Source organism: Acinetobacter sp. WCHAc060033, assembly GCF_004209125.1.
GTDB lineage: Bacteria > Pseudomonadota > Gammaproteobacteria > Pseudomonadales > Moraxellaceae > Acinetobacter > Acinetobacter wuhouensis.
In genome coordinates this window covers 57,672-115,342 of sequence record NZ_SGSW01000010.1, presented here as the reverse complement: position 1 = coordinate 115,342, position 57,671 = coordinate 57,672, and the positions used below count along the sequence as shown (strand labels likewise).

Sequence of the window (57,671 nt, the reverse complement as noted above, 5' to 3'; positions counted from 1 at the left end):
ATTGTTGCTCAAGGTACTGAAGCGGGCGGTCATCGTGGTATTTTTAATGCAAATATTGATGGCGCAATTAAAACAGCTGACCTCGTTCAATTGATTAAACGTCACTGTTCATTACCTGTCATTGCAGCAGGCGGAATAATGAATGGTGCACAAGCAAAAGCTGTGATGAAAATGGGCGCTGATGCGGTTCAACTCGGTACAGCATTTGTTCAATGTAAATCATCAAATGCCAATATAGCGTATCGCCAAGCCCTATTCGACCAACCCATTACTCAAATAACAGCAACAATTTCAGGTCGACCAGCTCGTGGTCTAATTAATCATTGGCAAGCTGAAATTGATCAAGCAAATCGTCCCGATTCTGCGCCCTATCCATACGCTTATGACCTAGCTAAACAATTAAATGCTTTAGCCTTAAAAAATGACGATGTGGGTTATGGTGCTTTCTGGGCAGGTTCAAATGTGGCACAAATTCGACAACTTGAAGCACCTGATTTGATTAATCAATTGGTTGTGGAAATGAATCACGCTTAAATCCAACATAGTAAATCTCAAATAGACGTTGTTACAATAACGTCTATTTGCTTCGCTGATTTTCAGAAAGCATATACACCAAATCCAGCTCAGGACATTCATAACCTAAAGCGGTCATCGCTACGGTGATCTGCCCGCAGTGATGGGTACCATGATTAAAAACATGCATCAATGTTGCTGCAAAAGGCAAACTCAATTCTTCTCCATTGACCCGTCTATAGGTTAAAAGCCCATCTAAACGTGGCTGAGTTAAAGACTCAATAAAAGCGATCCATTGATAAGACTTTTGTTGTAGTTGTAAAAGACACTTCTCTTTGCTTGGCTCAACAATATCTGTCAATTTTAGCGCAGGCGAAATCCCTTCAGCAAAGCGTGGATACCATAAATAATGCTCACCTAATAATAAGTGATTGACCGTACCAAATATACTTTTAAAATAAAGACCTATATCTTTGTAGAAATCTTCATCAGAAACATGTTCCAGATGAAGACAAAGTCGATTTGTTGCCCAAATATTGTATTGAGCCATAAGTAATAATTGTTGTTCCATGACTTTTCCTTTTGATTATGAATCACCTAAAAGACAATTCACTTTCATTTTCACACAACTATTCCTCAAATCACATCTGCTAAAATCAGATCTCATCCACCACTCATTTTGTTTCTAACAAATTTACTTGTTCCACTTGCACATCACTCATGATATTTCCTTGATCCAGCAAGTGATTAAAATAGTCCTCAACCACCTTAGCTTGCTCAATCGTGCTTTCAACTTTATACATATTTTGACGGAACTCATTGCTTGATCGTAAACCTTTGGTATACCACGCAATATGTTTTCGAGCGATGCGACAACCTGAGTATTCACCATAGAACTGATACAACTCAGCTAAATGCCCAAGTAAGACATCTTTCACTTCTTGAATATCAGGTGCAGCTAAATGTTCACCTGTTTTTAAATAATGATCAATTTCACGAAAAATCCACGGACGACCTTGAGCTGCACGCCCAATCATCACCGCATCAGCACCTGTATAATCCAACACATATTTGGCTTTTTCAGGACTGTCGATATCACCATTGGCAATCACAGGGATCGACAACATGCTTTTGACTTCTTTAATCAAACTATAACGTGCTGTATTTAAATACATATCTTCACGAGTACGTCCATGCAAAGCGAGCGCTGCAATGCCTGCTTCTTCTGCTCGTTTGGCAACTCGCATAATATTTTCATGACCATTTAAAAAGCCCAATCGGGTTTTTAATGTCACAGGAACATCCACCGCAGCAACTACTGTGTCCAAAATGCGTGCAACTAAATCTTCATCTTTAAGCAGTGCCGAGCCTGCGAGTTTATTGCAGACTTTTTTGGCAGGACAGCCCATATTGATATCGACAATCTGCGCACCATTGGCGACTTGATAGCGTGCCGCCTCGGCCAGTTGTTCAGGTTCTGAACCTGCAATTTGCGCTGAAATTGGGGCAAGTTCACCATCAAAATTAGCACGATACAAACTTTTTTTGGTCATACGTAAAGTTTGATCAGAGGTCATCATTTCACTGACCGCATGCCCAGCGCCAAAGTATTTACACAGTGTTCTAAATGGACGATCAGTCACACCTGCCATCGGGGCGACAAAAATAGGGGAATGCTTTGATTTATCAAACAATTCTGCAATTACGTTGTTTTTACACAATTTTCACTTTCCCATATTCTCAAAGGTTTTACATCATTTTCAATCATTCTTAACTATTCTTTACGCCTTATTTGCGCCATAATCACCCTTGTGGCGTAAATCCAACTTTATGGCGTAAATATGGGAACAATTGCAGAACGAACTACAGCAGATGGTAAAACTCGATACAGAGCTCAAATACGAATAACTCGTAAAGGCTTACCACCATTTATTAAAACAAGAACTTTTGCAAAAGAGTCATTAGCCAAAGAATGGATTAAGCGACTTGAAGCAGAGATTCTGGTTAATCCTGCTATTCTAAATCCAGAAGCTAAGGTTGTGTCAAAAACTTTAGAACAATTCATCACTCAATATTTAGATGAAATTAGTGATGAATTTGCTGATACCAAAACTGCAGCACTAAAAAATATATGTAATTATGATATTGCCCATAAAGATGCTTATACCCTTTCACGTCAAGATTTCTCATCATTTGCCATTGAGCGACGAAAAGGCAATCCAATTGAAATGATAGATGGAGTTGCCCCAGCAACTGCATTAAAAGATTTATCCCATATTTCATCGGTTCTAAACCATGCTGAACTTGTATGGGGTGAAGATGTTGCACATGCAAAAAATGAATTGTCACATTCGCTGATCGGTCTAAAAAAAGCTCGTATTGTTACTAAATCAAAGGAACGTGATCGTTTAATCACATCAGAAGAACTTCATATTCTGACCAATCACTTTTATAAAGGCTGGAAACGAGTTCGCAATGCCATTCCCATGCACCTGGTCATGTGGCTTGCGATCTATACAGGTCGTCGTGAAGGTGAACTATGTGAAATGCGTTTAGATGATTTTGATAAAAAAAATAGTCAGTGGAAGATCAGAGACGTTAAAAATCCAGATGGTTCTAAAGGAAATCATAAGTTTGCCCATTTAGAGCCTAATGCCCTCCTCATTATTGAAGAATTACTCGAACCTTCTACTCGAAAAAGAATGCTGGAGCTGGGTTATAGTGATGAGCTTTTATTGCCTGTCAATGTACAGACGGTCAGTGATTATTTTCGTAGAGCATGTCGTTTAAATGGAATTGAAGATTTAAGGTTCCATGATTTACGCCATGAAGCTGCAACACGCTATGCAGAGGATGGCTTTACGATACCGCAACTTCAAACAATTACATTACATTCATCATGGAATAGTCTTAAACGGTATGTAAACCTAAGAAAACGTGGTGAACGTTTAGATTATCAGACAGCTATTCAATTTGCCCGACAACAATATGACGATAATTATTCTAAATTTGCTTTAAAACAAAGGTATGTATCAGCTGCTGATATTGCGGATGCAGAGGAAGCTTATTCTCAAGTTCAAACACCTGACGTTATAAATACTGAATTTTCTTTTATTAAAGAACAGTTGGAAAGATTTATGAAATCATTTCGCCCAACTAAAAGTGTTAAAGATATGTATAAAGAAAAATCAAAGATACAGAACATATTTGCATGGAATGATGTGCAACAATCTTTTGTGGTCCCATACATACAAAATGCTTGGGAAAATTGGTTTAATGATAATGGGGCTATTGATTGGGAACAGCTTCCAAATGATACGACTCACTTTAGCATCAAAGGGTTAGATGTACTAAAAATTGAAAATGAACGTGTGTATAAATGGGAAAAAGAAATAGAAAAATGGTTCGATATTACTAAATATTTTGATGCCGATATTTCAAACCTTATTAAAAAGTGATCAGATATGAAAAATAAATTATATGCTTTTTTAACCTCTATAATTATATTGTTAATTATAACTGCTCTATTTGGTGCATGGTTTTATTACTGTTATGCTCTAAAAAATATTAGTGAGTTACCTTTTAAAGAGACACTTTCATTATCTTTAACGTTTTTAGGATCTTTTGGAACATTAGCTTCTATTGTTTTTGCATTTTACCTATACATTAAACAGCGTGAAAAAGATGAGGACGATGAAAAAGCAAAGATTCGAAGTAGTAAACCAACTTTTTTTATAAAAATTGATGACTTTTATAAATCGAATGACAGTAATGGACAGCCTGCTTTAGCAATAGATTTTAATATTAAAAACTATAACAACAGTGCATCTTCTTTTAGTTTGCAATTTGATTATTTACCAAATAAAAAAGAAAAAATTTTAGTAGAATTTGATTATCCACATAATAAAAGTGACATATTTAGGCCTGGTGAAAATCTTAATATTTCAGCTATATTCACATCACGCGATGATATTTTAAACCCTCCTAAAACAGAAGATCTGAACATATATATAAAGGCTGTATATTTAGACAGTATAAACAATAAGATTGAGGATTATTTTCTACTTGAAAAATCAAAGAGAGATACAGTTCCATTTATTAAATCAAATGTAATGACTCCATCTGGGAAATTCCTTGAAATTAAATAGATAATATAAAACCCTCAATTGAGGGTTTTATTTAGTTCTGGCCAACTTTCATTTAGTCGCCTGACATCAATTGCGTGTCCATCTGCAATTTCTGCCATTTTTGTATATTCTGTTGTGCAACTTTCGAGTAATTCTGAGTTGGCAATGGTGTAGTTAATGATGGTTTGCTTGGGAGCACTGGACAAACGTTTGTTGGCTTCACTGAGTTGCTTTGACAACCCACTAGCAGCCAAGTCAGCACTACGAGCGGCAGCATTCGCATCTTGTATTTTTTTAATTGCATTTTGTTCAACCTCTATAATTTTAGCTGACCATGTTTGCATAATGGTGGCTTTTTCCTCTTGAGCCTGATCAATTGCATCTTGATAAGGCTTAATAGCATCAGCTACTGCTTTAGTTTTAACTTTTTCAGCATTTGCCAATTTTCCAGCAAGAGAATTGGCATAAAAAACATATCCAAAGATAAATATCATCAAGCCTAAAATGATGTATTTGTAAAATTTACCTAACACGGCATCAATCATTTAAACCACCCTTTAATCATAGAAAGTTTATTTTTACGATCATCAAAGCCATTTAAACCGCCATTAATACGACGAGTAATCGTGGTTACATCATCATAATCTGCAAATACATTTAAGTTATTTTCAGACCAGTATTTGCAAGCTACAAGCATTCCAACACTTGGCAGCGCAACAATTGTAGGGTTATTTTCAAAATCAATTCCAAGTTCTTGACCATACTTACGATAATTAGCTCGACCAGTTAACTGGATTGGTCCTCGACCTTTATAACGAACACCGTCGCCTTTGTTTACATTACCTAAGTCTTTTCGCCCCTCATAAGCTGCACCAGATGCGATTTCTTCCATATAGCGAAAATTTCCGCTTTCATGAGCAAGTTGAGCAAAGAAATGACAAAAGCGTAACTGCGTCTTGATTGAATATGTCTCTAAGTGCACATTTGCTGCTAATGCTAATTCAGTAGCTCGTGCAGGATTAGCACCAAGTTTTTGAAATACAGCTGTTAAAGTATTACGCCCAAGAATTCCATCAGCTTTCACGCCAACGGCTTTTTGAAGTTGTGTAATATCAAGAGTATTCATCAATTTTTCCCACCTTTACCATTACTAAGTATTGAAATAAAGGCAGCTTTGACCTCACTAATAACCTCGGATAAAGGCTTACCCTGCATCAGTGCAATGGACTGATAGAGAATGCCTATCCCTAATAATCCAAAAACTGCAAACATAAGCATCACAAAGCCTTGAGCCATGTGAGAATATTTTGATAATTCGTAATATTCAATAAATGCTGAACCGCCATAAAGGCTGACTGAAACGCTGAATAAAAACTTGCCTATAACACCCAAAGAAACTTGAATTTTTCCGTTTTTATCAATGTCACCACTTAATACCAGGGCAAGAATAGCCCCCACTACGGCAGGCACAACTTTGATGATCCATGGAATTGTGTTTTCTTGCATAACTTGCCCCGAAATAAAACTCTACTTTATTTCGTAGAGTTTTATTTAAAGGCGGTTATTTAGCGAACCTTACAGGGGGTTGATACTGCTCTAAAATTAATCTATCGTAATTTCATATAATTATTATCTTTGAGATGCGCATGAGTGTATTAAAAATTACAACATTTATTTTACTGTGTATTCCAGTAAATCTATATGCAGGGGTTTACAAATGGGTTGATGCAAAAGGTAATGTTACCTATTCCAGTAAGCCACCACCTAAGGGTGCTAAGCAACAGAATATAGAAACTTTACGATCGTTGGGTACAACCAGTACACCAGCACCTAAAAAAACTTATCGCTCTAATTCATCCATTCCTGACACGTATGTAAATCACTATCAGGGCACTCGTCAAAATACTTATACTGTGCCTCGTCAGCCTACACGCTCTGCTGAAGATGAAGCATTGCGCCAAAAAATTATTCAGGAAGCTAGTACGCCATATAAAGGTTCTCAAAATGGTCAGTTAACCGCAAACCAATTAAGAACCCTAGCAGCAATGAATGGTGTAAATGTATCGAGTGGTGATAGCTATTCCAATTCAAATAGCTCTTACTCTGCACCTATGCCACAACGTCAACCATCTACCATAACAAATTGTGATGGTGCAGGATGTTGGGGTTCAGATGGCACACGCTATAATCGTGGTGCAGGCGATACATATTTTCCATCTACTGGAGGCTCATGCCAAAATGTCGGCGGTCAAATGCAATGTAATTAAAAAATTGAAGCCACCGCAAGGTGGCTTTTCCCTTTAACGATTAAACGCAAACCCACCTTGCTCCTCAGCACCTTTCTGCCGTTTAGTAAGGTATACACCTCCATCACCAGTTTCTTTTGCTTTACGCTCAGTAGCTTTATAGCTTTGCATAAGGTTCATGCGACTAATTCGCATCTTTGGATTTTTCTCGGCAGTTTTTGCATTAAATTCCAAAATTTCAGTCCATACTTTATTCATGCCATCACTGTCATCTTCTTGTCGAGCCACCACCCACTTGCGCATCAACTCACGTCGATGATCTTCCAGCTTAGTTCTATATTGGAAAATCGCAGACCGCCCCTCGTATGAGGTTCTTACCGATGCCGGTGAAAAACCAATGGCTTGAGAAAATAACTCAACCCCTGTGACATCCTTATCATGAATCACATCCTTATTTTTGGTTAACACCCCCTCATCAGCATAACGGTAAGACTTCATCGCATTTTTAAGAAAAATCGGCAGCATAGTCTCTATACCACGACCGTAATCACCTTCTTGAATTTGTTGCAAGCCTTTTACTGTACTTGTGCTAATACCTACGACTGGTCCAAGTAATGCAGATTGCATTGCAGTTGCCCAATCTGCACCTTCAAGTCCTTCCTGTACGTCAGGAATAATTAGGTTATTTAAGCCCACACGACCTGATAAGTCTACAGGTGTAAGTACTCGTGGCGCCCCACCAAATACCAAATCAGCAAACTTAGGATGAATATCTGCCAACCAGTTTCGGATTACAATTTCCAACTCATAAGGGTCTTCCTCGTCGCCATCCGCAGCACCAAAGAACGCCACAGCCCAAGCCGCAAAAAATGCAGCAGAACCGAGTTTACTTTTCTTTGCGATTAAAATAGAGGCAGTGAAAAGCATTCCTGTAATTGGTAATCCAATTGCACCAGCTGCCAAAGTCGTCATACCCAAAATACCAGCCAAAGCACGACGAGCCTCTTTTTGTTCCTTAGGATCGAGCGCATAAATTGACTGATGGGCATTGCGTACCAAGGTATAAATCATATTCTGAGCATATTGTTTAAATAGTAATACCACTTTTGCAATATTACCTTGCATAAAACGTGCTCGGTTCCCTGCTGAGTAATCAAAATGCCCTCTATATACCGCATCCATTGCTTGTTCAAAAGCTTCACTGTGGGTTGACTTTGAGCCATCCAAATTAACATGCTGACGAGCCAAACGATAAGCTGCAATAAAAGTAACCTCACGGTTAAATCGCTCCGCATGATGGAACATGCCACTTGCCAAACGCATAGCAGGTCGGAAATACCACATCACTTTACTATCTTCACCTTGAGCAATACCTGCTAAATCATGAGCCTGCGTAACATCAATCACACCACGCTTTACAGCCTCTTCATACGCAGCTAGCTCATCACCTTGTAATTTTTTGGCAATATCAGGGTTATAAACACCACCTATAGTATTTTTAAAACCTTTTATGCTTGTTAAATCAGGTGTCTTGTATCCATCTTTTAAGCCTACACCAAAATCTAACGATGCTTTAAGTAACTCTTTACCAGCTTTATCAAACCCCCATTTTGCGCCCATAATCGGGTAAGCAACTAATGCTGTTTGAGATAAGTTGACGATGGCAGCTGCAGGTGATAAACCCATGTAATACATGAAACCAACACTTGTGAGAAAACTTGATATTGGAGACCCTTTAGGATTCATTAAATTTTCATGACGTTTCTCCATTTCATCAATAACATCATTAGCAGAATTCTGGTCATAGCCAACACCTTTTTTAAATTGATCTTCAGAATACTTTTTCATTTCATCAAGTTGTTGAGCCAATTGATCGCCATAACGCAACTTCCCTAAATAATTTGCACCACTAAACATATGTTGTGCAAATGCCCGACGTGCATCATTGCTAAAGCCTGCTGTACCCTTACGGTGAATCCCATGTTTTGCCCAGGATAAATCAGGCATAGATGATAGATATAATTGACTTAGAGTGTCTTCAAAATCAGCTTGTGATTTTGCATCCAAACCCAAATTTCCCACCTCATCAAAAAGATCAGACATGAATCCACGACCAACGCTGTCACGACTTGCATTGAACTCCGCATCTTTTTTTACGTCATCAGCCTTATATTGTGGATATTTTTTTATTAACTCTGCACGAACCGATTCAGCTTCATTTTTAGTTTCAGCACGACTAACAACCTCAGCCTCACCATTTTGGTTACGCAGTACCACCACGTATTTACCAAAACGAGCTAAAGGAAAATAAACACCTTTAATTTGACCAAAAGAACCCTCTATTTTCTGCAATAAATCTGCTTTTTTCTGGCTGCTTAAAGCTGATCGCAAAATGCGTTCTCTAATCGCTTCACGAACTTTGGCATAATGCCCACTATAGGCATTTCGAGCCTTTTTATACATTGCCTGTGCTTCAGGGGATAAATTATTATACGCATGGAGTAATTGTTGATATTTAACTTTATTATCGCCCTGTTGGTATGGTTTAGCAGGGTCAATTTGAGCTAAAGTTGCATCATGCATTACATTTGCTAAAGCTTCTTCATCCTTTAATTTAGACCACTCACGTACAATATTATCCGCTTCAGCAGCAATATCATTCTTATCAGCATCCATCTGAGCTGCAAGTTCATTATATTTATTTAGTGGTGGTAATAATTTTCCATAAATCTCAGTTAAATGTCGGCGACTTAAAGCTTGTAAGCCGAATTTCAACCAATCGACACCTTTTTTATTAATCCAGTCACCTGTTTTGGGCAAATTTTTAAACCCATTAGCGATACGATTGGTAATATCATCATAGTTAGAACTACGGCTAAATCTAATATCTGAACTTTCACTATTAAATGTGCCTTTATTCCCCTCAGCCATTTTTACTTGATTAGGCTCTAACGCAACAATATATTCTTGATTTTCAAACTGATGAACAATTCCCTGATATTTCCCAGAAGTTGTCGCTTCTACAACTTCATCACGTGAAACATTACCTGTAGTTTTGAACGCATTCCGAATGTTTACAAATAATGGAAGTACAAAGCCATTTTCCCCACGGATATTGGCGTATACATCTGCTGTATCAAAACTATCAGTTAAGTAAATGCCATCTCCCAATAATCCATGACCTTGCTTAAACTCATTAAACTCGGTGGCAGTACCATGATAAACAACCTTAGGCTCCCCATTTTCATCTAATACCTGTGAAGCATTTGCTGCATCATTTTCCCAATCACCAAACCATTTCTTAAATTCTGGTGTGCGGACTTGTAACCATTGTTGTTCTGAAAGATGTGTCTTTGCACCGTTTGGTGCTGTCATCCATTGATTTGTACCATGATATTTTTGACGAATTAAATCCAATGATGATTGATGTTTAATTTGCCCAATCATACGCTCTGATAATGCAAGCATATCATCAGGATTCAAATTAAGATTGATGCCAAAATTATCAAATACCCATGCTTTTACATACGAAACAATATTGTTAATCAACTTTTGCAGTGCATTCCGTTGAATCACATTACGTTGTTGCATAGTAGATGAAAGGGTTAATAAATATGGTAAATATTCAAGCTGCTGACGTTCAGAGCCTTGTTCACGTTCTGCAAGCATCTTTGCAGCTAAAGCAACAGGATTACCCTGCTCAACTAATTTATTAAATTGATTCATCAATTCATTATATTGTTTCTGGTTCATCATATTTTGAAAACCAGCGTGACCTCCCAACTCATGTAAGAATGTTGGTACTGTGCTTTCATTAGTCAGATTCGATGCAACGAGTACGGCTTTACCGTTGTAATAGAAGCCCTCAACACCTTCAACCTGATAATCCTGAATAATCTCAAGCTTACCTTGTCGTTCAAGCTCATCAATGGTCTCTTTACCAAAGCGATCAATCAATACACCCCTTACTTGCTGAACTGTAGAGCCTGAATTGCTCTTAGTACGACGGCTATAAAGTGGAGTATCAGAATCGTTCTTAGATGAAAATTCTTGATTTTTATATTTACCAAAATAGCTTCGATCAACTACAGCCTTACGAGCTTCTGATAAAAACATCATTAAATCAGCGTCTTTGTAACGTGAAAGAAATTTATCAAAGCCACGATCACGGAACCATTGACGAATATATCCAATAACTTCTTTTAGCTTTTGACGTACAAAAGGACGTGACTTAGCATTTTGTGCAACAAAAGCAAATAATTCTCCAACCAAGGCTTGTTGCACATCTGATTCGGTATAAATTTCATCTTTAACACCTTGAGTGTATGGTTCAATATATGCACTTTCAAATTGCTGCATATCCACGCCATTATCTTTTGCTATTTTACGAATACCCTCAAGCTTACCCAGAGCATTAAATAGTTGTTGAAATTTGGTCTTATACTCATTTCCAAATAGCTTTTGAACACCAAAATGCCCAACAATTTCATGGGTTAATAATTCCTCATAAGCATCAAATGTAGTAAGCTGTTTATTGCTATCCCCATAAACCTGATCAGCAACCACATAGAGCGTGCCATCATGCCAAACACCGCTTACATCATAATTTTGGGTTTTGCCATTTTCATCTTTGTAGGTTGCATCATTTTGTATGACTTTCGGAAGATCGCTAAAACTAGAAATAACCTGAACACTAAACCCATTGGAATTCACATTCCCGACTTTGTTGACCCCGATCCTATTATTAAGACTGACATTGATACGCCCCCTAGAAGACGCATCTTGTGTAGCGGACATTTTGAGATGTTGAAGAATAGAAAGGACTCTACGAGTAGCACTGACAACGGATAAGGGAGTAAAGGTCGTGTCTAATGGTGAAGCATCTCTACGCTCGTTATCAGGTTTTAATTTGTCACGACTATAAAGTTTAATCCCTGTTTCTGTTTCTTCTGTTTTTAGTGTATCAACCAAATCAGAAAACTTTGCATTGATTGCTTTTCGTTCTGTACCAGTAGGAAATGGTCGCTTAAAACCCCATGGAGTAAAAATCGCAGCACTCTCAGGGCCAAAATTCAGAAACGGACTGTAGCCACTATTTTGAGAAATTTTATCTTCTACATACCCTTGGAATGCACGTGCTGTCATTTCAGGAGTAGTAATCCAATAATCTGTACCGCGTCCCTGATCTAACTCTTTTGCGTTCATAGCAAAATCCGTTGGTATCATTTTCGCTTTCTCTGTACCATTTTGAGCTTCTGCCAATAGTTTGAGGCGTTGGGCATAGGTATTCATGTATTGACGTAATCGGTCTAGTACACCCTTTTGTTCAGCATTAAACCCTGATCTACCACGGACAGATTTATAAATCACACTTAATTTATCTAGGGCATCATTAGACCAACGTGCACCACTAAATATATTTCGACTATTCTTATTATTGTTGTGACGTATTTCCGTAGTAAGTGCCGTACCTGTAAGTAATAACTCAGCAACCGTATCAAACTCAGCCAGCTGTTCAGCTGAGGCAGCTTTGTTAAAGCGCTTGTAATATTTAGGATCAAGCTCACGATTAAGATCAGCACGTAACTTATCTAATTGATCTTTTAAGTTGTTTCTCGCAGAACTAACGAAGCTTTCAACCTTAACAGTATCTTCAATATAGTTTTCAGATTTTCTAAAAATTGTCTGTACCAATTGTTTATAGGCTTCTTGCACATCTTCACGAACATTTGATTTATAAGAGAATCCAGAAGTGACGCTCATATCTTCAAAGTGTTTTGCAATCTTTAATGATCGACTGCCATCCACGTTCGTTACCCATTCAGATGGGGCTTTGCCATCTTGTCGACCAAAATAGTGATCTAATGCATGCCACCATTCATGAGCTAATGAACCTGCGCCATTCAATTTGGTCAAGTTAATCACAGCACGTTCGGGTTCATAGTGCGCCTTTGCACCACTTAATCCTTGCCCTCTGGCGCCAAACGCTAAAGCGAGTTCCCCATTTAGGCTAATTGCTGCAGGTGGGATATTTAAAATCTCAGCCAAGTCCATGAGACCATCAAAGGCATCATTTAATAGCTCTTGGCGTTCTGACTGATTATTCCAGTTCCCAAATTCAACACCACGGAAACCAAACACACGAATAAAATCAGCATCTTTAGCATCACCTTTACGGCGATCTAGTCCTTTTCTTACCGTATTTTCAGGTCGAGGAAGATCAATTTCCCCAAAAGTTGTATTGGTTTCTAGAATTTCAATCGCATGGATTGCCATATATTTCATAGCATCTTCACGTGTTTGAAATTCTTGTTCGACAACTTTAACGCGCTTCCGATCACTAATTTCACGATAGATAGAAAAGCTATCTTTTCCAGCAGCCCACACACGATGCTTTTGAGCTACAGCTAGAATTGGTAGTGCAAGTTCAGCATCTTTTTGGGAATCAAAAAATTGTTTGCCTAGTTGCTTGGCATTCCCCTTCCAATCCTTTTTTCTTGTATCCGTGATAATCCATTTACCAACTTCATTTGGATTACTTGAGGCAGCAATTTCAGTAATCTCAAATCGCTTGGCCCAAGTTGGACGATTGTCCTTTGTAGTAGTGCCAGAGGTTTTGGGGCCAGTCTTCACTGAAGTATCTTTACGAGCACCACCAATTTTTTCACCAAAATCTTGAATCGTTTCTTTTTCAGATGTTGGAGCTGTCTTCTTTAAGGCTTTTGTAGGCTCTGATTGTTCTTGCGCTGTTTCACTTCCTGCAATAGCTCCTCGTCCTGATCGTCCACCGCCAACTGTGCCAGCGTCTGGTTCATTAGATTGCGGGCTAGTGAAGATGTCTTGTTGCTTTTCAGTTTCTTGTCGTCTGACTTGTTCATGTGTAGTCCTTAAAATTTCTGCGCCTGAAGGGTCACTCTCACCAAACAAGTTGACACCCGACTTAGTGGAAAGTGCATTATCAATATAATATTTAAGTGCAGTAGCAACTTTCTCACGGCTTCTTGCACGAGTCAGTTTATCACCTGAGTAAAAGATTCTTAGAAAGTCTTGTGTAACTTGATCAATTTCACCTGAAAAAATATCACTTTGATTCATTAAATCAAAAACAGATCGACCTTCTCTGCGGGCCTTTTTAATAAGATTTACAGCTTCCAATAAGTTAGCTGTAATATCCACATCTTTCGAGATGACGCCCTGATCAATCATTTCAAGCATATTTGCCCAAAACCCTGAAACATCCATTAAGGCACCACCAATCGCCTTAATATTACTGTCAGAACTTTCAAACAAATCAGAAATTAGAGTTTGATCACCATAGGCACGCGCAACCAAGGATGCTTGAATACGACGTAAACCTTTTTGGGTCAAAACACCATCTGCACCTAATAAGCTACCTCGCTCATTCGATGATGCAATTCCATTGACATAGGATTTAACAAAGTTTCTATTCTGTGCAGAGTCAATTTCCCCACCATAAAACTGATGCAAAATAGAACCTAATTTTGCAGCATCGGATTTCGCCTGTTCAGTATCGCTCAACTCAAGTGTGGAGCGTTGGTTCGCCTCACCTGTATAAGCAATGCGTTCTGCAGAAGTCATTGGTGTAATACGCTCACGTACCAATACAGGCGCTGTCATACCATCAGTGTTATAACCCTGCTCTTTCAACCACTGTCGATAATGCTCTGCCTTACCTTCCATATATGCCTTAGTAATCGCCATAGAACGACCATTACCACTTTCAACAATGTTTTCCACTGAAACAATTGGTGCTCCATCAGAAGCGTTCGGGTTTTCACCAAGCAATAATGGATTTAACTGATTCGCAATTTCCGTAATTTGCATTTGTGACGCAGCGCGAGTACGGTCTCTTGGTTGTAACTCTTGAGGATAATTAGGATTAATTTGTCCATTAGGATTATTTGATGTGATTAAATCAGCAGCTTCCACTAACTTATGCTGAACCTCAAATGAACGTCCAGTTGATGTAGTCACAACTTCCTTTTTATCAGCAATACGATCTGATTTAGGCTGAACTTTTTCACTGACTGGACGCACGGTATCATCATTATCCAACCAGCTTTTAAACTCATCTTTTGATAATGAACGAATAGGACCAACTTTCCATCCTGGATCAAAGTTAGATTTATACGCTTGCTCAGCCTCTTCTAGGCTTTGATACCCAAGCATAATTTTATGCTCATCAAATTGATCATTATCTTGATTTAATTGATCAACGATAAAGACACGTTCTGATTCAGGGTTCTTGCCTACATACACATCTAACTGTTCTTGGTCTGCCCCTTTGGTTTTTTTGATATAACCATAATGGTCACTCATCGTGTGCGACCAGTCACTACCATCAGGGTTTTTACCACTACGTGTGGAGCCACGCGGACTTTCAATAGCAATATCTAAACCATGAACCTTAATGTGGCCTTTTTTATAATTGCCTGCTTCAATTTGTGCTTGTGTAGGTGCTGGTAAATTATTACCAGAACTAGTTGCAGCTTCATTCGCTACAACATCTATTTTTTGTTTGTGTTGTTCATTTAATTTTTGGGTTTCTACCTGTTTTAACTTACCATTCAGACTGTTAAGTTCACGTCTTAATTGGGCTTTTTGGGCCACGCTTGTTTCTGCATCAAACTTTTGTTGGGCCTCTTGAATACGTGTATTTAAATCAAGTTTTTCGGTCTCAATATCAGATGCTGTGGCTGTACTTGTATTATTGCTAACTGCACCACTGTTGCTATTTTCCTGAGATTGTAAAGAACTCAATAAATCAGGTTGCGTCGCAGCCTGTTGGCTTTCACCCAAAAAAGTACGGTAATCTGTAGGTACAGAACTTAATTGCTGACCATCTTCCTGCTCAGCTGAGTAAGTTAATAATCCTGTTGATGTCACTCCACTATCTACAGCCAAAGCCGCTGCAGATGACATAGGGCCATCATTAGGATTAATACCCATCTGCTGGGATGGTAACTGCGGTTGAGATGACTGTGGTGTATCAAAATAATTCCCACTCGGTGCACCACCATCTGGATTGGGTGGATTAGGTTGAATTGGTACATCAGAATCATTGTTCGGATTAAATCCAAGTAAATTGGGATTAACACCTGTACCAATCTGATTCCCTAAATTACCCATCTCTTCTGTAGGTTGATTAAGGAATCGTCCGTTTTCATTATTGAAATGATGGGAAAAATCAGCGAGAAACTTCTCATCATCTTGTGCATTCCAAACTTTTTCTTGTTCTTGTTGTGATCTTAGGTTGTAATAATCTTGCAAACGCTGTTGTGATACCGCATCTTCTTCACTCCATTGTTTTTGTTGTTGTCTTTCTGAAAGCTCTTGTATTGTTGGGTTGTGTCTAGTAACAAACCAATCACCTGTTTTACCTGCACCACTTACCGTCCCTCCCATTGCCATACCTGCAAGAGTTCCCATAACAGCTGCATTTTCAATCTCATCATGCCAAGGTTTACTTAACGCAAGGTTTTGTAAAACTTGTTCTGCTACAGATTGTGGTAATTCTTCCAGTAAGCCTTCTGAAATTGCACCTTTGATCACAGCAGTTGGAATTGCACTCATCGGTGTTTTCGCAATTTCCTCTCCTACTTGTTGTGTGGTTAAACGTCCTGTTTGCATGGCTGTATCAACATCAGCCAGCCCCATTTTTTGAGCAAGGCGACCACCAGCAAAACCAATCAAGCCACCAAGTGCGCCTGTTGTTACTCCTGCTAAAGACTGGTCTGCTGTTAAGCGTCCATCTACTGTTTCTTGGCGAATTTGTTCAGCTTGGCTACCTGCCATTCCAAGCCCCTCACCAACCGAAGCAGCAACAATAGGATTAGCAATACCTGAAGCACGACCTAATGCGCCACCAGCTAGCATTGAAGGTAAAGATTCAGCAACGGTATTTGTGATAAGTGATGGGTTGTTGATGGCATTTTTTGCTATATCAACAGCATTGTCGAATTTTTTACCAACCTTTGTTGCGAAGTCGTCACCTTCCTCAATTTTTCGATTGCCAATATTTGCAGAATCTTTTAATTGTTGTTGGTATTGCTCAGACTGCCAACCTGTCATTACATTTTTGGCAGCTTTTGGGTCGTAACCAAGTTTTTCGGAAAGTATTTTACCTGTGGCGCCATCGGACATCATGTCACTTAGACCGACTGCTAACTCACCTACAGCTACCGTACCCTTGCCAAGAAAGGAAACTGCATGATCTTTTGCTTGACCAAGAAAACCTTTATCTTTCTTTTCTTTAGGTTGTGAAATTTGACCATTATCCCAATCTATCTGATTTGGTTCTTGAATAGTTCCTTTTTCCCAATCGATTTGGTTTTGATCTGACATGACGCACTCCTAATTTTATGCGTCTATCATGGTTTTTATTTAGAATTTGGTCGAACCTTACAGGGGATAAAAAACCACCCTAAGGTGGTTTGAGAAATTTAGTCTTTTAACTGTATATAACCACCGCTATAAAGATCTATATTCTTCAAGTCATGGCAACTCTTAGAAGACTTAGCTGGTTTATTTTTAGAACAGCCTTCAACCTTTAAAGGAGGTAGTAACTTGTTTCGACTCAACATTTCCACCTCCTTCTGCACATGACTTAAATTCTTCATGATCAATCAATCCCATTTAAGAATGAAACGATATCGTCATCACTTATATTTTTAATACAGTAGTCAGTAACTCTCTGACTTGTATTGGAAGTTGTTTTCATAGCTGTAGATTTGCCATCAATACTAACTTCTAATACATATAAATTACCCTTTTTATCTGTTTTTTTCCATCTTTTTATATCATCACTACCAATTGTATATTCCCAATCCAAGAGGTTAGAGTCGATATCTGCGATAGCATTGATAACATCTAAAGCAGATTGAAATCTTTTAGTTTTATCTACATGCATACACTTATTAATAACTTTTCTTAACTTATCTGGAATGTGGGGAAGATATTTTTCCCTGTCAGGAAATGTTCCATTTTTTAAAGATTTTATGAAATTTTCTTGTGAACCCAACATATCCCATTGTTTATAAAACTCCGCATCCCCACAACACATTCTATAAAGCGATACTCCGACTTGATAAATATCAAAAGTTCTATCAAAGCTTAAATCCCCTTTAGAATAGCCATCTATAAACTCAGGAGGAATAATTCTTGTATAAACTGATGAGACCCATGCAACTCCATCATCATTTACTAACTGTGTCAGCCCAAAATCAGATACCATTGCTTCATTTCGATCTGAAAGCATTATATTATCTGGTTTAATATCAAAATGAATTAATCCCTTCGAATGTATATTATGCAAACCACTTAAAAACTCAACCGCATATTTAATCACTTCCCTAGCAGTTAATTGTTTTTTAGCTAATAGACTTTTAATAGTCCCATTTTTATAAAATGGCATTGCTATATAGATATTTCTATCATCTTCACAAGCATAATAAAGCTGTACAACATTTGGATGAGAGCTTTTAAATAATTTTCTTGCCTCATCATAAAAATCGTTTAGATCTACAATTGTCTCATCATCTTTTCGATATTCAATTTCTTTAATTACCACTTCCCCATCAATATTTTTATCATGGGCTAAATAAACTTTTGAATTCTTACCTTCAGCACCAATTTCTCTAGTTTTTTGAAATGATACTATTGCTTTTTGACATGGATACATCATAGTACTGCTCCATAGCCTACTAATGCAGCTTCTTTACTTTCAGAATTGGTACATAAAGCCCATCTGTTGATTTTCGCATATTGAGATTTACTTTTTAATAAGTCTCTATAAAGTTCTTTATTAATATCAAGTTTTTTTGAAATTGACATTAGCTGACCTGTAAAATAACTATTAACACTACTACTAGAAAATGCTTCTTGAATAACACCCTCAATATGTAGCCGATTAATGTTTACATTTTCAGATACTGTTTCAGCAATTCTTATACCTGCAACTTGAATATCATATTCTCGAATAATATCAAGCACGGTATTTCGGACATATTTTAATTTAGCTGGAAAGTCTAAAGCCAATGGTATCTTTATAGTTTCGACGTTAAGTATATCAGCCTCACTATCTCTATAATCAATAACTACAAAAGTAACTTTTTTGGGTTCAACCCTAATGCCTAGAGAATTCATACGAATTTTTAAATCCTATAACTTATAAAGTATTACGTTAACTTCGTAATTTTTCACATAATATCACCCAAAAAAACATTAGCAATCTGATTTGTGGGTGATGTTCAATATTGAAATAACTCTAGTTGCTTACTGATATTTCGCAGGAACTTTATTTTAGAGGGTAGAAAATACAAGATATCCTATCGGCTGTTAGTTGAGCAATTCATACTCAACATAGTCATTTCTATTGCTGAACCCAATTTTCACCATCCCAAACAGCAGTCTTATCACCTACCTTTGAAATTGTACCCACCGCTCGTTGTGGAGGAGTCCCCGGTGACGTATCAACAAATTGCCGTGTCTGAGTATCAAATAACTGTTGTGGTCTGTTTACCATAGTACCTGATTTGTCATTCCATTCCTGACCACCACCCACAGTCATATAACGATCTTTACCAGTATCTGCTTTATTACCTGCATAACGATTAATTTTTTCCTGAATTGATTTACGATCTTCATCCGATTTCGCAGAATCATATTGTTCATACAATTTCTCTAATCGTGCTGAGTTACGAATGCCAAAACCTTTTTCAGTGGCATTAAGATTAAATTCTCGATTCGCTAAATCATTGGTCGCTTGGAATTTTTGTGCATCAAAACCTAAATTTGCATTAAAGCGGTTATTGGTACCTTGCTCACTTAGTTCTGTACGATAGTTCTGTCCAGCTTGCCCCATGGCTTCACGCTGTAAAGCAGCAACGTTGTTCGCATCAGTTTTATAAACATCATTTGCTCGATTAGAATATCCCATTTGGAGATCATTAATTTGATTTCGTTGACTTGCTGTTAATCCTTTTGAACCTGGGATTGGTGCGCTTACTCTTGCAATTTCAGCTTGCAATTGCGCTTCTTGTTCAGATGTACGAACATCAGGTAATCGTGGGCGACCACCATAACCTCGCATACCCAAGCCTAAATTCATTTCACGTTGAGCGATTGCATTTTGAATCTGTTGTTCAGTCGGTCCCATTTCTTGAGTATTGGCAAATAAATTTGCTACCCCACGAGGGTCATTCACTGGTCTTACTTTGAATCCTAGCCCTTCACCTTCTCGAACTCCATCTGCTCGTGCTTGGGCTGCTGCACCAGGATTAGCATAGCTAAAGCTGTTTCCTTTTTGCTGAATAGCATAAGGATCAGAGTTTTGTACAGAGTTTAATGTAGTCTGGGTTTCAGGCTGTGTTTGTGTAGTAGGTGGTGTTTTATTATTACCAAATGGATTGTTTACAACAGCATTTGGATTATTCTGTTTAGCATTAAATTCAGGTTGAGCTGCTTTTGCTTCACTTGCAATACGTTGTTTGTCTGCATACAAACGTCCAGCCTGTCCCAGTGTCATTGCATTTCCCAAATCTGATGCAGCACCCAATGCACGAACACCTAAATCTTTAGCAAAGAGCATTCCGTTGGAATCTTCAGGATTGTAATCACCCAACCCAAAACGCTCACGATACTGCTCCGTTGGTGTATCTGCAACTGCAAAACCTGTGCTTGCTAATGCACCCACTGTACCTAATTTACCCAGTCCAGTATTTGCAGCACGATTAATACCTTGACGCAATGAATTAAACCTTGCGCCAAAGCCCCCACCTTGTGTTGGTGCTGGATTACTTGGACTTGCTGATGGTGCTGGATTGCTTGGACTTGCTGATGGTGAGCTGGTTGTTGATGGTGTATTTACTGTTGTGCTTGGTAAAGATCTATTCACATCACGAGTGATACCAGATACATCACGTATTTGTGGCCCACCAATTCTATTTTGTTGTGCACGACGAATATCATCTGCGCTTGGGTAGGCACTTGGTACCAGTCCACCATTTGCAAAAAATAACTCAGGTTTATTTTGACCAGGCTTAAAACCCAATTGAGGTTGATTAACAGGCATATGTGTCTGATCTTTCATGGCATCAAGAGTTTGCACACCAACCGAATGAACTTGGTCAGGCGAGAGTTGGAACTCACCGTTACTGAGATTAACTGGCGTGGGACTCCCCATATTTTTTAAATTATTGGTACCAATCTGCTGAGTAGAATCAGCAGGCATAATATAGCTACCTGCTGGAACATTTTTTTTAATATCATCAGAAGTGCCAGTACCTGCACCTTGAATTAGTCCATTTTCATCTTGCTTTGAACGTTTTTTTAAGCCGTACATGACAAACTCCCATATATATGCCATGTATGTTGTGATTTAAAGGATTTTTAGTCTAACCTTAGAGGGGGATTTAAAGAAATATAAAATACAAACAGTAATTGAAAACCTAAATCTTGGTAATTAAAATTTCAATTACTGCCGTAGAGGTAGCTTAGAAAGTACATGACACATATTCAAATATGAATATCATTTCACTGCCATACAGGCAGCTTAATTTTTGGTTAGTAGCTATAGTTATGGTTTTTATTCTCACCCTTAGATTCGGTTGCACTGTAGCCAATTGAACTTGAACCACTACCGCTGATTTGTGCAGATACGTGCATGGCTGACATGGCACCTGCGGCCATCTGAGCATTAAACTGTGCAATGCCTTTCATGCTTTCCGCTGCAAGTTCGGCTTTCTTGATGGCATGGCTGAGATCAACTTCATATTTTTTGATCTGCATTTCAGCATATGCCAAGTTAGTCCGAATATTCATATCAGCATAACGCGCCTGTGTTTCTGCATTGGCGATGCCTGTACGCATTTTCATATCAGCAAATTTGGATTGAGTATCTGCATAGGCCAGATTTGTACGCAAATTTAAGTCAGCATATTTGGCCTGGGTATCAGCATTGGCCAAGGCAACACGTGTACGAGATTCAATATAGCGGTTATAAATATCACTATTGGCAATCGTTGTCCTTAACGCCAGATCTGCATAACGCGAATGTGCTTCTGATACGGCGATTGCAGTACGTGAGCGCATATCAGCAAAGCGTGACAAGGTATCCGAATTAGCAATACCGACACGGATTTTCATTTCAGCATACTTAGATAAGGCATCCGCTAAGGCGATTCGTGTACGTGAATTAGATTCCACAATATTGCTTTGCGTATTCATCTTTTCAATTGAAAGCTGAATCTGAGACTTCATAGCTTCCAGATTAGCCGTGTATGCTTCTGTTTCAAACTGCAATTTCTTCGACTGCGCATCCATTGATGCACGATACGATTCTGTATTGGCCTGAAACTCTGCAATTCTTACACGTGCCGCTTCCAGCTTCATATCACCTTCTTTCATCTTAATATTTGCTTTAGATGAAAGACCTTCGATAGTGGTGGCATAAGTACGTGCCATTGATTCATAGGCTTGAACCTTGGTACCTTCGGCCTTGATCTGTGAATCAAACATTTCAACCTTGATCCGTTCTGCACCGACCTGCTCACTGTATGCTTGCACTTCGGTTTTATAGGCATCAAAGTGACTTTTCACTAGGTCAGCACGTGCAGTTGCACCTTGGATCAGTGCTTTATACACATCCACATTCGACATAACCGCATCGATCTTAGCCTTGAAGATTTCAACGGTCTGTTGGTTGATCTGGCCAATGGCCACTTGTGCATCGACCTGGGAACGAAACGCGGTGATCTTGGCAATGGTGCCTTCAATCTTGGTTTTATATACGTCAATCATGGATTTAAATGCATCATTACGTGCATTAAAAATCGAGATTTGTGCATTGAATAGACTAAGTTTACTCTCGACTTGGAACTTGGCTGCATCCATCACATTGCTAACATAGGCAAGCCATAGGTCCTGTTTTAATCGTTCCAGGGCAATGCCTTGTTCTGTCAAAAATCGGATATGTTCAAGCTGCTTTTCAAAAGACTGGATCATAATGTCACGGTTCAGATCCGCAGCTTTTAAACGTGCATCATCCCGGATGGCATCGATCTGCTTTTGGGTGGACCCCTGTGGCAAGCTATAACCGCGACTGGCCCACTGATCAATCACCTCTTGTACTGCGCGTTCGGTTTCACGACTATTGCGTTCACGTGCACGATTGAAAAGTGAATTTTCAATCTCTGAAGGTAAGCCGGTACCGGTAGCAGTGCCATTCATCCAGGCACGAATTTCAGCGACTAAAGGCTGAATTGCGCTGTCCTTGTTGTAACTTTGATAGTCCGTTGCGGCAATTGCCTGGGCCTGGTGCATAATGCTATCAATATCGCTAGGTAGCTCTACACTAAATTCAGGTGGCAATTCATCAAATACCGGTAAGGATTCTGGCTCATATATTGGTAATGTAATCGCTTGAAGCTCTCCAATTTCAGGCAACACAATTTCAGGTGCGTCAGGGATTTCTACACTGCCAATATCAATATCTGGTCGCACTGGCAAATCAAAACTACCCAGGCTTGGCAATGTTGGAAAGTTTAAGATTGGGTTTTCAGGTGCTTCGGGTAAATTCAGATCAGATAAATCCAGGCCGCCTAAAAGCTCTGAAACATCAATATTGACTGTGTTTCGTGCAACGTCAAGTCCACTTAAACTGAGTTGTGGCAGTGTGCCGATTTCAATATTGGTATCGATTTCAGGTAAAGCAAAATTGGTAAGCTCTGATGGAATCTCAATCTCATTCTGCATGATCGGTGCATCAGGCAAATTGATCTCAAGACTAGGAATTTCAGGAGATGTAAGTGCAGCCGGCTTTTCAATATCCAAATCTAATAAATGTGGTGTAGGTACAGTCACATTTAATTCAGGCGTATCTGGCATATCTATAGTTGGAAATTGCGCATTCTCAGGACGTGGCAATTCTGGTGCATTACCCACCGGTTCAACCGTAACACTAGATAGCGTCGTCATGGCATTACTCATTTCTCCGAGTAACTGATTGCTGCGCCCTTCAAAGTATTTCATCTTGTCCTGAACTTCGGAAATCGCCTGATCAACGACATTGAGTGTAGGGATAATCATGTTTAAATTCTCCGTTTTGTTTTAGTGATGTTCACAACCATGTCGTTAATGTAAGCTGTAGATCCCTCAATATTGACTGCAAATTCAAAGTGTCTGCCACGTAAACCGCGACCAAAGACCACACGGCCATTGGTTAAATATTCGCTTGGCTCTTTTTGTAGAATATAATTAAACTTTTGAAGGTATCCGCTTTGTGTTGTATCAACATCAACGGATAAATTACCGTCCAGGCTATATTCCAGGATCATGCTTTCTGGATGGACTAAGCCACCATCTCCTAGATCTAATCTTGCTGTCTTGATCTGTGCAGCGACTATACTGGCACCTTGTTTAAGTTCTTCAATACCGGTATCTGTCACACCATAAAGCCGGCCATTAATCACAATCAATTCTTCATAAGGGAAATCATAATAGCGGCTCATGTTCCAACCATCGGCCTTTGCGGTCCATGCTCCGATAATTTCTCTACCGTCGTGGTATTCATCATCCAGGAATAACAACTCGCTCACACTAGATGAAGCACGTTTAATGCCTTCAATGGATTCTGAAAAACTTAAACTGGATTCTGCCAGGCTTCGTACTTTCCGCTGTCCTGATACCTGATCTGAAAACACCAGGCTTTCAACCACCAGTTCAACCGTATCGGATAATTTTTGAAACTCATCACCAAACCGGATCGTATCTTCAATCGTGTCACTGACAATTCGTACAGCTAGATCATGCAGTTTAAAACTTTCTGATACCCGGCTAACCACCTGGTTATATTGCTCAAGATCCTGGCCAAGTCCTAAAGTTTCAACAATCAGGGTTTTTAATTTGTCACGTGTGCTATCTGACAGGACTAGGCTTTCTTCAATCAGATCACTGGAACGTGATAGGGCATGTAGGCTATCGCTTAATTTAAGGCGGTCACTGATACTTTGGAATGCAGTTTTATAGGTGAAATGTGCATCGGCCACTTTAAATGGCTCGATGTGTACAGTCTTATAACTCACCTGCTCCACTTCGCCCAGGCCAAGATCCTCAGTGATTAGTTCAGATTGTTTTACAAAACTATGGTCAGCCAGGATAAAGGCTTCTTCAATCAGCTGAAATTTGCGTACAGAGTGGATTACCTGATCAGCGAAACCAAGCTCACTGTCTAACCGTCCTTTACGGCGTGATAAATCCTCATCCCCTAGCCGGATGATTTCTTCTACATTGTGTCGAACCTTGCTGAGTATGGTTTCAGTAAATTTGAAGTTTTCCACATCACCCGAGGTGACTTTGCCAAATGCTTCTGAGCTCAACACAATCGTTTCTTGTGTGTCGTCACGATAATTACTCATTGATCACCCCGATAAAGTGGTATGCTCGGCTGTGGCTAACTAGGTTGGAATATCCTGTGTATTTCCAAAAACCTGCATCATTGGTTTCGCTAATATTGACATACTCGGACTGACCAAGAAAAACCCTACTACTTGTACGCGCCATCCCCTCACCATACTCATCAGGTGAAGGAAGAAAGTAGCGTTCATCTGGTTTTTTGGTACTCAAAGAAATGATCTTTTCCGCAATTGGCCATTTTAAATCACCAGAAAGCACATCATTCGCCCATGCACTATTACTGTAAGTATTTACTTTTGGTGGGCCACCGCCACCACTATGAATCCACTCATTTGCATTAGGATGAATCAACCAGGTGTAGTCAGCAGGTAGTCCGGTTACCCAAGGGCCACTATTAGCAAAGTCATTCCCTGGGTGTGGGTCATACTTTTCAATCTCTACCCATACCGGGTTGCCACTCACCGGATACGGTGTACCTGTCATTTTTTCCAAACCGCCGGCCCAAGCAAAAATATTGTCATGAGTCCAATAGCGATAGCTATATGGATCTACAATCGCATTCAGCTCTAATCTTTCACTTTCACCCATTCGTGCCGAGTATTCTTTTTTGGCATGGAGTACAGTGCTCCGATTGAACATCGGCACCAGTACGGCCAGTGACAGTTGTTTTCCGATAGTGGTTTTAGTTTTAACAAGTTGAGTAAAGTAGCGATTTCTCCACATGGTACCTGGTCGCCAGAAATGAGCATCATAAGAGAACATGGGCTTGCTGTCATAACCCTTATCTTCGCCTTTTACCGTCGTTCGTTTTACGGTAGGTGCAATTTCATCCCGATCATCAATATCGGTCAGATAAAAATGCCCGGCGATTGTGGATTTTCCTTCGGTTTCATTCATGTACCAGGATCCTACCGTCATATAAGCATCAAAGTCGGTATCTATTTCCTTGGTAAAATCCTTTTCAGTATAAAAATACTTCACCACCTTCACCGAATCATTATCGAAATAGATATACATGATGGTGTCACAATTTGCAGTTGGTCCAGGTTCCAGTGGTGAAAAGTCAAAGGATATGCACAAGCCTGCTTCATAGTATGGAAATTTTATTTGTGGCTGTGCTTTTGGACGAGCCGGGTGAAATAGGTTTCCTCGATAAAGCTCAATGATTTTACCGCTATGATTGGCGATAGGATTGCACCTGTACTGATCCCAATAGTTAATTTCTATTTTCGCATCAAAATTTATACTGGCACGTGACAGGATTTCAGCCTGGTTAATGTGTCTTAACTTATATTTGATTACCTTAGCCAAATCACCTTCATTTCCCAGGGCTGAGTTGAGTTTGGATAAATAGCGGCTTAGGGTGTTCCTCTCGCTGTCGCTTAACTCAGTTGATACCTGAACTGACTCCGTTCCGTAGTGGTGTTTGCTACCCACCATGGATAGGCTTAGACGGAAAGTGGTGCATTCAATAATACCAATACTGTTGTATTTATAAGCTGTGTTGTAGGCGATATTGCCACGGTTATTGAATGACCAACCACATGCCGGAAACATCGGGATATGATTTCTAAATATGCTGTTATCACAGATTTCAATAATGACACCGGCACGTACCCACTGCTGAAACACCTGCTGATCATCGGGGAAGGATTCTCCACTTGGCATAGCCTTGAAGGTGCCTAGAATTTCAAGAAGTTCATCATCTTGGTATTCTTCTTCGATATAGGTGTGAAATGCCGGATCTGCGGTCAGAGGGATTACCGGTAAAGGCATAGCATAGACCTTATCTGCTACCCGAATTAGCCATGGCCGGTTTTGATCATCGAAAGCTACGGCATCAGTTTTATGGGCGCGATAGTTATACTGAAATTCACCGGTGATTGGTGGTACACCGGTATAACCAGGCAGTCGTACATTGTTATATTTTTCTGCAAACTCGACCAACAGTTTTTCAGGTATTTTGAATTGGATACGCTCTAACTCATCTTCCGGTAACTGGTCAAAGTCTTGCCTTCCATACCCACCGACAAACTGGTGAATTTTAGCCATACTGCCGCTATACCAACCTGGATTATGCGCCTGGTATTGCGTTTGCAGGAAATTGGCATTCGCTTGCGATATAAATTCAGTGAACTTGTAGTTTTGTTCAATGTTGAAGCGTTCTAGTTCAATCGTTTTGGGAATTGCCCGATCTAGTGAGCGCGATAAACGATTGCGGCAAATTTCGGTGAGTTTAAGTTTAAGTTTTTCACCTAGCCGCACCATAGGTGTTTCAATCACACCACTAAAAAACATTGGGATATACAGCTTCACCAAGCCGTCATTAATGAATTTTAATTTTTCAGGTTCTTGCTTATCTGCAATAACACGAAATATACCACCGGAATGCTGAACAATGAAGTAACCACCATCCGGCAGATCATAAACCTGCTTTAAGTTTTCGAGTTGAGCTGCTTCTTTATAAGTAAGAAAGCGGTGAATCTCTGAAAGGATACGGTCAGTATCTTGATCAGTGAGTTCACCGCTGATTACATGCAGCCCATAAGGAATAGGACTAGTCATGTTTTACACCGTTGCGCTTAGGCGATAACCAATTTCATAAACGTCACCATTCTGGAAGGTACGCGCTACCGCATACTTGCTTGCAGAAACGAGAGTACCTGTGGTGCCGCCTTTGGTTGAGTTGGTGAGTAGTGCAGCACCTGTCACGGTTAAGGTTCCTGATGTTGCAATCGTCAGTTGTGCTGCAGCTGCCATGTTATCAATTGAATTACCATTGGTGTCTACAGGCACCCATTCAGGACGTGTGGCATTGGTATAGCCTTCGGTACCACTAACAATTTCACTTGCCACTGCTGCAAAGTTAGCTGCTGTCCATGTTGGTGCAGGTGCAGTGCTACCACTAAATAAAGCCAAGTAGTATTTCGCAGTTTTTGCCTTAGCACCTAATGCCACATTCAGGATATGTGCAATCCCTTCGTTCACCACCAGGTTTTCATTGCGCTGCCATTCACCACCATTGACACGATCAAAGTATTCACCCTTAAAACTGATGCCACCGAGCTTATTAAAGGTGATTTGATTGCCATCTTCGCTATATTCACCACGCGCTAATGCACCTAACAGTGCGTCTTTATTTAAATTTTCCATTGTCATGACCGGATTAGTTAAACCAGTCCTTAATGTAGAACAGTGACAATTCGATCATCAAACCTTACAGACTGTCCACCTTTCGCGGTGATGCCTTTTAATGTGTTGGCATGTGCTTCAATCAGATTTCCAGATGGCGTACCAATGCAGTAACCATTTTCAGCCAACCACAATATTGATTCCAAACCTGCAGATAATTCCCCAAGCAAATCACTATTGACACGTAAAGCCGTACCAGGCACCGGAGCCTTTGCACCAGTCTGCACCAGGCGCAAATCTCTAACATCGGAACCACTTAAAAAAACCACACTATTAGATTGACCAACCCAAATACCGGATTCAACCGGCTCCACAAAGGTCACACGTTGCGGCAAAGCAATATAGTCATAGCGTTCATCACACAAATGGAAGTTTAACGCCTGGGAAAAGTACAGCATATTTTTATCTGCAGTCAGCAATCGACCACGCCAGAGTTTTAAAAACTTACCAGGGCGCATCGGTGAAAGGTGCTGAAACTGAGCAGCACGTGTCAGGTCCTTATCGCTGCTAATGGTAAATGTAACCGTATTAATGGCTACAGTCGCCACCTTCAACAGTTCCGATCCATTACGCTCAGTCATGTAAATCACGGCCTGGTCAGCATTACCGCTGTAGTTATACGGCAAGATCAGTTCAATACCGCCTTCAATATTTAGACTTACACTTGAAGATAATCCTGATTCACGGCCATCTTTAGACCAGGCAATTGCAACAGTGTAGGTTCCTTCCAGTAGTGATCCAGAAGATAAACGCGCCATCGGTTCCGGTGGAGTTTCAATTGTCAGTTTAATCACACTTGCACCGTCATATTTATACAGGGCAAGCGCATCGGAAATAATAATAAAATTATTTACCACCAGGTAGTTCACACTTCCTTTCAATTCAATATTTAGGTTTTCATGTGACCAGTCTACCGGATTGATTTTGACCAATTCACCATTTAAGGTGCCAAAGGTATCACCGTGTAATGGACTAACCCATAAATTTTTGTATGGCGTTTCAGTAGCAATGACACCTGTTTCGCGCAGCTGTACCCGGCCACTTGAACTAATGTTGACGTTTACAGCATCACGCAGCTTAACGAACGGTTCACGACCGAAACTCGACATGCTGTCATCATCCGAAACATTATCAAGACCACGTAACGGTGTTAATCTTTTCATTTTGGAGCACCTTTTCTATATTGATCTGAGTTGCCGTCAGGTCGAATGTAATGTGTTTTTAAGCGAATGTTTGGAACACCGTATGCTGCAATACCAAAGGCTTCTGCCTTAATTTCTTTAGGTTCGATCACCACTGGTTTTTTCACCAGTGTTACTTTCATCCGCCCTTTTAAGTTAGAAATATCCATTTCACTACTAAAACTATCGAACCCTATAACACCAACATCACGTACAAGTAAGCTGATACCTGTTTTACCAAAAATTTCGGATGCAAAACCATTCGGTATGGTCGGCTTAGGTTCTCCAATCCATAGGCTTTGTGGTTTATATAGCGTATCACCAGACCGGCTATAGCCCATTTGTGTGGCCAACCAGGACGAAGGTTTTAGTTGGCGATGGAAATAATCAACCACATTGATAGAGCTAAAACGTTCAGCATTAAATCCGTTAGGACGAATGTATTGAGGCCCATAATAAGGAATATGTAACTTTGTTTCCCCGAAGCGTGTCTGCACCAAACTTTCATATTGTTCTATAGCTTGAGGTCGTCCATCTAACGCACCATGCCATCCCATACGGAAGGACAAGAAAGAATTGACACGGATATAACGACGACGCAAGTCTATGATTGGTGATCCTATAGCTAAAAAGCTCACGCCAAACGCTTCAATTTTTCGGTTAAGTAAAGCGATTGTAAGGCTCCCGAAAACTTCACCGGGTTGCCGCCAACCATTGTCACTGTTTACAAAGTGCTTGCGCCCTTCTATTGGATGGTTGATTTCAGCTTGCCTGGTCGCTTCCATCACCGCATAAATGGTGTGAGGACTTAACCGTGGTCGAGTGTTTTCCATGCCGAGTAGGTCGCCAAGGGTAGGCACAGCGATGGTGCGGTTACGTAGGATAATGGTGTGATTACCTATGGCAAACTCTTGAATCCCTGAATCCATCAAAATGCCGTTGGATTGAGCATGATGAGAACCAAAAGCAGTAGCGACAAAGCCTTGTGCAAAAATCACATTGGTTTTTAGTGATGGTGTAGAAACCTGATATTTTGGAATCTCAATACCTTTACCTTCATAAGTATCTGGAGGTAAGCCTTCACCATCCCAATCTAGGTTGATATTTTGCAAACTATACGGTGGCGCACCGGTTTTGGTTACTTTGATTTGTCCTAAAGCATTGGCATTAAAGCCACTGATACTAATAGAGCGATCACGAAATGCTATGTTAGGTTTACCGATTAAAGTGGTGACAAACCCATCTATCGGGAATGCTCGCCATTGCAAGCGAATAGCACTTTGACCAAATACATCGGTACTATTCCCTCGTTGCTTTAATTCAGGTGTTAGATTTTTGATAGCCGGTTCACCAAAATAATCACGGTGCGTCCACCTTGGCGTGATGATATTCCACTTGATATGCAGTGAAGGACCACCAAAAGCAGATAAGTCTGGACCAGGTGTATCCACATAGCGCGTATATAAATCCACTTTAGGTAATGGCATATAGATCGGTGCAATAGAATAACGACTTTCAATCGACAATTTGCGAATCCTAAAGGCCACCATTGGAATACCGGTTTGCAAGGATTCAAACGCACCAACCCATCGGTATTCACGTCGAGTGTTCACGACAGATGGTTTGCCAAAAATATCGAACTTGCTACCAGGTATGTGAATTTGATCTGCAGCATTTACAATACGACCCCACCCGGATAGATACGGTGCTTCCATAGAATCAGGGCTTAATTTTCGTATTCGATGAGAAATAAAAACATGACCAAATAGATTGCTATTCAAACCAAATGGGTAGACTGGTCGTGCATTGTTATTCGCAGCAGAATAACCAAAGCGAGAACTGTCCTGACCTATGCTTTTGATGACTCGGTTACGGTTGGCCACAACTGTCCATTGACCAAAACCAGGAGGAGTAAGACCACTGGCAACATCAAAGACCTGAACAATATATTGTCGGCTATTCCAAACTTTAGGCGTACCGTAACGCTCACCGGCTTGTATGCCGAAAGTTAAAAAGCCTGTCGCACGAACCCACCGAGTATGCAGCTCAATTTTATTTAGCCCAGAGAACTGTTCTGCATTAAATCCCAACGGATAAAGAGCCTGATTTTCGGGAACGATCCGCTGTCCAAATACAGTGGCAATAAAGCCACCAGGCTTAACAAATTGTGTGCCACCAACCTTATGATTGGTTTCAAATTCACGATAGATAGACTGTGGCGCTAATGTTCGTACACGATACCAAGCCCTATTACCTCCAAAAACACTAGATTCAACGCCATGGCCTTGTATAAACCGAACTCCATGTTCAATTTTAGGCGTGGCAAAATTCTGCGTGGAAAATCCACCAGGGGAAAGTTTTCGGTAACGGAACCAGACAGTAATATCAGCATTGAACTTTAATGAATCAATACCACCTGGGGAAACAAGTCGTCGCCAGTTGCTAATGACTGCATCGCCATAACGTGTAGCCAGAATCGAAGGTGGGTTAAGTTCTGGCACCTTGTCCAGTTTATGTCGGCCAAAGCGTTCATTTTCAGAAAAACCGATACCACGTGCATTAATGCGGCGATGGCGGTCACTGATAAAGGTGCCACCACCAAAAATATTTGAATTAAGTGGGTGTGGTGCAATAGATGGTGTTTTATTCCGAATACCTGTATTGCCAAATAGTGCGGCATTAAAGCCTAGTGCATTGACATTACTTAGGTTGGAATAAACCGACGACCAGTCACCATAGAAGGATTGATCATTCCCTTTTACGCTGATAATACGCAAAGTATTTTTGACTTGAATATCACCAAAAATACCACCAGGGATCTTTGGGCTATCAGCATGAAAGATACGCTGTGCTTTATCCACTATCTTTGCAAAACCTGACATGAATCCGTTGATTCGTTCAGGTGTTAGATAACGAGGGCTATGTGATACCCAGGCTAGACCATAGCTTGATGCAATAAATCCGTTAGGCCGTGGAGGGAATTGAACAATAGTATTGCCGAATTGTGTTGCAACGAAGGTTTGAACATAGATGATCCGTGGTGAAACATTGGGCAATGGGATTTCAGGAGCTTGAATAGCCCGACCACTGAGCGAAATTGTACGTGTTTCTTTGGTATTTAGGGCATCTAACTGGCCGATGATACTGGCATTAAAGCCCGACACATACAGAAAACGCATACCACCTTGCAGCAGCAGCTCACCAAAGCGTGAAGTATCGACAGCACGACCATTCATGCTGACGTACTGTTTCAGGTTATAGATACGTGTGACACCGAACAGTGACGCAACAAAACCAGGGATTTCATAAGGTCGGTTGCGATTAACTATCGTGGTGTTACCAGTAACGATAGCTGTATTAAAACCTGCCGGACGTACAATTGCGCTATTGTTATGAATGTGAGGGACTGAAACGTCACTTTTTGCAATACCTAACGCATGAATCCTTCGGTGAAAGTGCTGTACCGAAGGCATAGGTACAAATGAAAAGTCACCGTATTCACGCAATTGTACCGGTAAATTTAGATTTGGTATGTAATTGTTAGCCTGTAGATATTTCTCACTAATCGCTAGAACATTGTTATGATGCCCTAAAAGCTGATACTTCAAAATAATTTTTGAAGCACCAAACTTTTCACCATCTAATACAGACGGCACTACTAGGGATTGTGTACTTGGAACACCTGCACCGGCTGTGCTGAGTATGGTTAAATGGTTAGCACTTGAAGGTGGGCTATAATTATTTATTAAGGTTGCATTGACAGCATTGTACGGACTGGCAGCATAGGGAGAGTCACCTTCATTACTCAGTATTTTTTCAACTTCACTTGTCGGCGGTGTATAACCATCCACGAGTGAAACATCGGAATTATTGTAATCCGGTGACTTATAAAACATCTTAATCTACCAAAGGTAAGGCGTAATCGGACCATCGCTTTCAGGCTTATAACCCGCAGGGCCAATATGAGTTACAAGTACATCTGTTCCATAGGGTATAGATGCAAACCAGTTCCCACTAAGATCAGGTGTAGCTGTCGATATGTATGCACCAGTTAGCCAATTATTAATTAGAATACGTTGTGTCGGTTGTCCATTGGTTAAGCGACTGATACCACCAACATAACTAGCAATAGTACGTGTGTATGCAATTGTCCCAGGGATTGAATTATTTTCATAAATTTTGTCCCAATTGGTATTGTCATTAGAACCTTGAATTTCAAATTTTAACGGAAACTCAGCGGTATAGTGCGATGGGATCATGTGGTAGCTTCGGATTACCTTTGCTTCCGGTAATTCAATTTTAAACCAACACGTCCCCCCTGAAGAAAATGAGATGCTTTCACTTTCATAGTAAGTGGCTATGTCACCATCAATACCTCTAGGTGCTCCGGTAGTAGCAGAATATTGACCGCTTGAAGTTGCAATGGCACCGATACATAAATTAGTTCCAATTGCGTCAACATCTTCAAATAAGCGAAATTCAGCAAATGAAGCATATCTATTATCCGTTGCAAAAGAACCTTTAAATAGCAGACGATAATATTTGTATGCTTGTGCTACTAAAGCCATAGATTATCCCTCGATGAGTTCGCCATAAGGCGTTTCTTGTTTCCAATAGCCTTTTTGATCATGCCAATCACAATATGCCTGAAAGAAAGCCTTTTCGCCTTCCATCGCTCGGTCTTTAACAAAGCCCTGAATCCACAACTCCACTTCACCGTGTTGACGACGGCTGAGTTCGACACAGTACATCTGAAACTTAGGCAACTTCATCAGTAGTGGCCAATTAATCTTGACTTCATCTGCTGCGTAAACGTCAGCCTTGAACCCTTGCACACCAACGCCTTGTGTTGGTGGTTTTTCCGTAGTCGGTTGTTTTACTTCTTCACTTGTCGCCATGAGCATCACCTTTATATGGGTTCAGCCCCATAAACATGAGGCTATCAACGGATAAGAAATTCAGGTGTCACACCTTGAATATCTTATTTGTGCCGTTATCCCAGGTCACAATAATGTCACCGCCGTTCGGTGTGATCGGTAATCCTGTTGCCGTATCAATGTAGGCAATCAATGGGCTTGTTGCTTCCACACCAGTATCGGCATAGATAATAATGGCTTCAATGGATGCACCTGTAACGGATGTAAAGGTGCAGTCAGCAGCATCGGCTGCGCCACCAGTGGTTGCTTTTGATGTGAGCGTGACCGGACCTGCAATACGTGCCGATGTTGGGATATCAGATAAATATTGGTGTACAGATGTTTGCGGTGTATATGCACCTGTATCTACCAAGATGACCTTAATTGTGTCAGTCATCCAGTTGATCTGTGCTTCTAAAAAGCGCTGACGTGCAAAGTCATAGAGTGTGTTTGCCATGTGCTTGAGTCTCCGTAGCTGAATCGGAAGCACTCATGCGCTCATGTTTAATTTCAATGTGATTATCTGCTTCAACACAAATTCGAGCCAATTGTCCTGATTTTTTGATCAATTGAACTTTGGCACCGCCAATGTAAAGCGTATCTTCGGTCTTTAAATCAATTGTACGTTTGCCCATCTTTGTGCATGATTAAATAAAATAAGTAAGATCATTATGTAAAAAACCCCTGAAAAGCTTTAGCCTTACAGGGGTGCTTATGTCACAAGCAAGTCATGGCATGAATGGAATAACGTTATGCGGTATATCCTCACGAGTAATGCGTCGCAAATCACTATCAGGACGAATACCGAAATAGTCTGTAAATTCCTGCTCTGCTAATGCTGACCGATTTGGATCAAAGAATTCTGCATCTGGTACCTTAAACGCTTGGTGTAGAACCCACTGAATCAATTGAACATGGTGAATTTGGTTAATTTCTGGAATATCAGTATCATTTTCCATTGGTGACAATGGCACACGATAGCCTTCTAATTGTAATTCACCATCTACATCAGGAATTGGAACAAGGCGAACACCTGTATCATCTTGAATAATTTGTTCAGGTTTACCCTGTTTCACTCGCCAATTTTCACCATCATAATAATGATCGAGTAATTCAGCTGACATTAAAGTCAAGTATTGCCCTTTTGTTCCATCGCTTGGCTGGAACCACACTCGAGTCAATTCGTATAACGATTCATGTAACTGATAACGAGATGAACCAATCAATATATTAATCTTACAAACATCATTGTTTTGAGATTCATGCAATAAACGACCACGGATACACGCTTCACTTACGGCATCATTAAGCCAATCAATGACACTAGCATCATCAATAAAATATGGTTCTACTTTATCGTTGGCCAGTGTACGAAAACGGCTGATCAGGTCATTTAGCTGCATTACACAACCCCATATTGATGAATCATTTGAGTAACTGATTCTTTCAATTCATCAAGATTCTTTTGTGGGCTAAGTTTCTGCTCATACTTTTCTAAAGCATATTGAACCAAGCCAGCCTTTGTCATTTTTCCAATCGTTTCAATTTCATCAAGAACTTTATTTTCTTTATCAATTTCTTCTTGCTGTTTTTCTTTAGAGCGATTGAGAATACTTGACGTATCATCATCTAAGCCTTGCTCAGTAGATTCACCAGAAATGGATTCAGGCTCACCCTCATAACGAGTAAACTCAGGATGTTTTAAAAACTTGGTTGCCAAATCACTTGGAATTGATCGCACTTGACCTTGTTCAAAGGTTAAAGCTGATTCGTATAAGTGGTCGGTATATAGAGATTTATTTCCAATATACTGAATTGATACACCAGCAGATTTTTGAACAACATTGGTTGGGGTAATTGTCGCTGTATTAATTGCGACATTCTTTTGATGCTCAACCTTTTGGCGTAGATTCACAACTTCAGCACTCAATGCCAAGTAATCTTCAGGATCAGGCAATTGCTTAACCAAATGAACCGTTGTGCGGAATAAATAATCCTTTGCCTTTTGTTCATCTGGTAATTCTTCATAAGGTAAAAAACATGGATGTTCTTTTTTCTCTATATCTTTTACTTCACCATACTTCCAGCCCTCAGCTTCTTTGACCTTAAACCAAGACTCATGAGACTGTTCAGGTGTTGCATCAGGATTTTCCAAATGCATTTCAACGCCAGCAATCAAACTTTGTTTAAGTGATTCTGGTGTGTCATCCCAAGCAGGTTGACTATCATCACCCATTGATTGGCAATATGCAGCATTAATTGCATGACACATCATCGCTATTGCAATCGTTTTCATCTTATCACCGTAATAAGTTAAAAAATAAAAAGAATGGTGTAGGTCTGTCTAAAACCTACACCATCAAAACATTAACGAGGACCTGTCAATTCACCGCTGACAATAACCTTGATGTCGCTTGCCTTGGCATTCGCTGCACCACCAATGGTTAAAATCAATCGTGCAGCCTTAGGTAAGGTTACCAATTTACCTGTATTAGCACGTAATCGACCTGCCGTTGCAAGATCACCAGCATTGATAAAATATGCTGCATCTTGTGGTACTTCTGTACTATCACCATCAACATATTTAAAGCCAAGTGAACCTGTAACGGTGGCTGTCATACCTGTTTTAATCAGGATTTGAGCATCATCAAGACGCATACCTTCTGGTAGTTCACCTAAATCAATAACATCACCACTTGCTACTGCAGCAGTTGTATCTGAATCAATTACGGCACCTGAAGCATTCGTGGCAAGAAAAAATGCTAACGCTGTAACATTGCCATATGGTGAGAATCCACCAAACTGACCATAACCACTAGGCTTCTTCTTAATTGTCGCCATTTTAAAAATCTCCAAGGATTAGAATAAGATGAGGTATGCCCATAACTGGACATACCCAAAACAATTACTGATTAGCACCAATGATTGGCACAGCGGTATCGACAACAGTTACACCATAGTCGGTAAATTCTGTACGCTCACCAGTATCAACAGCGAAACGGATTTTTGATGTACCACGAATGGCACCGATCAATAATTCCCATTTATCGCCATGATCAAGGTCTTTTTCAGACCAGAAGAAAGGCACACCAGACTTATCACTTGCAGCCATTGCTTCCGCAATTGCTTGTCCACCCAAAATAATTGAACGGTCAACAGCGAAATTGCTACCAAAACTTGATGGCACGATTAAATCTGACTCAGTTTCACTGTCATGCGAAGCACAATATTTAATTGTGTCACCTGCATAGAAACGAATTGGACGTGGCATTTTTCGGATAATAAATCCGTTCCATAAACCTACATCACCTAAGAAAAGCGGATGTTGTTTTGCCTGACTTGCTCGTGCAAATGCAGATGATTGGAAAGCACGGAAACCTGGTTGAGCAGCAAATTTGTTGTACTGTGCTGGCGATACAAGCCATACACGTAATGGTGAATCTTCCGCAGCAACATCACCTTCAAACTTACAAATAGGTGGTGGTAAAGCAATTTGATCCAGAACAGTTTTCATTGAATCAACTGTATCCATAGTAAATAGATCAGTTGTTGCAATATCAAAATCACCTGCATTGCTTTTAACGCCCTGCACACCAGAACCATCAACAACATAGTGACGGTTTTTAGTTGGTGCTTTAACACGGTTCACCATGATTTCATTGAAGTTTTTATGATTATCTTTAGGAATAACCCATTCAATGTTGTTATGAGAACCACGTGCACCAGCCATATGCACCAGTAATGACTGATCACAATAGCGATCCATCAAGTTCTGAGCGACTGGACGACCAAGTTTTCGCAAATCAGCTGGGCTACGAATCTGTGACATCACGTTACCCAAATCAACAGGGAAACGAGCTTGGTTCACACGTAGGCGATCTTCATTCAAAGACATCCCCACACCACGACCTTCAGCATACGCACTACCCATAATTGGATATGCACCGACTGGATTTAGTAAGTGGAATGTCACTTCATCACCACGCCCTTTTCCTAAGTCCTGAACACGAACAATAGGCATATGGGATGTGGTTTGTTTACGGAGAGTCGCTTCCGCACCTGCTTCGCCCTTAGGCATTTTCCCAGCCAATAGGTTTAAGGTGCTGTTACGATTCATGTGTGTAGCGAACAGACCTACCGCTTGGGTAACTAAATTGGTCTTATCGCCATAACTTGCGTTAGTTTTAGTAGTCATGTTTCAAATACTCTCATCACGTATGTTTAAACACGTCTATTGAGAAATTGCTCCACTTGGTCGGGTGTCCATCCTTGCATTTCCTCTGCAAGTTGCGCTGGCGACATTGCTGCCAAACGCTCATCACGAGAAACACCAGCAGGACTACCAGCAGGCAAATCACTCAGACTGTTCGGTGGTGGTGTTTGAGCCTGACTCACAGCTTTTTGCGCTACTGCCTTTACTGCATCATTGGCAGGTTGAGCAGCTTGTTGACCTGATTGGGTATTCGACTTATACAATCCTAGAAGTTCTACCACCTGAGCAGCTGAACCTTTATCCAAAACTGTTTCATACGCATCTTTCAGAAAACTTGGTTGTGCATTCTTCCAATCATTAAATTCTTTCGATTCAACAATAGATTCTGCATCTGGGTGTGCTGTAAAGATTTCGTTAAAATGGGCTTGCTCTACACTGACCTGCTGTTGTTGCTGAATTGGAGCTAAAGCAGTTTGTAATTGCTGTTGCATCAAAGTTGAAACCTGTGAATTAACAAGTTTCTGAATACCAGCAGCCAAATCTTTCTCGCTAAAATCCCCAAAGATTGCAGGGTCTACACCCTGATCAATCGCTTGTTGTGCGATATTTGCTTGGTTGTCCTGTGTAGTTGGAGCCTGTCCGTTATCTTTACGTTCCTGTGCATCAGCTTGAAGTTGTGCCAACTGTTGTTGAGCTTCATCAAACTTTTGCTTCCATTCCTTTTCACCATTACGTGCTTCCACTAACTTGTCATAGGGAATGGTGTGTTTTCCGTCTTTAGCTAAGATCACAGCATTTTCAGCATTTAACTGGCTTTCATCGACCTGTTGTTGCTGTTGTGCTTGTTGTGTATCAGCTCTTGCGGAGCTATGCTCCTCATGCGTACCGTCTTGACCTTCAACTTTTGGGGTATTTTCTTCTGTAACTTGGGTAGTTGCTGGCTGACTACCATTTTCCGCATTTGCGGTATCGCCATTTAACGCTTGCTCTAAAAGCTGCGCTGCAAGTTCAGGTGATGCTTTACCACCGTTAGCTTCAATCAACTCATTTTGTTGCTCTGTAATATCCATGTCTGTCCTATCACTTATCGCTGTGACCGCAAAGGCGAATGGCTAGAGTTATCTAGCGTTTAGCTGTTGATTGCTCAACATGAGACAAGTGTCTAGGATTTATATATGATGTCGTTAGCCTTACAGGGGGTAGGATTAATGGCAGAATATTGTGCTCAATGCGCCAAGCAATATGGAATGAGTAATGGGTTTATCAATGAATGTAAGCCGAACTATCTAGCAAATGTTATTTGTGAAGGTTGTGGTGTAATTCAGGTGAATCACAAAGGTGAATGTGTGAGCCATGATTGCGACAATGGAAATCATGCCGTTGAATGGAAAATCAAGAAATAAAAAACCAGCATATTGATGCTGGTTTAAAGGTCTCGAATTCGATAGGTTTAAATCAATTCATCTAATAATGCAGTCATTTTGGTTTCAGCTTTTTTGCGTAATTCTGCACTGATTTTATTATTAGACAGTAACTGTGCCACGAGAAAAGCGTTATCACGTTTGGCATTGAGTTGATAACCATTAGAACTAGCACTACCACTGGCACATGCTTGGTTATCATTTGTAGGATCGGTGGATTTAACAGCATCACTATATTTAATTTCTAATTCAGGCAATTCAGAAACTATAGGGCTGTCTTGCAACTTCCCAGCATCCACACCTTGGCTTGCAAAATGTTCTTGGATTTTAATTTGATGGTTTAATTTTTCTTTCAACAAATAACCCTCAAGCATCCATACTTTGTTGCGAGCATTTTCACGAGCAACCTTTTTGCCAATTTCAGGATCAAAGTTTTCAGGACTTGCACACGCTGATTCACCTGTGACTGTAAATCCATTTTTAAGAACTAATACGCAAAATGTTAGCGCACCAAGTACACTATGAAACCCCATAGCATCATAACCATTACAATTATTCCCAACGCCTTGCGCTGCTGTAAAGTAATATTCGTCAACAATAGTGGCATCAATATCAGCAGGCGTTAAACGTGGCGCATTTAAGTTTTTAGATTGAATTTCTTGCTCAATTTGCTGTTCTACTGTCTTGGGTTCTTCCTGAACCAAAATCACGACTGCACCATTCGGAATATGATCTGTTTTATGACTATAAGTTTCATTATTTGTCACTCGATAATCTAGTAATGGATTCTCGACAACCAAGTAATCACCTGAAATATGCCACGCACTAACGCCAATCATTCGTGCAACCTGTTCAGCATTACCAGTAGTGTCAGTGGTTGGATCAAGTTGTAAAGTAATTTGTTTTTCAGTATTTAACATTATGGTTTACTCCAAAATTAACCAATCATTTGCGAATAGATCACCTGTAGATGGTGTCCAACCCATAGCCAAAGTGTCTTGTACTGTCTTTAATGTGCAATATGGTGCAACATCAATGTACCCACCAAGTTTTTCAGCATGAGCTTTGTTGTGTGGATTCCAGATATAGGTTGATTCAATTTGCTTGGATTCACCTTGAGCAACCACATATTGCAAATCATTCCAACATGAACGAGCAACTTTTTTACCTAGTTTCAAAGCAGTAAGTGCATCACCAAAATTTAAACTTCCGTTTGGTCGATAAGCATCTTTGAATACACATGCTGGCGACCAAGAGATATAGCCTTTATGTCGTTCATCATTTGGTTTTCCACCATCAACATATTCAACTAAGTAGCCTTGTTCTGAAGGGTCTTCGTTTTCAGGTATATCCCAATTACGATAATGGTTATATTCACCACGTGTCATAGTTGTTGCTAATACGGATTTAGTGCCGATGTATGCACACATAGCGAAAGGTAATAATTTCTTTAACATTTTATGCCCACAATAAAAAAGACAGCCGATTCGACTGCCTTAGTATCTGTGAACAATGAAAATTACTCTTGCCTTACAGGGGGTATGTTGTCACTGGTTCGTGGAGTCTCAATCCCCTGCATTCCTGTTGAACCTTGCTGTGGTACTGGTGGGTTCATCGGGCTGGTATTCTGTTGTACCTCTGCCAGTCCTTCACTGCCTAACTGCGCCCCTTCACCTTCTAAATATGGTGAACGTACATCACGTGCTGCTGTCTGTTCTGCGGTTGGGAAGTTAGGATCATCACCCATCGGATTAGGACGCTGATAACCTGCACCTTTCATAATCTCGTCTGCAATTGGTGCGATCTGTGGCATCATTGCTACCTGTGAACCTCCTTGCATTGCTGAATATGTAGCTTGCACACCAATTTGTACTGAACGTGCGTCTATTTCCTTAATTTCACTTACTGCTTTACGCTCTTTAAGTTCAATCTCTCGACGTTTTAGATCAATACCAGCATCGGCAAGTGCTTTATCAACAGCTTCTTTAATTTGTTGTTCCACTTGTTCTGGTGTTGGTGCCTGTGTAGCTTGGCGAATAGATTCAATAATGTCTTTCTTGAATGGAATGTCAGTCAAGGCCATCACATAAGGCAATACTGCAACTTGAACCTCTTGAGGTAAGGATTTAACAATCTCAGACAGGGCATTAAGTTGTTGTTCTCGGAAAGTGCTGGTACTTGGAACATCATCAAGTACAACTTTCAAGCGTGTACGTTGAACATCATTACTAACATAAGGATAACCATGTTCATCAACCTCAGGTTTATTGATAACAACTGTACGATCCTCACGTACCGCATCACCTTCAATAATGATAGTCTGTTGCTGAGTGCCCATATCCTCAACGATCATTGATAGTAGCATTTCTCCCATGAGGGTACGTCCCTCACGGAAATTATCCATCATCTTCATTAAAGTCTGGTTTGACTGCTCGATCTGTAACTGTTCTTGTTTTCCAGAAGTAGCATTACCTTTTTTACCTTGGAACCCAGAAGTAATATTGCTTACTTGCTCAATAGCAGCACGATTATCACTAATCAGTTGGAAATGTTGCTGTGATAATTCATAGTCACGTTTAACATCAAATCTTGCACCAGGTCTAGCCATGTGTGCTGCATCCAATACAATATCAGCATCAGGACGTGCAACTTGACGACGTAATTGTTCATCTGTCATAGCCACTGCACCTTTGGTACGTTCAACACGTGTAACACTCATCCCCCAACGTAACTTTGAGATACCAGAGTTAATGCTGTCTTGACTGTACTTCATGCCACGAACAAAGCCATACGGTATGCCAGTATTATCTTCACGAAACCCAAAAAACGGTACATAAGGGAAATAATGGTGTGAATATGGCGAAGGACTATCATGTAAAAGGTGTGGTCCAAGCCAATATGAACGACGCAATTTTGATATGGTAGCCTGCTCTACACGTGCAACACCTTGATAAATTGCCAAATCATGAGCCATGTTATTGATGTCATACTCAACGATGCGACCATCACTGAACTTTAAAACTGGTACACGCACCCAACGACGGTACCAAACCTCAGTAACGTTTATCTCTTTAGATGTCGGGTTATACCAGTAGTTTTCACTTATCGTCCATGAACGTGCATCAAGCCAAGCATTTTGTAAGCCTGTACTTGCTCCACCATCCAGCACATCAGGTTGTTGCCACCATGAACCACCATAACGACCAACTGTTTGGATTAGCTCCTTGTGTTCTGGGAAAGCACTCATTAATCGTTTAGGATGAACCCAACGAGTACGACGTAACCAACGTGCATCAGATAAGTCTGGCTCTGTAGACTTCATATCCCAATGAATTTCATTACGATGAACTACAACACAACGATAAGGATATTTAAATGGGTCTTGCTCACGCTTTACCTCAACCCATCCTAAACCACATGAAATTTGAGGACGAAAAGCATCACTACACGCTTTATCTGCTTTAGATAAGCGTTCAGCTTGATTTAATTTGTAGTTCAAGGCATCAGCAACATCATCACCGCCAGTTTCACCATTGGCTTTTACACGCCAATCAGTACGAGTCTGTAGCTCATAACCCATAATCGACAATAATGCTGGACTAATTCTGTCCTCTACAGCAGGTGGAATACCGATCTGTTGCATACGGTTAAGTAAATCTGTATCTAATTGATTGCCATCTGCATAATCCATCTCTTTATCTGCAATATGACGCCAATGAGGTTGTTCCTCAATTTCATGCATAATCTCCGTTAATTCTTCCAGACTGAGCGTATCATCATCGCTAATCTGCTCACTTGTAGCTGTATCTTCTTGAGTAAACATAGCTTTTCCTTATAAACGCCAATCTGTCGGAGGTGCTTCGACATAACCATGTGGATTTTGATGTGTTGTACCTTGATTCATACCAGTAAGACTAGCCGTATAGACGTAATCACCAAGCAACCCTGCATCTTTAGCCTGTGCCCACTGTCTAAGTGCGTCTGCACCTTCTGAGCAACCATTGGATTTATCAGGCTGATCAATAAACATATTGGCTTGTTGGTTAAACTTTTTCTTATAGCCTTCAATGCGTTCGATACCCAGTTTGCATCGTTCTTCATCAAACCAAGCATTCTTTAAATGTCTGCGAGTCTGTTGAATACCAGTTGTGAGTAACGTAATACGTGGAATGACCACAAAATTATGACCAGGTAATAATTCCTCAAGCATTTCTAATACTGACTTGTTGTAATCGCCAAGCCTTTGATGTGCTGCATCGTGCGGTAAATAATGAGTATGATAGATATAAGGTTTATCTTTAATCAGTTTCACGTAATGACGTAAATCTTGAAAATGATCTTCTTCATAATCAATAAAGCGATCTTGCTGATTCATCATTTGATGAAACCAAATTGCACAACCATCATGGTTGCCAATATCCCAAAAGGTACACGTCGGTACATCTAAAACTTCAATTTGAGCAATACCACTACGTTTACGCAACTCAAGCATATCTTTTGCGTAGTAGTTCCCTTCTGTACTGACCTGAAATGCTTCATCAGGAAATGAGGGATACTCTTGCCACATCAAAGCTTGATCACCAGATAGATCATTATCACGTGTCGATACATACCAAGCACGTTGATCAGGATCAATTTTGATCTTCTTACCTAAGTTTCTGGATACAACAATTTCAATGTGATCAAAAATATTATGATCTTTTTTTGAAATAATGACTTCAGTTGAGTCAATACGGTACTTAGGTTCTTCCCACCAACCATAAAAATGCAATCTAAAGTCTTTTGGCGTGAGCTTTTTACGTGATGCAAAGTTCTTCTGTGCAATCTGAACCTTATCAAAGAAGTCACCACCACGACCTTCAGCAGTAGATTCAATGACACATATACCTGTTGTTGGGACTGCTGGTAATGAACCTGTACGAACCTCTTTCGCTTTACCAGGTGATTGAGCGCAAATTTTACCGTATTCAGAAATAAGTAAGCGGTGCATGGTACCGCCACGGAATGATGTGGCCACTGAAATTTTAGAACCATTATGGGCGAACTCCATCTCAGTTCCATTATTGGTTTTGAGTGGAAAGCGTTCTAATATTTCAGGTGGTAAGTTATCGTACGCAAATTTAATCTTATCGCTAAAAATATCACCAACAGTTTCAAGGTTCTGTGCAATAACACCGCAATGCTGATTGGCGTTAAATAAAGCGTGATCAAGCCATAAAATACAAATCAATGTGGTGAAACCTAACTGACGTGCTTTTAAAATAATATTGCGGTACCACAACCGATTTAAGAATTTCTTCTGTGCGTCATTAGGCTGGAACGGTAATTCAAATGTTGGGGCTTCTTCCACTTGCCCGAACTCATTTACAAAGTCATCACCTTTAATTTTGATCTTATATAAACAGCCACTAAAAATACGCCAAACAGGGTCTGCCAAGCAGCGTTCAAGCTCCTCGGCATTTGTCGGTAGTGGCTGTAAGTTAGTGTTATAAATCAATTTTTACTCCATTTTGCACAACATTGGTGCATTTTTGAAGCGTGTACGTGAATGAAAATGTTTTGATGTGGGTGATTAGTCGTTCCATTCACGTACATGCACTAATATTCAGGATCATCAGCAATTGGCTTAAACGCAGAGCTATTTCCAGTGCTCACTCGTTCAAGTAATGCGGTCAGTGCATCAACAGGTTTATTGTTCTCATCATCAAGCCCAAACGCTTGGCGTTCTAATCCAATCAATGTTTTAAGCGTGTCACTGAGTTTTTTCATGGAATCAACACGACCAGGCATAGCAATAATCTTGTGGTAAATATCGTTTAAAGTGTCCTTACCCTTGTCATCAGGCTGATACATCAAATCACCAAGGCGAATCAGTAAATCAACCTGATCTTCACCAACCATTTGTTCCAACTCATCAAAAAGACTCATAGCAATCTTGCGTGAACGTTGAATATCCTTACGTTGAGACAAACGTACAGATGCAACTAAGTTTGCATTTGCATCAATAGTCTCTTTTTCTGAAATGCGGTTTGCGGTGCGAACTTCCATGCGAACTTGTTCTTTGCGAACCAAGTCATCTGCTTTTGCTTTAATCTTTGCGGATAAATCACGAGACCAATCATCACGTTTTGCACGCTTACGAATAGCTGTATCTGATACACCTTGTTCAGATGCGATTTCACGTAATGACTTTACGCCTGCTCGATAATCGAGTTCGATCTTTTCCCAATCAATTACTTTTTTTTCAGCCATGATCACCAAACCTCATATTGGTTTAATGATCATGTATATATGTGGGGAGGTCTAACCTTAGAGGGGGTTACCAGCGAATTGGTTTTTCTAATATATTTCCATTTTTTTGTTTTAATCCGCACCATTCACAGCAATCAACCATCCATGAATCTGCGTCACTGTATTTTTGTAGTTTAGGTGGAATTCTTTTTAAAGATACAAGTTGATCATAAGCAATGAACTTATGTGGGCATGACCCATCAAAACGACCTTCATGTTGAATTTCTTCTTCTGTTGCTTCTCTAAAAGTGCGCCTATAACCATAAAACCATGTAGTAGTTCTTGTGCTATAACGTCGAACTTCTACATCAATTTCATCCGTTTTAAATTCGCTTGGCCATTGACGTTCAACCACCCAAAGACCTGTATCTTTTGAATCAAATATAGATACAACTTTTTTACCAATCAGATTCATAACAATTCACCTTGCTTACCTACATCCAGTAAATCACTGACTTGTCTATTAAGCTTACGCACCTGACTTGTTACTTCACTCTGAAGTATTGCCATATGATGGCCCATTTCAATATTTGCATATTGCATCGCTTCAGCAACCATGAGATTGCCAAGGTTACGTGCTTCACGTGGCGTTAATGTCAAAATCTGATCATCACCAATTTCAATTTTAACGGTACCATCAGGTAAAACCATCTTGGACATAATACGAGATGGGCGATGTTTAGGGGCTGGAATGAATACACCACGCTGTACACGGATAATCTGGCCACTATCGACAAGATGGCTTAAACGATCATCAACGATAGATAATTTTAAGCCTGTCAATTGTGACAAAGTTTCTCTAGTAACGATCTGCTCTTGATTATGTAAATCCTCAATGGCTTCAAGGATTGTTTCAGCGTTAGACTTCATTGTCATACTCCCCTAAATCGTTCTTAAACTTCAACTACGTCGATATTGTGAATTAACTTCATCAATTTACGTTTGATGATGTAATCCGCAGTTTTATGACCTTTGGCATCTTCACAGATGAACTGATCATCTTTGGTCCAATAAACAAAGTCTGCTATGTAATCTGTGCCACGTACTTTCACACCACAAATTTTCTGTGCTGGTATCAGGTTGTATCGAACCTGAGTCTGTAAATCCTTGATCTCACCTGCACGCTGTAAGACCTTTAAATCATTTAAACGACGATATTCATGTTGTGAATCAGCAACTTTTTCACCATCAACGACAACTTTATGATTCCCATACTTTGGCTGTTTAGGCTTGTTGTCACGTTGATGTACAAGTCTTTTAATTTGAGATGGTGATAAATTCATAGGTCAATACCGTTTAATTTTAAAACTGTGTAACAAATAGCCACGACTGACAGAAACAAATAAAAATACTTATCGTTTTTCATGCTCTACCTGCCTTGGCAATTTTATTAATACCCTTCATCTGAGCCATCAATTCAGGTGGACAGGTGGTGATTTTTCTCTCATCTCCCTTAGGTGCTTTTAATGCCCCAACTGGATCAGTAAATGACTGAACATCTCCCATCAATTTCGCATTTGAAACGATACGGACGTACATATCCTTGAATGCTTTTGACTGTGATTCAGCACGAGGGTTTAACTCATCAAAACCTTTCTTAAATTCTTTAAGGGTTTTGAGCACATGCACACTGATTGAGATCGTCTGATTCGATTTCTCGTATGCCAATGCTTGTTGCCATGCTTCATTTTCAGTGAGCCAATGTGAACCTTGTAAACACCAAATCTTAAAATCTTGAATACATGGTGGCCATGGTTCATGGAGCATACGGTTATACCCATTTTCCAGCTGCTGAACTGTCAATCCTGAAAAGTCCTCGATCATGGCCTGTTCAAGATCAGCTTCATCAACTGCTGCCCAAAAATCTGTAAATTTCTTACCGTAACGAATACGCATTTTGTCAATTAAACGACGTGCTTCAGTAATGGTGAACTCACGCATGACCCACCTCCTCAATCAGAAAGCTCTTTGGGGGCTCAGGTACCACATCAATAATTGATGATTCCTGATGTTGTTCTTCACGGACTTTTTGACCATAACGCAACCAACGATTTACATTTTCCTGTTTGGCTTGGTATGCAGATGGTGTTTGGATAGGCTTATTTCGTCCTGATTGCTCAGTGACGTTATTTTTTGCCTTTCGGTTGATAAGTTTATGCTTGTTGTTGTTTACCCATGTCAGGAACGCTACAGCCCACTTCTGTGCAGTCTTAAAAGATTGCTTACCGTAATCATTCGGTGATGCAAACCAATCTCCAAATTCATCAAACAAGTTTTCAAGATCGTGTTGATCAAGATCAGGGTGTCTAGGTTTAGACAATTCGATGAAATCAGATTTCAATGTTGAATATTTCTGACCAAGTTCGATCACTGAGATTTTTGCAAGATCAAAATTGTGGTACTGAACAAATTGAGCTGGCGGTTGTGAAATTTTTTCCTCGTGCGTATTACTACTACGTTCTATTGGTTGTTCTATTGGTTGTTCTTGGTAGTTAGTATGACCCTGCGTCACTGCTTTTTGCACCAGAGTCACTGGTTGTTGCGTGAGAGTCACTGGCTCACTGTCGTCAGAGTCACTGGTATTGTTATCAGAGTCACTGCTTTCATTATCCGAGCTGTGACCCTGCGTCACTGCTTTTGAGAGAATTTCCACATCAAAACGATAATAAGATCGACGACCATTTGAACGATCTACAACCAATATTCCTAAATTTTCGATGTGTTTAATGTGTAAGCCCACTGCTCGATTTGATAGTCCAGTATCGTCCATGAGTGTTTGAATGGATGGAAAACATTCACCAGTTTCATAATCAGCGTATGTAGCCAAAGTTATCGCCACTAACTTGGTTGTTGGTGGCATCGAGATTTGACGTACAGCTTTTACAAAGTTGAAACTGCTCATATGCTCACTCCTTTCGTTGAATTACACGATTTGCACATGGTTTGCAGATTTTCAATTGTGGTAGCCCCACCTTTTGACTCAGGAATAATATGGTCGCAAGTAAGATTTAAATGGGTACCGCATGTAACACAGCGATATAAATCACGCTCATATACTTTAGTGCGCAATATTTTAGAAATTTTCTGCTTAATCAAAATGCTGGTTGCTGGTTTAACGTTTCCACTATCAAAACTTTCAGGCGTAATTTTGTAGCGATTATGGCGACCATTTGAGCGATCAACCTGAATAATTTTTACTTCTTCAAGCAAATCTATAGCCGTTTTAATCGCACGTACTGAAAACTCAGTTTCATCAGAAAGTAATGAAATCGATGGAAAACACTCACCATAGTCATTGGCATAATCAGCAAGGCGAAGAAGTACCGCCTTTGCTGTAGGATTACCCACTTTTAATTTGCGAATCTGGTCAGTTATTGCGTAGCTCATACCACCTCACAATATTGTTGAATACGACGACCAATCCAGCGCATTACAGGCACAGCCATTGAATTACCTAAAGATTTGTATCTTGCTGTCGCTGAAGCTTTAGGTATATTTGTATAATTATCTGGAAACCCTTGTAGACGCTCACATTCGATTTCAGTTAGATAGCGAGCTATAGACATAAAAATGACACTAGAAGGTACAATTCCACCGCCACCGCTTGAGCGCAGCGTGCCATTAATTTCTTTAGAAACTTTTGGAGTTGTATCCGCAATCATTGCGTACGCTGATTCACAAAGGACGTTTTCTTGACCACTATTTCGCCCTAAGCAATGTGCTATGTCACATGAGATAATTGGGTCTTGTGTACCATGAACTACAACGCCATGCCGATCCATTGAAGTTAATGTTGGTGCTTGTTCTTCTTTAAACCCTAAACCATTTTCACCAGCATTAATTGAGCGACCAATAATATTTCCTTGCACCCCAAAACTACTTATCACATAACCTTTATCATGATTTGCCAGTAAGGTCGGATATAGCTCTTGAGAAATCGCAGCGTTAGCAGTCATACCGCCAACACCAATCGTATGTTTAATGTAGTAATCGCCACAGAAAGCTTCCTGATTACCAAGCCACTTTTTTTGACCATGTGACGCTAAAATGGGTGGAGTATAGGTTTTTCCGCTAATAGACGTGCTTGCTCTGTTAGTGTGAATTTCACCACATCTGGTAGTATTTTCTGTCTTGCCTCGGCTCTGCGTAGAATCCCTGTACATGCCTTTGCGCTCAAAAAGTATTTCTGTGATACTTTCTGTTCTAGCACTTGCGACAACAAACACTCGCTTGCGTCGTTGGGCGAGTCCGAAATGTTGAGCATCAAGGACTCTCCAAGCGATTTGTCGCTGTGGTCCAAACACACAACCAGTGTTTGTCCATTTTTTCCCTGTCGGTTTGAGCTCACACCCTTCGCCTGACAGTGCTCCCAAAAAGCAACCGAAAGCATTGTCTTTTGTACTGAGGACTCCTGGCACATTTTCCCAGACAATAATGCTGGGCTGCTGTCCTCGAATAAATCTTGCTGAATCAATTTCATTTGCTAGTCTCACAAATTCAAGTGAAAGTTGTCCTCGATCATCATCCAAAGAATTTCTTAACCCTGCTACTGAAAATGCCTGACAAGGTGTTCCTCCAACTAAGACTTCAGGAGCTTCAATTTCACTATTTCTTATCTTTTCAGCAATAAATGTCATATCGCCTAAATTTTTTACATTCGGGTAATGATGAGCCAATACTTGTGACGGAAACTTTTCAATTTCAGAAAACCATGCAGGTTGCCACCCTAGTTCATGCCAAGCAACTGTAGCTGCTTCAATTCCTGAACATACTGAGCCATACTTCATGCTGCCCCCTCATATCCAATGGTTTTACCGCTACCACCTAATACCTGGTCAGCAATCCATAATTTACGTAAACGATCTTCAGCTAATTCATGTCCAGCATTTACCCACTCAGCAACTGCTAAAAATTCCTGATAGCACTTGGTATTGATAAATTTAATATCAGCTTCAATAAGGACCTGAATTTGTTCAATGCCAAAATCATCAGGAATATTTTTCTGAGATTCGATTTCTTTAATGATTTCCTGATCCAAACCAAGCCAACCAACCTTTTTCAATCCATGACCAAGATCAATTTTGCAATCTTTCTTGCCACGTAATAATTCAATATGGCTCATGCTTGGCAAGTCACGACGAAATTCAACCGTGACCATTGGTTTGCTCAAATCATCAAGATTCATCATGTGAATATCAGCAGATAATTTCCATGCTTCTGGTTGTTCAACATGACCAAGAATTAAAGCAATGGATAAATCCTGATAGTCATATGCACCAATAGTGAAGTGATAAGGTAGTGTTTCGGCATGAGGGAACTTATCTAATAAAGACTTTTCCCCGATTTTTCTGTCTTCAATGAAGTCACGTACATGAGATGAGATAAATTCCATACTCATTTCATAAGTTTCAGAAATATCTTTTTTGTACTGTGCTGCCTGTTGAAGCTGTTTTACCTGTGAAGGCAGCAATTTATTTGGGTTATATTTTTTATTGCGTGGTTTTTTCATTTTGAATCTCCCACACTTTCTACATCTGCGATGGCTTGTTCTAAAGCTCTTTTAATTTCGGGTGCAGTATATGGAGAGATTGCATGTTCTTTGGCTCTAGTTAATCCATAGTAATCCTTAATCAATAACCAGCTATAGACCAGGCGTTTTAACTCATCAAAAATAAAATTATCTATATTTAAATCTTCAGATGTACAAACTGAACAAGCACAATAATCAGGCATTAATGAGTTAGTTATCATTTCCTGAGAGCTTCCTCCATTTCCACATTCATTGCACAAAAAGAAATACCAAACTTTGTCATCAAGTGGTGGAGCTTTGTTTATAGCTTCAACAGCCTTTTTCCATCCAAACTTCGTCACGAATTCATTTACATTCATGCTGCCACCTTCTTTTCATGACTTGAACGAACCTTATTCACACCTTTTACATGATGTGGTCTATAAACACGGTCATAGCAGCCTTTACATGCTGATTCTGGTCGAAATGTAATGGTTCCATCCTTTAACTTTGATTTCACCATGAACCAAAACTCTGAATCTGTAGGCCAATATTCATCACAGTGCTTACAAAGTTTTTCTTTACCTAGCTCAGTAAAGATATACATAGGTTTTTTAGCTTCATTTGATTTCATGCTGCTACTCCCTTATGTTTCTTCACATGCTGTGCCCAGCCTTTACATGGTTTCATGCACTTACGATCTTTAGCAGATGGGCTATGCAAATTTTCAATATCTTTATGGCAATAAAAAACTGCATCCGACTCCAAGGCATGAGCCAAGTCAGATTGAGTAGAAAGACAATGATTTGCTAAAGTTCCACATCTATAAGCACATGATTCACATAGCACCTCTTGATTAGGTGCTTTTTGCGCCAAGATCAGCCCATTTAAAGCACCATGAAAACTAGGTGAAATAAGCTTATCTATTGCGTATGGGTGCATATCGCCAGTGGTGACGAGATGTAAATACAATGCTTCATCACACGATTGTGCGTAATTCACAGCAACATTTAAAACATTGCCAAGTAAATCAATTAATTCATGATGTGATTTTGCTGAAAACTTATCCTTGATTACCTGCAAGCGTTCAGCTTCAGGCAATTGGATAATGTCTGTTAGAGCAATAATGGAGGTGTTATCAATCATGATGTCACCTCATTTTTAAAATGAGTAATTAAAGCTTGAACTGCTTTCTTTTGACGTTCATATACATTGTTAGGCTTTGTAAAACCCCCATTGTGGTACCAATCATCACAGAAAATTTTGGACATTGTTTCATATGAGTCAGAATCAATCATGTATGACAATTCGCCAATGTCTCTAAATTCATGCTCTTTTAATTCTTCATACAATTCACGAAGTTCATCTTTTGTAATGTTATTTTCATTACGAGCACGCTTAACCATCCAAAGCATGTCATTTTTTACGAGACTTTCAAATAACTCACTACCATTCTCAACATCAAGATCTTCTTTAGTTTGAAAAAGCTTATTTATTAAGTAATCTGGGCTAACTTTGGCAAGGAATTGTTCAAAGGTTTCCGTGCCACAGTGTGAGAAAAAATAAGAACCTATATAGTCATCACCAATATTTACAGTAATACGACCACCACACTTAGAATGGGCGTTGTTTGGTTCGATATAAACAAAAGCCCAATCGTCCTTGTATTCACCAAGCTTGGTGAGAGTGATTTTTTCAATCATGCTATCACCCCGTTCGCTTTTTGCTTTTCTTCGCGCTGTTTGAAAACACACTCAGCATGGATGACACGAAAGCCTTTAGAGTCTTGGCGCTTTTCAAAATGCCCTGCACCTTTTGCTACGAATTGCGTGCAGTAATAGCAATAACCACTGAAGCGATTTCTCATCCCTGCACCTCCACCACTGCACCACCATGTTCATGTAAGCAAATCTGCACACCGTTTGGGCAGGTACAGTATTTTTTAGAGATTACGCAATAAGCCACTTCAATCGACTTATCTTCCCCATCAGCAGCTAAATCAATACCAATGAAATACGCACTATCAGGCGCAACACCCAATTCAAACTCACGTTTTTCAATTTGCTGAATCAAACAGTGATGACACTGTTCCCCTTTAAACTCTGGACATTTGCCAGCGCACTTATGTTCTGTTAAATTACTCATGTTCATTTTCCTGAATGATTATGAATTGCTGTACTAGAAGCTCGACCTGCAACGTCGGGCTTTTTTAATGCCTGCCAAAAACTTTTTAAATTTCTGCATACATTCTTGAATACGCTTGTAGACGTTGTATTCTTTGATTTTTCTATGTGCTCAGATGATGATTGACCTGTCTCCAGTTCGATCTTTTTATCTATGGCATCTCTTAACCATTTCGCTCGATCACTGCCTTGGCTAATCGCCAATTCATCAATGATCTCTTGGACTTCCAGCGGTACACGTGTTGACATGGGTGCCAACAGTTTTTTGCTGAATACAAACATTATTTTTGTTTCCATAAGATTTCCTCATTTTCATGTGGTCTTTGTTCTAGATTGGCGAACATATTTCCAGTTAATGTCTGGACGTAATTCTTCAGCTTTGACTTGACCTTTAGTAAATTTTTCAATGTCCTCACATCGGTCTTCTGGAATTTTTTCAATATTCCATTTTGAAACTGCCCAGGGAGTTAAACCGATACCTCTTGCAAGGGCAGCTGAGGAACCTGCAAATCGCACAGCTTTATCAAAAGCCTCATGTGGGGATAACATAATGACACCGTCAAAACTACTTAAAGTAGAACATAATATACTACCTAAAATAGAATTGGTGCAACTAGAATTTGATAGTAAACTTCTACCGATGGTAGAAATTGAGCCAAAAAAAGTGAAAGATGCTAAACACATAGAGTTTGCAAATAGGTTGAAGCAATTGATGGAAGCTGTTGGCTCTCCAATAACATCAGTTAATCAACTCAAAGATGCTATTAACGTTACTTATGAAATGGCACGACGCTATACATTGGGCACAGCTAAGCCCCGTGAAGAAAAACTGAAAGAGCTAGCAGATATATTTTCTGTAGATATTGGTTATTTAGACCATGGTTCAACTCTTGATAACAATGTTGTACCTATAACTTCAAAATTAATTCCTGTTTTATCTTGGGTTCAGGCTGGATCAATGACATCAGTAGAGTCTATTAATCCCTTAGAAATTTCTGAATGGTTGCCACCGTTAAGTACTGATGATCCTGATGGTTGTTTTTATTTAAAAGTGGTTGGGATTAGTAATTATCCTACCTATATGGAAGGTGATTTTATTTTAGTAAATCCTGCATTTCAGGTATGTGATTTGATTTCAGGGGATTTAATTGTTATCAGAAATAATACGGATGCAACTTTTAAAAAATTAGTCATTGAGAGTGATGATCGTAAATATTTACAAGCACTTAATCCAAACTTTCAACCCAACATTATTGAATTTGAAGAGGGTATGGAATTAGTGGGATTAGTGATAGATGCCTTTAGACCTCTTGGTGGTTCAAGACCAAAAAGAGTTAGAAAAAGTTAATAGTTGAGAATAAAAATGTACTGCAATCAATGTGGTCAACCAAATAGTAATGATGCTAAATTTTGTAGCGGATGTGGTGTTAGATTATTGAATACACCAACCCAATCAGAATTACCACAACAAAATACAAAACTCAGCCCTCTTAGGCATTTATGGTTAATGTTTTTATTTGTAATATCAGTCATCATGATTATTGGTGTATTCCCTTATCAGGTGATTACTGGGAATTTTAAATTAACTTATATTTTCACATTGTGCTTATGGTTCTGGGTTTTATCGTACACATATCCACAAATATTTCCTAAAAAACTAAAAATAAAATTAAATCAAGCATTTAATGCATTAGATGAGGCAGAATTATGGTTCAATAAGCAGGATATTAGAACATCATCCATATCCTTTAATGCTTATGATGACCCATACTTACTAAAGAATATAGGGGCAACTCTGTTAGTTGGTATTGGTGAAAACTCCAATGGTGAATATGTTGGTTTTGCTGCTGAAGTAAAACAAGGTTATGGGGTCTTATCGAGCCTTATTATTGAACCTCATGGCATAGCATCACAAGACAAAAAAGCTGCTCACGTTGCAAGAATGGATGGAAAATATATGATAGACGTACTAAATCAAATGGCTATACAACATAGAATTAAGTATCCTCAATAAATAATAGAAAATATTTCAAAATCCATTCACCCACTTTAGTGGGTTTTATTTTGCCCCAAGAAAAATAAGCTACTTTAAGTAGAATTATTTTTCTATTTTCTATTGACAATTTTTCTACTTAAAGTAGTATTTATCTCACAAACCAACCCAATGTGAGGTAAAAAATGTCTACCAAACCAACCAACGCACAGCAATTTGTTGCTGACTTAGGTGCAGGAACCTTTGCTAACCAACTCGGTGCAGCTATCAGCATGGTTTCTCAAGGTGCTGTTCAGCACAACAAAAAAGGGCAAATCAAAATCACACTTGATATTGCTCGTATCGGTGATTCAAGCCAGGTCGAAATTGCACACACACTCGCTTTTGTTGAACCAACAGCAAAAGGTAAACGTGCAGAGGACACCACCTCAAAAACTCCAATGCATTTGAATGCTGGTGGTGATGTCACTTTGTTCGCTAACCATACAAGCCAATTATTCACTGAAGACGCTTAAACAGCCCCCTTCTCATTACAACAATTTTACCAACCATCCATAAGGTACTGAAAATGGAAAACTCTGCTAAAGAAATCGTTGAACTTGCGTTACCTGTAAATCATATATCTCGTGGTCAACTTGTTGCCATTCACGAAAATTTCAAAGTTCATGATTTAGAACAATTTCAAGCTGGTCGTAACCGTGCACGTGGTGTTTTAAAAACCCCATCTTTTGAAGATTTCAAAAGTTATGTTTTAGGTAATACGCAGTCTGAAAATGCTGTTCCTGAAGTAAAAGTTTATGCCCCCGTATTTGTTGACCACAAAAATGTATCAGCAACAGCAATTTTAAACTTCAAAGTTGTTGGATTGGCTCAAGGTCATTGTGACCATAAAGCAGTATTACAGCTTGAACCAACTGTAGTTTGGGAAAAGCTTAATCAACTTAAAGATAACAAACTCAATCAAAAGCGTTTTGCAACATTACTTGAAGATTGGGCAAGTGTATTCGCTGCAACAAGTGAAACTGGTGAAACGATCCATATTGCGGAAGCAATTAATGCAGTTCGCAACATGAAAGTTGACGCATCTTCAACTACTGACTCGTCAGTATCAAACATGCAAGAAACTCGCTCAGTCTTTGACAAAGTTGAAGCTTCAAGCACAGCAGGGAAATTACCAAGTTATTTTGAAATCATTGATCCAGCTTATGTCGGTCTTGATGACAAAACTATTCGCTTGCGTCTTGTAGTAAATAGCTCAGATGGTGAGCCATCGTTTGCATTGCAAATCGTTAAAGAAGAACTCTTGCGTAATGAAATTATTCAAGAATTCAAAGAAAAAGTGATTGACTTGCTTCCTGAAAACCCTGTCCGTATTGGTACCTTTTCCGCTTAAAACTAAAAATTAAGCAACAAAAAGCCCCGAAATTTTGATCGAGGACGGGGCTTCTTTAAGG

The 57,671-nt window shown here is 39.8% G+C and carries 53 protein-coding genes and 1 pseudogene (1 of these 54 only partly in view); 9 read left to right on the top strand and 45 right to left on the bottom strand.

All coding sequences use genetic code 11. The annotated features are described in order from the left end of the window. A protein-coding gene (locus tag EXE10_RS06385) for an NAD(P)H-dependent flavin oxidoreductase (protein ID WP_130112774.1) crosses the window boundary here: on the top strand, nucleotides 1–534 show its 3' portion. 510 nt of this gene lie to the left of the window's left edge; 534 of the gene's 1,044 nt are visible here — the last part of the coding sequence; its start codon lies beyond the left edge, outside the window; the stop codon is at nucleotides 532–534. Nucleotides 535–577: 43 nt separating this feature from the next. Here the strand turns inward: EXE10_RS06385 and EXE10_RS06380 are convergent, their stop codons facing one another. Both EXE10_RS06380 and dusB read right to left on the bottom strand, forming a co-directional pair. Continuing rightward, complete coding sequence (locus EXE10_RS06380) at nucleotides 578–1,084, bottom strand: DinB family protein (protein ID WP_130112773.1); 507 nt, start codon at nucleotides 1,082–1,084, stop codon at nucleotides 578–580. Between the two features lie 103 nt (nucleotides 1,085–1,187). Next, entirely contained in the window at nucleotides 1,188–2,207 is a 1,020-nt protein-coding gene (gene dusB / locus EXE10_RS06375; RefSeq protein WP_265937135.1) for a tRNA dihydrouridine synthase DusB, read from the bottom strand. A gap of 147 nt (nucleotides 2,208–2,354) precedes the next feature. Here dusB and EXE10_RS06370 point away from each other — a divergent pair, with 147 nt between their 5' ends. Both EXE10_RS06370 and EXE10_RS06365 read left to right on the top strand, forming a co-directional pair. Next, nucleotides 2,355–3,971 carry a tyrosine-type recombinase/integrase gene (locus EXE10_RS06370; protein ID WP_130112771.1) on the top strand — a complete coding sequence of 539 codons (1,617 nt, stop codon included), beginning with the start codon at nucleotides 2,355–2,357 and terminating at the stop codon, nucleotides 3,969–3,971. A gap of 6 nt (nucleotides 3,972–3,977) precedes the next feature. Beyond that, nucleotides 3,978–4,661: a hypothetical protein gene (locus tag EXE10_RS06365; protein WP_130112770.1), complete on the top strand. Its 684-nt coding sequence runs from the start codon at nucleotides 3,978–3,980 to the stop codon at nucleotides 4,659–4,661. Nucleotides 4,662–4,675: 14 nt separating this feature from the next. Here the strand turns inward: EXE10_RS06365 and EXE10_RS06360 are convergent, their stop codons facing one another. The 3 genes from EXE10_RS06360 to EXE10_RS06350 are packed head-to-tail and all read right to left on the bottom strand — an operon-like array spanning nucleotide 4,676 to nucleotide 6,146. Then, nucleotides 4,676–5,185, bottom strand: coding sequence for a hypothetical protein (locus tag EXE10_RS06360; protein ID WP_130112769.1), 510 nt, complete (start codon nucleotides 5,183–5,185; stop codon nucleotides 4,676–4,678). Beyond that, nucleotides 5,182–5,766, bottom strand: a complete 585-nt coding sequence (locus tag EXE10_RS06355; protein ID WP_049044335.1) for a glycoside hydrolase family 19 protein — start codon at nucleotides 5,764–5,766, stop codon at nucleotides 5,182–5,184. The genes EXE10_RS06360 and EXE10_RS06355 overlap by 4 nt, the downstream gene beginning before the upstream one ends. Then, nucleotides 5,766–6,146 (bottom strand): hypothetical protein, encoded by a 381-nt coding sequence (locus EXE10_RS06350; RefSeq protein WP_042890510.1) that lies wholly within the window; start codon nucleotides 6,144–6,146, stop codon nucleotides 5,766–5,768. The genes EXE10_RS06355 and EXE10_RS06350 overlap by 1 nt, the downstream gene beginning before the upstream one ends. 140 nt (nucleotides 6,147–6,286) lie before the next feature. On the opposite strand from EXE10_RS06350, the gene EXE10_RS06345 reads away from it, so the two are divergent. Then, entirely contained in the window at nucleotides 6,287–6,907 is a 621-nt protein-coding gene (locus EXE10_RS06345) for a DUF4124 domain-containing protein (protein WP_165382994.1), read from the top strand. Between the two features lie 33 nt (nucleotides 6,908–6,940). Here the strand turns inward: EXE10_RS06345 and EXE10_RS06340 are convergent, their stop codons facing one another. The 19 genes from EXE10_RS06340 to EXE10_RS06250 form a co-directional block, all read right to left on the bottom strand. Then, nucleotides 6,941–17,251, bottom strand: coding sequence for a PLxRFG domain-containing protein (locus EXE10_RS06340; RefSeq protein ID WP_165382993.1), 10,311 nt, complete (start codon nucleotides 17,249–17,251; stop codon nucleotides 6,941–6,943). Between the two features lie 277 nt (nucleotides 17,252–17,528). After that, entirely contained in the window at nucleotides 17,529–18,590 is a 1,062-nt protein-coding gene (locus EXE10_RS06335; RefSeq protein ID WP_130112767.1) for a serine/threonine-protein kinase, read from the bottom strand. Next, on the bottom strand, nucleotides 18,587–19,051 hold the full coding sequence (locus tag EXE10_RS06330) for a hypothetical protein (RefSeq protein ID WP_130112766.1): 465 nt from the start codon (nucleotides 19,049–19,051) through the stop codon (nucleotides 18,587–18,589). The genes EXE10_RS06335 and EXE10_RS06330 overlap by 4 nt, the downstream gene beginning before the upstream one ends. Before the next feature lie 226 nt (nucleotides 19,052–19,277). After that, nucleotides 19,278–21,248 (bottom strand): hypothetical protein, encoded by a 1,971-nt coding sequence (locus EXE10_RS06325; protein WP_130112765.1) that lies wholly within the window; start codon nucleotides 21,246–21,248, stop codon nucleotides 19,278–19,280. Between the two features lie 221 nt (nucleotides 21,249–21,469). Beyond that, a complete protein-coding gene (locus EXE10_RS06320) occupies nucleotides 21,470–23,992 on the bottom strand; it encodes a hypothetical protein (protein ID WP_130112764.1) in 2,523 nt (840 codons plus the stop codon). A gap of 2 nt (nucleotides 23,993–23,994) precedes the next feature. Beyond that, the gene (locus EXE10_RS06315; protein WP_130112763.1) at nucleotides 23,995–25,320 is read right to left on the bottom strand and encodes a hypothetical protein; all 1,326 of its coding nucleotides are present in this window, start codon (nucleotides 25,318–25,320) and stop codon (nucleotides 23,995–23,997) included. Further along, nucleotides 25,313–27,883 (bottom strand): hypothetical protein, encoded by a 2,571-nt coding sequence (locus EXE10_RS06310; protein ID WP_130112762.1) that lies wholly within the window; start codon nucleotides 27,881–27,883, stop codon nucleotides 25,313–25,315. The genes EXE10_RS06315 and EXE10_RS06310 overlap by 8 nt, the downstream gene beginning before the upstream one ends. 3 nt (nucleotides 27,884–27,886) lie before the next feature. After that, nucleotides 27,887–28,471 carry a hypothetical protein gene (locus EXE10_RS06305; RefSeq protein ID WP_130112761.1) on the bottom strand — a complete coding sequence of 195 codons (585 nt, stop codon included), beginning with the start codon at nucleotides 28,469–28,471 and terminating at the stop codon, nucleotides 27,887–27,889. 29 nt (nucleotides 28,472–28,500) lie between these two features. Then, nucleotides 28,501–29,673, bottom strand: a complete 1,173-nt coding sequence (locus EXE10_RS06300) for a hypothetical protein (protein WP_130112760.1) — start codon at nucleotides 29,671–29,673, stop codon at nucleotides 28,501–28,503. Beyond that, nucleotides 29,670–33,587 (bottom strand): hypothetical protein, encoded by a 3,918-nt coding sequence (locus EXE10_RS06295; RefSeq protein WP_130112759.1) that lies wholly within the window; start codon nucleotides 33,585–33,587, stop codon nucleotides 29,670–29,672. Before EXE10_RS06295 ends, EXE10_RS06300 begins: the two co-directional genes overlap by 4 nt. Nucleotides 33,588–33,593: 6 nt before the next feature. Next, nucleotides 33,594–34,259, bottom strand: coding sequence for a discoidin domain-containing protein (locus EXE10_RS06290; protein ID WP_130112758.1), 666 nt, complete (start codon nucleotides 34,257–34,259; stop codon nucleotides 33,594–33,596). A 3-nt stretch (nucleotides 34,260–34,262) separates the two neighbouring features. Then, on the bottom strand, nucleotides 34,263–34,589 hold the full coding sequence (locus EXE10_RS06285) for a hypothetical protein (RefSeq protein ID WP_130112757.1): 327 nt from the start codon (nucleotides 34,587–34,589) through the stop codon (nucleotides 34,263–34,265). A 67-nt stretch (nucleotides 34,590–34,656) separates the two neighbouring features. Continuing rightward, nucleotides 34,657–35,064 carry a hypothetical protein gene (locus EXE10_RS06280; RefSeq protein WP_130112756.1) on the bottom strand — a complete coding sequence of 136 codons (408 nt, stop codon included), beginning with the start codon at nucleotides 35,062–35,064 and terminating at the stop codon, nucleotides 34,657–34,659. Further along, complete coding sequence (locus EXE10_RS06275) at nucleotides 35,045–35,242, bottom strand: hypothetical protein (protein WP_061517827.1); 198 nt, start codon at nucleotides 35,240–35,242, stop codon at nucleotides 35,045–35,047. The genes EXE10_RS06280 and EXE10_RS06275 overlap by 20 nt, the downstream gene beginning before the upstream one ends. 93 nt (nucleotides 35,243–35,335) lie before the next feature. Beyond that, on the bottom strand, nucleotides 35,336–36,010 hold the full coding sequence (locus EXE10_RS06270) for a DUF6682 family protein (RefSeq protein WP_130112755.1): 675 nt from the start codon (nucleotides 36,008–36,010) through the stop codon (nucleotides 35,336–35,338). Continuing rightward, nucleotides 36,010–36,903: a RyR domain-containing protein gene (locus EXE10_RS06265; protein WP_130112754.1), complete on the bottom strand. Its 894-nt coding sequence runs from the start codon at nucleotides 36,901–36,903 to the stop codon at nucleotides 36,010–36,012. The genes EXE10_RS06270 and EXE10_RS06265 overlap by 1 nt, the downstream gene beginning before the upstream one ends. A 71-nt stretch (nucleotides 36,904–36,974) precedes the next feature. Beyond that, the gene (locus EXE10_RS06260) at nucleotides 36,975–37,448 is read right to left on the bottom strand and encodes a hypothetical protein (RefSeq protein ID WP_130112753.1); all 474 of its coding nucleotides are present in this window, start codon (nucleotides 37,446–37,448) and stop codon (nucleotides 36,975–36,977) included. 64 nt (nucleotides 37,449–37,512) lie between these two features. Then, a complete protein-coding gene (locus tag EXE10_RS06255) occupies nucleotides 37,513–38,802 on the bottom strand; it encodes a DUF4043 family protein (protein ID WP_130112752.1) in 1,290 nt (429 codons plus the stop codon). A 26-nt stretch (nucleotides 38,803–38,828) separates the two neighbouring features. Further along, the gene (locus EXE10_RS06250) at nucleotides 38,829–39,890 is read right to left on the bottom strand and encodes a hypothetical protein (protein ID WP_130112751.1); all 1,062 of its coding nucleotides are present in this window, start codon (nucleotides 39,888–39,890) and stop codon (nucleotides 38,829–38,831) included. Nucleotides 39,891–39,995: 105 nt separating this feature from the next. Between EXE10_RS06250 and EXE10_RS06245 the strand changes: the two genes are divergently transcribed. After that, nucleotides 39,996–40,223, top strand: a complete 228-nt coding sequence (locus tag EXE10_RS06245) for a hypothetical protein (protein ID WP_227515190.1) — start codon at nucleotides 39,996–39,998, stop codon at nucleotides 40,221–40,223. 329 nt (nucleotides 40,224–40,552) lie between these two features. Here EXE10_RS06245 and EXE10_RS22135 read toward each other — a convergent pair. The 21 genes and pseudogenes from EXE10_RS22135 to EXE10_RS06145 form a co-directional block, all read right to left on the bottom strand. Further along, nucleotides 40,553–40,945: pseudogene (locus EXE10_RS22135) on the bottom strand (Gp49 family protein); the annotation flags it as partial. Between the two features lie 222 nt (nucleotides 40,946–41,167). Continuing rightward, nucleotides 41,168–41,629, bottom strand: a complete 462-nt coding sequence (locus EXE10_RS06235; RefSeq protein ID WP_228256792.1) for a DUF2829 domain-containing protein — start codon at nucleotides 41,627–41,629, stop codon at nucleotides 41,168–41,170. Between the two features lie 131 nt (nucleotides 41,630–41,760). Continuing rightward, nucleotides 41,761–44,064, bottom strand: a complete 2,304-nt coding sequence (locus EXE10_RS06230; protein WP_130112749.1) for a hypothetical protein — start codon at nucleotides 44,062–44,064, stop codon at nucleotides 41,761–41,763. 9 nt (nucleotides 44,065–44,073) lie between these two features. Continuing rightward, nucleotides 44,074–45,738 carry a terminase gene (locus EXE10_RS06225; protein WP_130112748.1) on the bottom strand — a complete coding sequence of 555 codons (1,665 nt, stop codon included), beginning with the start codon at nucleotides 45,736–45,738 and terminating at the stop codon, nucleotides 44,074–44,076. Nucleotides 45,739–45,839: 101 nt separating this feature from the next. Beyond that, nucleotides 45,840–46,493, bottom strand: a complete 654-nt coding sequence (locus EXE10_RS06220) for a hypothetical protein (RefSeq protein ID WP_130112747.1) — start codon at nucleotides 46,491–46,493, stop codon at nucleotides 45,840–45,842. A gap of 67 nt (nucleotides 46,494–46,560) precedes the next feature. Beyond that, complete coding sequence (locus EXE10_RS06215; RefSeq protein ID WP_130112746.1) at nucleotides 46,561–46,947, bottom strand: hypothetical protein; 387 nt, start codon at nucleotides 46,945–46,947, stop codon at nucleotides 46,561–46,563. Further along, nucleotides 46,944–47,402, bottom strand: coding sequence for a hypothetical protein (locus EXE10_RS06210; protein ID WP_070152185.1), 459 nt, complete (start codon nucleotides 47,400–47,402; stop codon nucleotides 46,944–46,946). The genes EXE10_RS06215 and EXE10_RS06210 overlap by 4 nt, the downstream gene beginning before the upstream one ends. A gap of 23 nt (nucleotides 47,403–47,425) precedes the next feature. Continuing rightward, nucleotides 47,426–47,815 (bottom strand): DUF1064 domain-containing protein, encoded by a 390-nt coding sequence (locus EXE10_RS06205; protein ID WP_042890550.1) that lies wholly within the window; start codon nucleotides 47,813–47,815, stop codon nucleotides 47,426–47,428. A 79-nt stretch (nucleotides 47,816–47,894) separates the two neighbouring features. Beyond that, complete coding sequence (locus tag EXE10_RS06200; RefSeq protein ID WP_130112745.1) at nucleotides 47,895–48,473, bottom strand: hypothetical protein; 579 nt, start codon at nucleotides 48,471–48,473, stop codon at nucleotides 47,895–47,897. Further along, a complete protein-coding gene (locus tag EXE10_RS06195; protein WP_130112744.1) occupies nucleotides 48,466–49,434 on the bottom strand; it encodes a helix-turn-helix domain-containing protein in 969 nt (322 codons plus the stop codon). Before EXE10_RS06195 ends, EXE10_RS06200 begins: the two co-directional genes overlap by 8 nt. Continuing rightward, nucleotides 49,431–49,919 carry an HNH endonuclease gene (locus EXE10_RS06190; RefSeq protein WP_130112743.1) on the bottom strand — a complete coding sequence of 163 codons (489 nt, stop codon included), beginning with the start codon at nucleotides 49,917–49,919 and terminating at the stop codon, nucleotides 49,431–49,433. Before EXE10_RS06190 ends, EXE10_RS06195 begins: the two co-directional genes overlap by 4 nt. Beyond that, the gene (locus tag EXE10_RS06185; protein WP_130112742.1) at nucleotides 49,916–51,319 is read right to left on the bottom strand and encodes a DNA cytosine methyltransferase; all 1,404 of its coding nucleotides are present in this window, start codon (nucleotides 51,317–51,319) and stop codon (nucleotides 49,916–49,918) included. Before EXE10_RS06185 ends, EXE10_RS06190 begins: the two co-directional genes overlap by 4 nt. After that, entirely contained in the window at nucleotides 51,316–52,041 is a 726-nt protein-coding gene (locus EXE10_RS06180; RefSeq protein ID WP_130112741.1) for a hypothetical protein, read from the bottom strand. Before EXE10_RS06180 ends, EXE10_RS06185 begins: the two co-directional genes overlap by 4 nt. Then, on the bottom strand, nucleotides 52,038–52,421 hold the full coding sequence (locus tag EXE10_RS06175) for a hypothetical protein (RefSeq protein WP_130112740.1): 384 nt from the start codon (nucleotides 52,419–52,421) through the stop codon (nucleotides 52,038–52,040). Before EXE10_RS06175 ends, EXE10_RS06180 begins: the two co-directional genes overlap by 4 nt. Then, nucleotides 52,418–52,675, bottom strand: a complete 258-nt coding sequence (locus tag EXE10_RS06170) for a hypothetical protein (protein WP_010112832.1) — start codon at nucleotides 52,673–52,675, stop codon at nucleotides 52,418–52,420. Before EXE10_RS06170 ends, EXE10_RS06175 begins: the two co-directional genes overlap by 4 nt. Next, nucleotides 52,672–53,187 carry a hypothetical protein gene (locus tag EXE10_RS06165; RefSeq protein WP_130112739.1) on the bottom strand — a complete coding sequence of 172 codons (516 nt, stop codon included), beginning with the start codon at nucleotides 53,185–53,187 and terminating at the stop codon, nucleotides 52,672–52,674. Before EXE10_RS06165 ends, EXE10_RS06170 begins: the two co-directional genes overlap by 4 nt. Further along, on the bottom strand, nucleotides 53,184–53,744 hold the full coding sequence (locus EXE10_RS06160) for a hypothetical protein (protein WP_130112738.1): 561 nt from the start codon (nucleotides 53,742–53,744) through the stop codon (nucleotides 53,184–53,186). The genes EXE10_RS06165 and EXE10_RS06160 overlap by 4 nt, the downstream gene beginning before the upstream one ends. Then, complete coding sequence (locus EXE10_RS21440; RefSeq protein ID WP_165382992.1) at nucleotides 53,741–53,908, bottom strand: hypothetical protein; 168 nt, start codon at nucleotides 53,906–53,908, stop codon at nucleotides 53,741–53,743. Before EXE10_RS21440 ends, EXE10_RS06160 begins: the two co-directional genes overlap by 4 nt. Next, on the bottom strand, nucleotides 53,905–54,186 hold the full coding sequence (locus EXE10_RS06155) for a hypothetical protein (protein ID WP_130112737.1): 282 nt from the start codon (nucleotides 54,184–54,186) through the stop codon (nucleotides 53,905–53,907). Before EXE10_RS06155 ends, EXE10_RS21440 begins: the two co-directional genes overlap by 4 nt. 2 nt (nucleotides 54,187–54,188) lie before the next feature. After that, nucleotides 54,189–54,521, bottom strand: coding sequence for a hypothetical protein (locus tag EXE10_RS06150; RefSeq protein WP_130112736.1), 333 nt, complete (start codon nucleotides 54,519–54,521; stop codon nucleotides 54,189–54,191). 15 nt (nucleotides 54,522–54,536) lie between these two features. Next, nucleotides 54,537–54,773: a transcriptional regulator gene (locus EXE10_RS06145; protein WP_130112735.1), complete on the bottom strand. Its 237-nt coding sequence runs from the start codon at nucleotides 54,771–54,773 to the stop codon at nucleotides 54,537–54,539. Between the two features lies 1 nt (nucleotide 54,774). Here EXE10_RS06145 and EXE10_RS06140 point away from each other — a divergent pair, with 1 nt between their 5' ends. From EXE10_RS06140 to EXE10_RS06125, 4 genes are all read left to right on the top strand, one after another. Continuing rightward, entirely contained in the window at nucleotides 54,775–55,572 is a 798-nt protein-coding gene (locus EXE10_RS06140; protein WP_165382991.1) for a S24 family peptidase, read from the top strand. A 15-nt stretch (nucleotides 55,573–55,587) separates the two neighbouring features. Further along, a complete protein-coding gene (locus EXE10_RS21750) occupies nucleotides 55,588–56,238 on the top strand; it encodes a zinc-ribbon domain-containing protein (protein WP_213073844.1) in 651 nt (216 codons plus the stop codon). A gap of 164 nt (nucleotides 56,239–56,402) precedes the next feature. Beyond that, the gene (locus EXE10_RS06130) at nucleotides 56,403–56,732 is read left to right on the top strand and encodes a hypothetical protein (RefSeq protein ID WP_010112842.1); all 330 of its coding nucleotides are present in this window, start codon (nucleotides 56,403–56,405) and stop codon (nucleotides 56,730–56,732) included. Between the two features lie 53 nt (nucleotides 56,733–56,785). Next, nucleotides 56,786–57,610 (top strand): DUF2303 family protein, encoded by an 825-nt coding sequence (locus EXE10_RS06125; RefSeq protein WP_130112734.1) that lies wholly within the window; start codon nucleotides 56,786–56,788, stop codon nucleotides 57,608–57,610. Nucleotides 57,611–57,671 lie beyond the last annotated feature (61 nt).

What these genes read in the sequence shown, in the direction of transcription:
- EXE10_RS06150 (WP_130112736.1), bottom strand. Translation starts at nt 54,521, where the DNA reads ATGGAAACAAAAATAATGTTTGTATTCAGCAAAAAACTGTTGGCACCC.
- EXE10_RS06345 (WP_165382994.1), top strand. Translation starts at nt 6,287, where the DNA reads ATGAGTGTATTAAAAATTACAACATTTATTTTACTGTGTATTCCAGTA.
- EXE10_RS06130 (WP_010112842.1), top strand. Translation starts at nt 56,403, where the DNA reads ATGTCTACCAAACCAACCAACGCACAGCAATTTGTTGCTGACTTAGGT.
- EXE10_RS06300 (WP_130112760.1), bottom strand. Translation starts at nt 29,673, where the DNA reads ATGAAAAGATTAACACCGTTACGTGGTCTTGATAATGTTTCGGATGAT.
- EXE10_RS06265 (WP_130112754.1), bottom strand. Translation starts at nt 36,903, where the DNA reads ATGAAAACGATTGCAATAGCGATGATGTGTCATGCAATTAATGCTGCA.
- EXE10_RS06210 (WP_070152185.1), bottom strand. Translation starts at nt 47,402, where the DNA reads ATGAAGTCTAACGCTGAAACAATCCTTGAAGCCATTGAGGATTTACAT.
- EXE10_RS06235 (WP_228256792.1), bottom strand. Translation starts at nt 41,629, where the DNA reads ATGACACGTGGTGAATATAACCATTATCGTAATTGGGATATACCTGAA.
- EXE10_RS06370 (WP_130112771.1), top strand. Translation starts at nt 2,355, where the DNA reads ATGGGAACAATTGCAGAACGAACTACAGCAGATGGTAAAACTCGATAC.
- EXE10_RS06275 (WP_061517827.1), bottom strand. Translation starts at nt 35,242, where the DNA reads ATGGGCAAACGTACAATTGATTTAAAGACCGAAGATACGCTTTACATT.
- EXE10_RS06380 (WP_130112773.1), bottom strand. Translation starts at nt 1,084, where the DNA reads ATGGAACAACAATTATTACTTATGGCTCAATACAATATTTGGGCAACA.
- EXE10_RS06160 (WP_130112738.1), bottom strand. Translation starts at nt 53,744, where the DNA reads ATGATTGAAAAAATCACTCTCACCAAGCTTGGTGAATACAAGGACGAT.
- EXE10_RS06305 (WP_130112761.1), bottom strand. Translation starts at nt 28,471, where the DNA reads ATGGAAAATTTAAATAAAGACGCACTGTTAGGTGCATTAGCGCGTGGT.
- EXE10_RS06215 (WP_130112746.1), bottom strand. Translation starts at nt 46,947, where the DNA reads ATGAATCTGATTGGTAAAAAAGTTGTATCTATATTTGATTCAAAAGAT.
- EXE10_RS06335 (WP_130112767.1), bottom strand. Translation starts at nt 18,590, where the DNA reads ATGATGTATCCATGTCAAAAAGCAATAGTATCATTTCAAAAAACTAGA.
- EXE10_RS21750 (WP_213073844.1), top strand. Translation starts at nt 55,588, where the DNA reads ATGTACTGCAATCAATGTGGTCAACCAAATAGTAATGATGCTAAATTT.
- EXE10_RS06360 (WP_130112769.1), bottom strand. Translation starts at nt 5,185, where the DNA reads ATGATTGATGCCGTGTTAGGTAAATTTTACAAATACATCATTTTAGGC.
- EXE10_RS06180 (WP_130112741.1), bottom strand. Translation starts at nt 52,041, where the DNA reads ATGAAAAAACCACGCAATAAAAAATATAACCCAAATAAATTGCTGCCT.
- EXE10_RS06230 (WP_130112749.1), bottom strand. Translation starts at nt 44,064, where the DNA reads ATGTTTACTCAAGAAGATACAGCTACAAGTGAGCAGATTAGCGATGAT.
- EXE10_RS06285 (WP_130112757.1), bottom strand. Translation starts at nt 34,589, where the DNA reads ATGGCGACAAGTGAAGAAGTAAAACAACCGACTACGGAAAAACCACCA.
- EXE10_RS06320 (WP_130112764.1), bottom strand. Translation starts at nt 23,992, where the DNA reads ATGATTATCCCTACACTCAATGTCGTTGATCAGGCGATTTCCGAAGTT.
- EXE10_RS06325 (WP_130112765.1), bottom strand. Translation starts at nt 21,248, where the DNA reads ATGTACGGCTTAAAAAAACGTTCAAAGCAAGATGAAAATGGACTAATT.
- EXE10_RS06125 (WP_130112734.1), top strand. Translation starts at nt 56,786, where the DNA reads ATGGAAAACTCTGCTAAAGAAATCGTTGAACTTGCGTTACCTGTAAAT.
- EXE10_RS06205 (WP_042890550.1), bottom strand. Translation starts at nt 47,815, where the DNA reads ATGAATTTATCACCATCTCAAATTAAAAGACTTGTACATCAACGTGAC.
- EXE10_RS06220 (WP_130112747.1), bottom strand. Translation starts at nt 46,493, where the DNA reads ATGGCTGAAAAAAAAGTAATTGATTGGGAAAAGATCGAACTCGATTAT.
- EXE10_RS06330 (WP_130112766.1), bottom strand. Translation starts at nt 19,051, where the DNA reads ATGAATTCTCTAGGCATTAGGGTTGAACCCAAAAAAGTTACTTTTGTA.
- EXE10_RS06195 (WP_130112744.1), bottom strand. Translation starts at nt 49,434, where the DNA reads ATGAGCAGTTTCAACTTTGTAAAAGCTGTACGTCAAATCTCGATGCCA.
- EXE10_RS06340 (WP_165382993.1), bottom strand. Translation starts at nt 17,251, where the DNA reads ATGTCAGATCAAAACCAAATCGATTGGGAAAAAGGAACTATTCAAGAA.
- EXE10_RS06145 (WP_130112735.1), bottom strand. Translation starts at nt 54,773, where the DNA reads ATGTTATCCCCACATGAGGCTTTTGATAAAGCTGTGCGATTTGCAGGT.
- EXE10_RS06260 (WP_130112753.1), bottom strand. Translation starts at nt 37,448, where the DNA reads ATGGCGACAATTAAGAAGAAGCCTAGTGGTTATGGTCAGTTTGGTGGA.
- EXE10_RS06200 (WP_130112745.1), bottom strand. Translation starts at nt 48,473, where the DNA reads ATGCGTGAGTTCACCATTACTGAAGCACGTCGTTTAATTGACAAAATG.
- EXE10_RS06190 (WP_130112743.1), bottom strand. Translation starts at nt 49,919, where the DNA reads ATGAGCTACGCAATAACTGACCAGATTCGCAAATTAAAAGTGGGTAAT.
- EXE10_RS06355 (WP_049044335.1), bottom strand. Translation starts at nt 5,766, where the DNA reads ATGAATACTCTTGATATTACACAACTTCAAAAAGCCGTTGGCGTGAAA.
- EXE10_RS06270 (WP_130112755.1), bottom strand. Translation starts at nt 36,010, where the DNA reads ATGCAGCTAAATGACCTGATCAGCCGTTTTCGTACACTGGCCAACGAT.
- EXE10_RS21440 (WP_165382992.1), bottom strand. Translation starts at nt 53,908, where the DNA reads ATGAGAAATCGCTTCAGTGGTTATTGCTATTACTGCACGCAATTCGTA.
- EXE10_RS06255 (WP_130112752.1), bottom strand. Translation starts at nt 38,802, where the DNA reads ATGACTACTAAAACTAACGCAAGTTATGGCGATAAGACCAATTTAGTT.
- EXE10_RS06295 (WP_130112759.1), bottom strand. Translation starts at nt 33,587, where the DNA reads ATGTTTTATAAGTCACCGGATTACAATAATTCCGATGTTTCACTCGTG.
- EXE10_RS06250 (WP_130112751.1), bottom strand. Translation starts at nt 39,890, where the DNA reads ATGGATATTACAGAGCAACAAAATGAGTTGATTGAAGCTAACGGTGGT.
- EXE10_RS06245 (WP_227515190.1), top strand. Translation starts at nt 39,996, where the DNA reads ATGATGTCGTTAGCCTTACAGGGGGTAGGATTAATGGCAGAATATTGT.
- EXE10_RS06365 (WP_130112770.1), top strand. Translation starts at nt 3,978, where the DNA reads ATGAAAAATAAATTATATGCTTTTTTAACCTCTATAATTATATTGTTA.
- EXE10_RS06170 (WP_010112832.1), bottom strand. Translation starts at nt 52,675, where the DNA reads ATGAAATCAAATGAAGCTAAAAAACCTATGTATATCTTTACTGAGCTA.
- EXE10_RS06140 (WP_165382991.1), top strand. Translation starts at nt 54,775, where the DNA reads ATGACACCGTCAAAACTACTTAAAGTAGAACATAATATACTACCTAAA.
- EXE10_RS06310 (WP_130112762.1), bottom strand. Translation starts at nt 27,883, where the DNA reads ATGACTAGTCCTATTCCTTATGGGCTGCATGTAATCAGCGGTGAACTC.
- EXE10_RS06290 (WP_130112758.1), bottom strand. Translation starts at nt 34,259, where the DNA reads ATGGCTTTAGTAGCACAAGCATACAAATATTATCGTCTGCTATTTAAA.
- EXE10_RS06315 (WP_130112763.1), bottom strand. Translation starts at nt 25,320, where the DNA reads ATGAGTAATTATCGTGACGACACACAAGAAACGATTGTGTTGAGCTCA.
- EXE10_RS06155 (WP_130112737.1), bottom strand. Translation starts at nt 54,186, where the DNA reads ATGAGTAATTTAACAGAACATAAGTGCGCTGGCAAATGTCCAGAGTTT.
- EXE10_RS06280 (WP_130112756.1), bottom strand. Translation starts at nt 35,064, where the DNA reads ATGGCAAACACACTCTATGACTTTGCACGTCAGCGCTTTTTAGAAGCA.
- EXE10_RS06350 (WP_042890510.1), bottom strand. Translation starts at nt 6,146, where the DNA reads ATGCAAGAAAACACAATTCCATGGATCATCAAAGTTGTGCCTGCCGTA.
- EXE10_RS06165 (WP_130112739.1), bottom strand. Translation starts at nt 53,187, where the DNA reads ATGATTGATAACACCTCCATTATTGCTCTAACAGACATTATCCAATTG.
- EXE10_RS06175 (WP_130112740.1), bottom strand. Translation starts at nt 52,421, where the DNA reads ATGAATGTAAATGAATTCGTGACGAAGTTTGGATGGAAAAAGGCTGTT.
- EXE10_RS06185 (WP_130112742.1), bottom strand. Translation starts at nt 51,319, where the DNA reads ATGAAGTATGGCTCAGTATGTTCAGGAATTGAAGCAGCTACAGTTGCT.